At 70.5% G+C, this 56,862-nt stretch carries 52 protein-coding genes (1 of these 52 running past the window's edge); 26 read left to right on the forward strand and 26 right to left on the reverse strand.

Annotated features, from left to right (window positions below):
• Window positions 1-196: the 5' portion of a tRNA (N6-isopentenyl adenosine(37)-C2)-methylthiotransferase MiaB gene (gene miaB / locus NLX83_RS20815; RefSeq protein ID WP_256564194.1), read on the reverse strand. The gene continues 1,289 nt to the left of window position 1, outside the view; only the first 196 of its 1,485 coding nucleotides appear in the window; it begins with the start codon at window positions 194-196; its stop codon lies off the left edge, out of view.
• A gap of 250 nt (window positions 197-446) precedes the next feature.
• Here miaB and NLX83_RS20820 point away from each other — a divergent pair, with 250 nt between their 5' ends.
• Window positions 447-1,400, forward strand: a complete 954-nt coding sequence (locus NLX83_RS20820; protein WP_254236749.1) for a TAXI family TRAP transporter solute-binding subunit — start codon at window positions 447-449, stop codon at window positions 1,398-1,400.
• A 165-nt stretch (window positions 1,401-1,565) separates the two neighbouring features.
• Here the strand turns inward: NLX83_RS20820 and NLX83_RS20825 are convergent, their stop codons facing one another.
• Both NLX83_RS20825 and NLX83_RS20830 read right to left on the reverse strand, forming a co-directional pair.
• On the reverse strand, window positions 1,566-2,966 hold the full coding sequence (locus NLX83_RS20825; protein WP_254236750.1) for a sensor histidine kinase: 1,401 nt from the start codon (window positions 2,964-2,966) through the stop codon (window positions 1,566-1,568).
• Between the two features lie 102 nt (window positions 2,967-3,068).
• Window positions 3,069-3,737 (reverse strand): response regulator transcription factor, encoded by a 669-nt coding sequence (locus NLX83_RS20830; RefSeq protein ID WP_254236751.1) that lies wholly within the window; start codon window positions 3,735-3,737, stop codon window positions 3,069-3,071.
• A 168-nt stretch (window positions 3,738-3,905) separates the two neighbouring features.
• On the opposite strand from NLX83_RS20830, the gene NLX83_RS20835 reads away from it, so the two are divergent.
• The 5 genes from NLX83_RS20835 (at window position 3,906) to NLX83_RS20855 (ending at window position 8,207) form a co-directional block, all read left to right on the forward strand.
• Window positions 3,906-4,634, forward strand: coding sequence for an amino acid ABC transporter ATP-binding protein (locus NLX83_RS20835; protein WP_254236957.1), 729 nt, complete (start codon window positions 3,906-3,908; stop codon window positions 4,632-4,634).
• A gap of 70 nt (window positions 4,635-4,704) precedes the next feature.
• The gene (locus NLX83_RS20840) at window positions 4,705-5,535 is read left to right on the forward strand and encodes a glutamate ABC transporter substrate-binding protein (protein ID WP_254236752.1); all 831 of its coding nucleotides are present in this window, start codon (window positions 4,705-4,707) and stop codon (window positions 5,533-5,535) included.
• A gap of 104 nt (window positions 5,536-5,639) precedes the next feature.
• Entirely contained in the window at window positions 5,640-6,323 is a 684-nt protein-coding gene (locus tag NLX83_RS20845) for an amino acid ABC transporter permease (RefSeq protein WP_254236753.1), read from the forward strand.
• Window positions 6,320-7,219: an amino acid ABC transporter permease gene (locus tag NLX83_RS20850; protein WP_254236754.1), complete on the forward strand. Its 900-nt coding sequence runs from the start codon at window positions 6,320-6,322 to the stop codon at window positions 7,217-7,219. The genes NLX83_RS20845 and NLX83_RS20850 overlap by 4 nt, the downstream gene beginning before the upstream one ends.
• Window positions 7,220-7,277: 58 nt before the next feature.
• Window positions 7,278-8,207: a transporter substrate-binding domain-containing protein gene (locus tag NLX83_RS20855; protein ID WP_254236755.1), complete on the forward strand. Its 930-nt coding sequence runs from the start codon at window positions 7,278-7,280 to the stop codon at window positions 8,205-8,207.
• Window positions 8,208-8,371: 164 nt separating this feature from the next.
• Here NLX83_RS20855 and NLX83_RS20860 read toward each other — a convergent pair whose 3' ends face one another.
• The 4 genes from NLX83_RS20860 to NLX83_RS20875 all read right to left on the reverse strand — a co-directional run bounded on the left by NLX83_RS20860 (window position 8,372) and on the right by NLX83_RS20875 (window position 12,182).
• On the reverse strand, window positions 8,372-9,118 hold the full coding sequence (locus NLX83_RS20860) for a succinate dehydrogenase/fumarate reductase iron-sulfur subunit (RefSeq protein ID WP_254236756.1): 747 nt from the start codon (window positions 9,116-9,118) through the stop codon (window positions 8,372-8,374).
• Complete coding sequence (locus tag NLX83_RS20865) at window positions 9,115-11,010, reverse strand: fumarate reductase/succinate dehydrogenase flavoprotein subunit (protein WP_254236757.1); 1,896 nt, start codon at window positions 11,008-11,010, stop codon at window positions 9,115-9,117. Before NLX83_RS20865 ends, NLX83_RS20860 begins: the two co-directional genes overlap by 4 nt.
• A 20-nt stretch (window positions 11,011-11,030) precedes the next feature.
• On the reverse strand, window positions 11,031-11,831 hold the full coding sequence (locus tag NLX83_RS20870) for a hypothetical protein (RefSeq protein WP_254236758.1): 801 nt from the start codon (window positions 11,829-11,831) through the stop codon (window positions 11,031-11,033).
• 69 nt (window positions 11,832-11,900) lie between these two features.
• On the reverse strand, window positions 11,901-12,182 hold the full coding sequence (locus NLX83_RS20875) for a hypothetical protein (protein ID WP_030428633.1): 282 nt from the start codon (window positions 12,180-12,182) through the stop codon (window positions 11,901-11,903).
• Between the two features lie 325 nt (window positions 12,183-12,507).
• Here NLX83_RS20875 and edd point away from each other — a divergent pair, with 325 nt between their 5' ends.
• Window positions 12,508-14,370: a phosphogluconate dehydratase gene (gene edd, locus NLX83_RS20880; protein WP_254236759.1), complete on the forward strand. Its 1,863-nt coding sequence runs from the start codon at window positions 12,508-12,510 to the stop codon at window positions 14,368-14,370.
• Window positions 14,367-14,990, forward strand: a complete 624-nt coding sequence (gene eda / locus NLX83_RS20885; protein ID WP_254236760.1) for a bifunctional 4-hydroxy-2-oxoglutarate aldolase/2-dehydro-3-deoxy-phosphogluconate aldolase — start codon at window positions 14,367-14,369, stop codon at window positions 14,988-14,990. Before edd ends, eda begins: the two co-directional genes overlap by 4 nt.
• Before the next feature lie 39 nt (window positions 14,991-15,029).
• Here eda and NLX83_RS20890 read toward each other — a convergent pair whose 3' ends face one another.
• Window positions 15,030-15,701 carry an HAD family hydrolase gene (locus NLX83_RS20890; RefSeq protein ID WP_254236761.1) on the reverse strand — a complete coding sequence of 224 codons (672 nt, stop codon included), beginning with the start codon at window positions 15,699-15,701 and terminating at the stop codon, window positions 15,030-15,032.
• A 50-nt stretch (window positions 15,702-15,751) separates the two neighbouring features.
• Window positions 15,752-15,925, reverse strand: a complete 174-nt coding sequence (locus NLX83_RS20895) for a hypothetical protein (protein WP_254236762.1) — start codon at window positions 15,923-15,925, stop codon at window positions 15,752-15,754.
• A 71-nt stretch (window positions 15,926-15,996) separates the two neighbouring features.
• Here NLX83_RS20895 and NLX83_RS20900 point away from each other — a divergent pair, with 71 nt between their 5' ends.
• Window positions 15,997-16,797: a MarR family transcriptional regulator gene (locus tag NLX83_RS20900; protein ID WP_254236763.1), complete on the forward strand. Its 801-nt coding sequence runs from the start codon at window positions 15,997-15,999 to the stop codon at window positions 16,795-16,797.
• Complete coding sequence (locus NLX83_RS20905) at window positions 16,794-17,555, forward strand: group II truncated hemoglobin (RefSeq protein ID WP_254236764.1); 762 nt, start codon at window positions 16,794-16,796, stop codon at window positions 17,553-17,555. The genes NLX83_RS20900 and NLX83_RS20905 overlap by 4 nt, the downstream gene beginning before the upstream one ends.
• A 100-nt stretch (window positions 17,556-17,655) precedes the next feature.
• On the opposite strand, the gene NLX83_RS20910 is transcribed toward NLX83_RS20905, so the two are convergent.
• From NLX83_RS20910 to NLX83_RS20935, 6 genes are all read right to left on the reverse strand, one after another.
• A complete protein-coding gene (locus tag NLX83_RS20910) occupies window positions 17,656-18,246 on the reverse strand; it encodes a regulatory protein RecX (protein WP_254236765.1) in 591 nt (196 codons plus the stop codon).
• Window positions 18,247-18,350: 104 nt separating this feature from the next.
• Window positions 18,351-19,400, reverse strand: a complete 1,050-nt coding sequence (gene recA / locus NLX83_RS20915; protein ID WP_254236766.1) for a recombinase RecA — start codon at window positions 19,398-19,400, stop codon at window positions 18,351-18,353.
• A gap of 203 nt (window positions 19,401-19,603) precedes the next feature.
• Entirely contained in the window at window positions 19,604-19,798 is a 195-nt protein-coding gene (locus tag NLX83_RS20920) for a DUF3046 domain-containing protein (protein WP_254236767.1), read from the reverse strand.
• Between the two features lie 88 nt (window positions 19,799-19,886).
• Entirely contained in the window at window positions 19,887-21,173 is a 1,287-nt protein-coding gene (locus tag NLX83_RS20925; protein WP_254236768.1) for an MFS transporter, read from the reverse strand.
• Window positions 21,170-22,327, reverse strand: a complete 1,158-nt coding sequence (locus NLX83_RS20930; protein WP_254236769.1) for an acyl-CoA dehydrogenase family protein — start codon at window positions 22,325-22,327, stop codon at window positions 21,170-21,172. Before NLX83_RS20930 ends, NLX83_RS20925 begins: the two co-directional genes overlap by 4 nt.
• Before the next feature lie 43 nt (window positions 22,328-22,370).
• Complete coding sequence (locus NLX83_RS20935; RefSeq protein ID WP_254236770.1) at window positions 22,371-24,203, reverse strand: Hsp70 family protein; 1,833 nt, start codon at window positions 24,201-24,203, stop codon at window positions 22,371-22,373.
• Between the two features lie 382 nt (window positions 24,204-24,585).
• Between NLX83_RS20935 and tnpB the strand changes: the two genes are divergently transcribed.
• The 4 genes from tnpB to NLX83_RS20955 all read left to right on the forward strand — a co-directional run bounded on the left by tnpB (window position 24,586) and on the right by NLX83_RS20955 (window position 31,762).
• Window positions 24,586-25,947, forward strand: a complete 1,362-nt coding sequence (tnpB, locus tag NLX83_RS20940; protein WP_254236771.1) for an IS607 family element RNA-guided endonuclease TnpB — start codon at window positions 24,586-24,588, stop codon at window positions 25,945-25,947.
• Window positions 25,948-26,014: 67 nt separating this feature from the next.
• Window positions 26,015-26,524: a GNAT family N-acetyltransferase gene (locus NLX83_RS20945; RefSeq protein ID WP_254236772.1), complete on the forward strand. Its 510-nt coding sequence runs from the start codon at window positions 26,015-26,017 to the stop codon at window positions 26,522-26,524.
• Window positions 26,525-26,529: 5 nt separating this feature from the next.
• Window positions 26,530-27,114: a class I SAM-dependent methyltransferase gene (locus NLX83_RS20950; protein ID WP_254236958.1), complete on the forward strand. Its 585-nt coding sequence runs from the start codon at window positions 26,530-26,532 to the stop codon at window positions 27,112-27,114.
• Window positions 27,115-27,148: 34 nt separating this feature from the next.
• Window positions 27,149-31,762 (forward strand): ATP-dependent helicase, encoded by a 4,614-nt coding sequence (locus NLX83_RS20955; protein ID WP_254236773.1) that lies wholly within the window; start codon window positions 27,149-27,151, stop codon window positions 31,760-31,762.
• 142 nt (window positions 31,763-31,904) lie between these two features.
• Here NLX83_RS20955 and NLX83_RS20960 read toward each other — a convergent pair whose 3' ends face one another.
• Genes NLX83_RS20960 through NLX83_RS20970 form a run of 3 tightly spaced genes read right to left on the reverse strand, consistent with a single transcriptional unit; the run spans window position 31,905 to window position 34,229 of the window.
• Complete coding sequence (locus tag NLX83_RS20960; RefSeq protein ID WP_254236774.1) at window positions 31,905-32,963, reverse strand: 1-aminocyclopropane-1-carboxylate deaminase; 1,059 nt, start codon at window positions 32,961-32,963, stop codon at window positions 31,905-31,907.
• A 28-nt stretch (window positions 32,964-32,991) separates the two neighbouring features.
• Entirely contained in the window at window positions 32,992-33,780 is a 789-nt protein-coding gene (locus NLX83_RS20965) for a maleylpyruvate isomerase N-terminal domain-containing protein (RefSeq protein ID WP_254236775.1), read from the reverse strand.
• Window positions 33,777-34,229, reverse strand: a complete 453-nt coding sequence (locus tag NLX83_RS20970; protein WP_254236776.1) for an SAV_6107 family HEPN domain-containing protein — start codon at window positions 34,227-34,229, stop codon at window positions 33,777-33,779. The genes NLX83_RS20965 and NLX83_RS20970 overlap by 4 nt, the downstream gene beginning before the upstream one ends.
• Before the next feature lie 368 nt (window positions 34,230-34,597).
• Here NLX83_RS20970 and NLX83_RS20975 point away from each other — a divergent pair, with 368 nt between their 5' ends.
• Together NLX83_RS20975 and NLX83_RS20980 are read left to right on the forward strand one after the other, a co-directional pair.
• Window positions 34,598-35,086, forward strand: coding sequence for a YbaK/EbsC family protein (locus NLX83_RS20975; RefSeq protein ID WP_254236777.1), 489 nt, complete (start codon window positions 34,598-34,600; stop codon window positions 35,084-35,086).
• Window positions 35,083-35,676, forward strand: coding sequence for a GNAT family N-acetyltransferase (locus tag NLX83_RS20980; RefSeq protein ID WP_254236778.1), 594 nt, complete (start codon window positions 35,083-35,085; stop codon window positions 35,674-35,676). The genes NLX83_RS20975 and NLX83_RS20980 overlap by 4 nt, the downstream gene beginning before the upstream one ends.
• Here the strand turns inward: NLX83_RS20980 and NLX83_RS20985 are convergent.
• A complete protein-coding gene (locus tag NLX83_RS20985) occupies window positions 35,666-36,544 on the reverse strand; it encodes a PI-PLC domain-containing protein (RefSeq protein WP_254236779.1) in 879 nt (292 codons plus the stop codon). The two genes, NLX83_RS20980 and NLX83_RS20985, sit on opposite strands and share 11 nt — an antisense overlap.
• 62 nt (window positions 36,545-36,606) lie before the next feature.
• Window positions 36,607-38,289 carry a DUF885 domain-containing protein gene (locus NLX83_RS20990; RefSeq protein WP_254236780.1) on the reverse strand — a complete coding sequence of 561 codons (1,683 nt, stop codon included), beginning with the start codon at window positions 38,287-38,289 and terminating at the stop codon, window positions 36,607-36,609.
• A 323-nt stretch (window positions 38,290-38,612) separates the two neighbouring features.
• Between NLX83_RS20990 and NLX83_RS20995 the strand changes: the two genes are divergently transcribed.
• Entirely contained in the window at window positions 38,613-39,320 is a 708-nt protein-coding gene (locus NLX83_RS20995; protein ID WP_254236781.1) for a DUF3153 domain-containing protein, read from the forward strand.
• Here the strand turns inward: NLX83_RS20995 and metF are convergent.
• Window positions 39,317-40,213 carry a methylenetetrahydrofolate reductase [NAD(P)H] gene (metF, locus tag NLX83_RS21000; protein ID WP_254236782.1) on the reverse strand — a complete coding sequence of 299 codons (897 nt, stop codon included), beginning with the start codon at window positions 40,211-40,213 and terminating at the stop codon, window positions 39,317-39,319. The genes NLX83_RS20995 and metF overlap by 4 nt on opposite strands.
• A gap of 377 nt (window positions 40,214-40,590) precedes the next feature.
• Here metF and NLX83_RS21005 point away from each other — a divergent pair, with 377 nt between their 5' ends.
• From NLX83_RS21005 to mptB, 3 genes are all read left to right on the forward strand, one after another.
• On the forward strand, window positions 40,591-40,971 hold the full coding sequence (locus NLX83_RS21005; protein WP_254236783.1) for a type II toxin-antitoxin system VapC family toxin: 381 nt from the start codon (window positions 40,591-40,593) through the stop codon (window positions 40,969-40,971).
• Between the two features lie 105 nt (window positions 40,972-41,076).
• Window positions 41,077-42,183, forward strand: a complete 1,107-nt coding sequence (locus NLX83_RS21010; protein ID WP_254236784.1) for a polyprenyl synthetase family protein — start codon at window positions 41,077-41,079, stop codon at window positions 42,181-42,183.
• 68 nt (window positions 42,184-42,251) lie between these two features.
• On the forward strand, window positions 42,252-43,859 hold the full coding sequence (mptB, locus tag NLX83_RS21015) for a polyprenol phosphomannose-dependent alpha 1,6 mannosyltransferase MptB (protein ID WP_254236785.1): 1,608 nt from the start codon (window positions 42,252-42,254) through the stop codon (window positions 43,857-43,859).
• A 75-nt stretch (window positions 43,860-43,934) separates the two neighbouring features.
• Here mptB and NLX83_RS21020 read toward each other — a convergent pair whose 3' ends face one another.
• On the reverse strand, window positions 43,935-44,300 hold the full coding sequence (locus NLX83_RS21020) for an Rv2175c family DNA-binding protein (protein ID WP_254236786.1): 366 nt from the start codon (window positions 44,298-44,300) through the stop codon (window positions 43,935-43,937).
• Between the two features lie 142 nt (window positions 44,301-44,442).
• Here NLX83_RS21020 and NLX83_RS21025 point away from each other — a divergent pair, with 142 nt between their 5' ends.
• Window positions 44,443-46,419, forward strand: coding sequence for a PASTA domain-containing protein (locus NLX83_RS21025; protein WP_441296813.1), 1,977 nt, complete (start codon window positions 44,443-44,445; stop codon window positions 46,417-46,419).
• Window positions 46,420-46,651: 232 nt separating this feature from the next.
• On the opposite strand, the gene NLX83_RS21030 is transcribed toward NLX83_RS21025, so the two are convergent.
• Window positions 46,652-48,040 (reverse strand): class II 3-deoxy-7-phosphoheptulonate synthase, encoded by a 1,389-nt coding sequence (locus tag NLX83_RS21030; RefSeq protein WP_254236788.1) that lies wholly within the window; start codon window positions 48,038-48,040, stop codon window positions 46,652-46,654.
• A 137-nt stretch (window positions 48,041-48,177) separates the two neighbouring features.
• On the opposite strand from NLX83_RS21030, the gene NLX83_RS21035 reads away from it, so the two are divergent.
• From NLX83_RS21035 to NLX83_RS21045, 3 genes are all read left to right on the forward strand, one after another.
• On the forward strand, window positions 48,178-49,209 hold the full coding sequence (locus NLX83_RS21035) for a DUF2891 domain-containing protein (protein ID WP_254236789.1): 1,032 nt from the start codon (window positions 48,178-48,180) through the stop codon (window positions 49,207-49,209).
• 86 nt (window positions 49,210-49,295) lie between these two features.
• A complete protein-coding gene (locus NLX83_RS21040; protein WP_254236959.1) occupies window positions 49,296-50,630 on the forward strand; it encodes a pyridine nucleotide-disulfide oxidoreductase in 1,335 nt (444 codons plus the stop codon).
• A gap of 58 nt (window positions 50,631-50,688) precedes the next feature.
• Window positions 50,689-52,929, forward strand: a complete 2,241-nt coding sequence (locus NLX83_RS21045) for a hypothetical protein (RefSeq protein WP_254236790.1) — start codon at window positions 50,689-50,691, stop codon at window positions 52,927-52,929.
• A gap of 87 nt (window positions 52,930-53,016) precedes the next feature.
• On the opposite strand, the gene NLX83_RS21050 is transcribed toward NLX83_RS21045, so the two are convergent.
• The 3 genes from NLX83_RS21050 to NLX83_RS21060 all read right to left on the reverse strand — a co-directional run bounded on the left by NLX83_RS21050 (window position 53,017) and on the right by NLX83_RS21060 (window position 55,381).
• Window positions 53,017-54,042 carry a 6-phosphofructokinase gene (locus NLX83_RS21050; RefSeq protein ID WP_254236791.1) on the reverse strand — a complete coding sequence of 342 codons (1,026 nt, stop codon included), beginning with the start codon at window positions 54,040-54,042 and terminating at the stop codon, window positions 53,017-53,019.
• A gap of 106 nt (window positions 54,043-54,148) precedes the next feature.
• A complete protein-coding gene (locus tag NLX83_RS21055; protein ID WP_254236792.1) occupies window positions 54,149-54,637 on the reverse strand; it encodes a polyadenylate-specific 3'-exoribonuclease AS in 489 nt (162 codons plus the stop codon).
• A 21-nt stretch (window positions 54,638-54,658) separates the two neighbouring features.
• Window positions 54,659-55,381 carry a lysophospholipid acyltransferase family protein gene (locus tag NLX83_RS21060; protein ID WP_254236793.1) on the reverse strand — a complete coding sequence of 241 codons (723 nt, stop codon included), beginning with the start codon at window positions 55,379-55,381 and terminating at the stop codon, window positions 54,659-54,661.
• Between the two features lie 176 nt (window positions 55,382-55,557).
• Here NLX83_RS21060 and NLX83_RS21065 point away from each other — a divergent pair, with 176 nt between their 5' ends.
• Entirely contained in the window at window positions 55,558-56,328 is a 771-nt protein-coding gene (locus tag NLX83_RS21065) for an alpha/beta hydrolase (protein WP_254236794.1), read from the forward strand.
• Window positions 56,325-56,804 carry a hypothetical protein gene (locus NLX83_RS21070; RefSeq protein ID WP_254236795.1) on the forward strand — a complete coding sequence of 160 codons (480 nt, stop codon included), beginning with the start codon at window positions 56,325-56,327 and terminating at the stop codon, window positions 56,802-56,804. The genes NLX83_RS21065 and NLX83_RS21070 overlap by 4 nt, the downstream gene beginning before the upstream one ends.
• The last annotated feature ends 58 nt before the right edge of the window (window positions 56,805-56,862 follow it).

The following is a 56,862-nucleotide window of genomic DNA, read 5'->3' on the forward strand; positions in this document are numbered from 1 at the left end:
GGCCCAGGTTCCCGTAGAGGCGGTTGTCCGCGTTCTCCCGCACCGCGCAGGTGTTGAACACCACCACGTCGGCCACGTCCTCGTCACCGGCCCGGACGTACCCGGCGTCCTCCAGCAGCCCCGACAGGCGCTCGGAGTCGTGCACGTTCATCTGGCAGCCGTACGTGCGGATCGCGTAGGTGCGTGGGTCCTGCAGCGTGCTCACTTCGTCACCATATCCCCTGGTCAGCGGCAATCCCCAGCTCGGGCCACGAGGGGGTGCCCTCCGGCCATGGTAGGCACCGCCGCCGCACCGGCCCGCACCAGGCGGTCAGCGCCGTACAAGACGGTGAGCGTGTCCAGGCGATTCGCCCGCTGCCACCACCGCACCCGGGCGCCACCGCGTTTCACCGAAGTCGTGATTGATCTGGAATTGATGTTCCGCTCCGGACTGGCACCATGTGCGAGTGCTTCGGAGGAGAACGCTCACGGCCCTCGTCCTCGTCGCGGCGAGCGTGCTCGTCGGCTGCCAGGCGGGTTTCGGCGACCTGCGGCTGAAGGTGGCGGCGGGCTCCCGCGGCGGCGTCTACTACGGGCTGAGCAACACGCTGGCCACGGTCTGGGGCCGCCACCTGGCGATCAGACCGCCGGAGGTGCTGGCCACCGAGGGCTCGGTGGACAACCTGAAGATGCTGCGCGAGGGGCGTGCGCAGGTCGGCTTCTCCCAGGGCGACACCGCCTCCGACGAGTTCGCGCGCGAGGCGACCAACCCGACGCTCGCGGGCAACGGGCTGCGCGCGCTGACCCGGATGCACGACGACTACCTGCAGCTCGTGGTGCGCGCGGACTCGCCCGTGCGCAAGGTCTCCGACCTGCGCGGCAAGCGGGTCTCGATCGGCGCGATGAACTCCGGCGTCCAGGTCATCGCGCAGCGCGTGCTGGACGCGGCGAAGGTGCGCGTGGAGAAGGACCTCGTCGCGGTGCAGTACGGCGTCGCCGACTCCGCGACGGCACTGCGCGAGGGCCGGATCGACGCGTTCTTCTGGTCCGGTGGCCTGCCGACGGACGCGGTGACCGCGCTGTCGAAGGCGGTCAAACTGCGCATGATCGATCTCTCGGACGTGCTGCCGGACCTGCGCAAGCGCTACCCCGGCTACGGCGCGGCCAGCCTGCCCGCGTCCACCTACGACCTCGCGTCCGGGCCGGTGGTCACCCTGGTGGTGCGCAACTTCCTGGTGGTGACCGCCTCGATGCCCGACGACATCGCCGAGGCGCTGACCCGCAGCGTCTACGCCTCGCTGCCGGACCTCGTGGGCGCGAACTCGGCGGCCCGCACCATCGACGTCCGCGGAGCGGTGGAGACCGAGCCGCTGCCGCTGCACCCCGGCGCGATCAACTACTACCGCACGGTGAAGCTCTAGCCCCCGGGTTCGCCGGTCTTCAAGTACCGCGAACCCCCGCCACAGCGGTCGCAAACCGCCCCCAACCCTGGCGCGGCCGCGAGGTATGCCGTGGTTAGCGATCGCCGGAGCCGGGGTGGGGCGTACTTGAAGACCGTCAAACCACCGCGGTGATATTCGGGGCGGCTAACGGATCGAGCGCTCCGGCGGGGCGAGCGGCATGGTCACCACGACCTTGAGGCCGCCGCCCTTGGGCAGCTCCAGCCGGACGTTGCCGTCCACCCGCGCGACGATCCGGGTCACGATCGCCAGTCCGAGCCCGGAGCCGGGCACGTTCTGGTGGCTCGGGCTGCGCCAGAACCGGTCGGTGGCCCGCTCCAGCTCCTTCGGGCGCAGGCCGGGGCCCTCGTCGCGGACGCTGACCTCGACCCGGTTGTCGACCCGCCGCGCGCCCACCTCGACCACCGTGCCGTCGGAGGTGAACTTCAGCGCGTTGTCCAGCAGCGCGTCCAGGATGCCCTCCAGGCCGCGCGGGGTGAGCATCGCCACGAGGTCGGTCTCGCCGGTCTGCACCAGCTCGACGTGGCGCGAGTCGGCGACGGCGCTCCACGCCTGCAACCGCTCGATGATGATGTCGTCCACGTCGATCGGCACCGGGTCCAGCGAGCTCGCCTCGGCCCGCGCCATCACCAGCAGCTCGTCCAGCAGCCGGTTCAGCCGGTCGGTCTCCTCGATGGCGGCCTCGTGGTGCACCTCCGCCTCGGCGTCGACGTGGCCCTCCAGGTTGCCCAGCCGCAGCCGCAGCGCGGTGAGCGGGTTGCGCAGCTGGTGCGAGGCGTCGGCGACGAAGGCCCGCTGCGCGGCCAGCACGTCACCGACCGCGGCGGCCATCTGCTCGAAGGAGCGGGTCAGCATCCGCAGCTCGGGCGGGCCGCCGTTGCCACCCACCGGCTCGACGGGGCGGCCCATGACCAGCGCGGTCACCATCTTCCCGGTGGCCTCGTCCAGCCGCTGCACGGGTTTGAGGATCCAGCGCACCACCGGCAGCGCGAACAGGATGCCCGCGCCCAGCGCCAGCAGGCTGCCCAGCAGCAGCGCGCCCCACCAGACCACCACCCGCCCGCGCGCCGACGCCGTCGGCGAGATGATCAGCGCGGCGCCGCGCACCTCGCCGTCGGCCAGCACCGGTGCCGCCAGGACCAGTGGTTCCTCGTGCCACGGCAGCATCAGGTCACCGGGCTCGGAGTGCCGCCCGGCCAGCGCCAGCGAGACCCGGTCGATCACCTTCCGGTCGGTCAGCTCCAGGCCCGGCCGCGAGCGCGCGACCACGGTGCCGTCCCGGTCGGTGATGGCCACCGCGATCCGGTAGACCTCGTCGTAGCGGCGCAGCTCGCGCTCGATCACCGAGGGCTGGTCGTCGATGATCGGCCGCTGGGCCAGCGAGGCGAACCGGGTGACGTCGGTCAGCCGGTCCAGGAACAGCCGCTGCTGCTCGGCGCCCGCGACGGTGGCGGCGAGCGGCACACCCAGCCCGGCGAGCACCAGCACCAGCAGGGACAGCACCGTCGTCAGCAACCGGGAACGCACCCGACCACCCTTCCAGCGGCACCCACTGCCGCGAAACCCTTACCGGAAACCCGAAGCCCGGTGCACGTACACCGGATCGGAATGAAGATCCACTCGATCGGGTTACCCCGCCGGGGTCGCCGCGGCCAGCCGGTAGCCCACCCCGCGCACGGTCTCGATCAGGTCCGGGCGGCCGAGCTTGGTGCGCAGCGTGGCCACGTGCACGTCCAGCGTGCGGTTCACCCCCGACCAGGTGCGTCCCCACACCTCGGAGATGATCCGCTCCCGCGTGCACACCGACCCGCGCGCGGCGACGAGCAGTGCCAGCATCTGGAACTCCTTGCGGGACAACGCGATCGGCTCCCCCGCTACCCGCACCTCGTGCCGGTTCAGGTGCACCTCGACATCGCCGATCTTGACGACGTCGTCGGTGCCCGCGTGGCCGCGGCGGCGGCGCACCGCCTGCACCCTGGCCATCAGCTCGCCCACGTCGTAGGGCTTGACCAGGTAGTCGTCCGCGCCCGCGTGCAGCCCCAGGATCCGGTCGTCGACCTCTCCGCGCGCGGAGACGACGATGATCGCCACATCGCTGGCGGCCCTGATGGCCCGGCACAGCGCGACACCGTCCACATCGGGCAGTCCGAGGTCCAGTAAAACCACGTCCACATCGGACAGGCTCTCCAGGACTCCCTTTCCACCCGGAAGACGGGACACCGTCATTCCGCGCCTGGTGAGGGCCGGTTCCAGCGCCTCGGCGACGCGGTCGTCGTCCTCGACGAGCAGTACCCTCACGGGTGGTACCTCCCTTGAGCCGGTGCGACTCATCCGTGACAGAGTTGAGACCCTAAGTCTTGCTCAACCGATCTGGACTCGTGTGGTCGCCCACACCTAGGTTTCCGCCAACTGAATCACCCTTGTCGACGAGGAGCGCCGATGACCGCAGCTGCCCCCACCCCGCCGATGATCCGGATGGCGGGAGTGGACAAGTTCTTCGGGCCGCTGCACGTGCTCAAGGGCATCAACATCGAAGTGCCCAAGGGTCAGGTGGTGGTGGTACTCGGTCCGTCCGGCTCTGGCAAGTCCACGCTGTGCCGGACCATCAACCGACTCGAACCGATCGACACCGGTGACATCGAGGTCGACGGCGACCGGCTGCCCGAGGAGGGCAAGGCGCTGGCCGCCCTGCGCGCCGACGTGGGCATGGTCTTCCAGCAGTTCAACCTCTTCGCCCACAAGACCATCATCGAGAACGTGATGCTCGCGCCGATGAAGGTCCGCGGGATGAAGGAGCCGGAGGCGCGCAAGCTCGCCCAGCAGCTGCTCGACCGCGTCGGCATCGCCAACCAGGCCGACAAGTACCCCGCCCAGCTCTCCGGCGGCCAGCAGCAGCGGGTGGCCATCGCCCGCGCGCTGGCGATGAAGCCGAAGGTGATGCTCTTCGACGAGCCCACCTCCGCGCTGGACCCGGAGATGGTCAACGAGGTGCTCGACGTGATGACCACCCTGGCCAAGGAGGGCATGACCATGCTCGTGGTCACCCACGAGATGGGCTTCGCCCGCAAGGCCGCCGACCGCGTGGTGTTCATGGCCGACGGCGAGATCGTCGAGGACAGCACGCCGGAGGAGTTCTTCACCGCCCCCAGCTCGGACCGCGCCAAGGACTTTCTCGGCAAGATCCTGCCGCACTGACCATTGAAGTGACCCGTGGAGGACGCGGGCGGCGTCCGAGAGAGTCAGCCAAGTCGAAAGAAGGAACCAGATGCGTTTCAGCAAGGGACTGCGGATCGGCGCGGCGGCCGCCGCGCTCGCCGTGCTGGCGGCCTGTGGGGGCGGCAGCGGTGGTGGATCCGGCCTGGAGGCGCGGGCCAAGAGCGGCAAGCTCGTCGTCGGCATCAAGTTCGACCAGCCCGGCATGGGCCTGAAGACGCCGACCGGCTACACCGGCTTCGACGTCGACGTGGCGAAGTACATCGCCAAGGAGCTCGGCCTCGACGAGTCGAAGATCGAGTGGAAGGAAGCGCCCTCCGCGCAGCGGGAGAACCTGCTGGAGAAGGGGGACGTGGACATGGTCACGGCCACCTACTCCATCACCGAGGACCGCAAGAAGAAGGTCCTCTTCGCGGGCCCGTACCTGACCCCCGGGCAGGACCTGCTGGTGCGCGCCAACGACACCAGCATCAACAGCCCGGAGAACCTCAACGGCAAGAAGCTGTGCTCGGTCAAGGGCTCCACCTCGGCGGCCAAGGTCAACGAGAAGTTCGGCACCCAGGCCGGGCTGCAGGAGTACGGCGGCTACTCGGAGTGCCTGACCGGCCTGGAGAGCGGTGCCATCGACGCCATCTCCACCGATGACTCCATCCTGGCCGGCTACGCCGCGGCCAACCCCGGCAAGTTCAGGCTGATCGGCAAGCCCTTCACCAAGGAGCTGATCGGCGTCGGCCTCGCCAAGAGTGACACCAAGGGCCGGGACGCGGTGAACAAGGCGCTGGAGAAGATGATGACCTCCGGTGCCTGGAAGGCCGCGCTGGAGAAGAACCTCGACAAGTCGGGTTACAAGATCCCCGAGCCGCCGCAGATCACCGAGAAGTGACGCGGTAGAGGATCGAGTCGCGGCGCGCCGGAGGACCACGTCCGGCGCGCCGCCCCCGTTGCGGACCGCAGACCTGTTGAAACACGGCTAGGAGAACTCACACCGTGGACCTGTTGAGCAAGTACGACGTGCTCGGCGCGTTCTGGGTCACCGTGCAACTCACCTTCTACTCGGCGGTGGGCGCACTGATCTGGGGCACGATCCTGGCCGGTATGCGGGTCAGCCCCGTACCGCTGATGCGCGGCATCGGCACCGTGTACGTGAACGTGGTGCGCAACACCCCGCTCACCCTGATCATCATGGGCACGTCCCTCGGTCTGTACTCGACGCTCGGCGTGGTGCTCACGACCAAGTCCGACAAGGACCTGCTGTTCCTGCCCAGCAACAACTTCTGGCTGGCCGTGCTCGGCTTCGTCGCCTACACCGGCACCTTCGTCTGCGAGTCGCTGCGCTCGGGCATCAACACGGTCCCGGTCGGCCAGGCCGAGGCGGCGCGGGCGCTGGGCCTGAAGTTCACCCAGACCCTGGGCATCATCGTGCTGCCGCAGGCGTTCCGCGCGGTGATCGCGCCGCTGGCCAGCGTGTTGATCGCGCTGACCAAGAACACCACCGTGGCCAGCGCCATCGGGGTGGCCGAGGCCGCCGTGCTGATGTCGAAGATGATCGAGTTCGACTCGCAGTACCTGTTCCTGATCTTCGGGATCATCGCGCTCGGCTTCGTGATCCTGACCCTGCCCACCGGCCTCTTCCTCGGCGCGGTGGCCAAGAAGGTGGCGGTGAAGCGGTGAGCGCGCCCTCGGTCCTCTACGACGCCCCCGGCCCGAAGGCCAAGACCCGCAACGTCCTCTACACGGTGCTTTTCGGCCTGGTGCTGGCCGCCGTCGCCTGGTTCACCATCTCCGGACTGGCGGAGAAGGGCCAGCTCGAAGGCGCGAAGTGGTCTCCGTTCCTGCTCGGCAGCACGTGGACGGAGTACCTGCTCCCGGGTCTGCTCAACACCCTGATCGCGGCCGGGCTGTCGATCGTGATCGCCCTGCCGATCGGCTTCGTCCTCGGCATCGCCCGGCTCTCCGAGCACAGGTGGATCAGCATGCCTGCCGGCGCGCTGGTGGAGTTCTTCCGCTCGCTGCCCGTGCTGATCCTGATGATCTTCGCCAACGAGCTGTTCGCCCGGTTCATGGACGTGGACCGCGATGTCCGGCCGCTGGCGGCCGTGGTCACCGGCCTGGTGCTCTACAACGCCTCGGTGCTCGCCGAGGTGGTCCGGGCGGGCATCCTGTCCCTGCCCAAGGGCCAGAGCGAGGCCTCGATGGCGCTGGGCCTGCGCAAGGGCCAGACGATGCGGATCATCCTGCTGCCGCAGGCGATCACCGCGATGCTGCCCGCGATCGTCAGCCAGCTCGTGGTCATCCTCAAGGACAGCGCGCTCGGCGGTGCGCTCGTCGGGTACGCGGAACTGTTCGCCCAGTACCGCTACATCTCCAACAACTACCAGAACCTGATCCCGACGATGATCGTCATCGCGGTCGTCTACATCGTGATCAACACGCTGCTGACCACCTTCGCCTCCTGGCTGGAGAAGCGGATGTCCCGCAGGGGCCGTCCGACGGTCGGCGGCGGCCTGGTCGAGGAGCAGGCGCCGGGCATGGAGTTCACCGGTCTGCGGACCGGCGACAACTTGTAGCGCGCTCTCCTCTAGGGTGCTCTGGACCCAGTACGACCCGCGAGGGGGAGAAATGCCCATGCACCGTCGGTCCGCATTCGTCGCGGCGGTCGTGATGGGGGTTCTCCCCCTCGCGGCGTGTGGTGGCGGCTCTGAGGAGACTCCGGCGCCCACCGAGGCCCCGCGGACCTCGGTCACCGACGACGGCTCCGGCTCGCCGACGATCGACAAGATCCGGCAGAACGGGCGCCTGCTCATGGGCACCACCGACAGCCTGCCCGGGGTGTCGCTGCAGGACCAGGGCAACGGCAAGTACTCCGGCTTCGACACGAAGCTGGCGACCGCCATCGCCAAGGAGATCGGCCTCAAGGACCCGGACCCGGTGCGCTACCGCTCCGCGAGCCCGGAGACCCGGTTCAACTCGCTGCGCAGCGGCGACGTGGACCTGGTGGTCGGCGGGATCAAGACCAACCAGCCGCAGCCGCAGATCTCCTTCGTCGGCCCCTACCTGAAGGTGGCGCAGGACCTGCTGGTCCGCTCCGACAGCGGCATCAGCACGGCCGCCCAGCTGGCCGACAAGCAGGTGTGCGTGGTCGCGGGGTCGGGCGCGGCGCAGAAGCTGAAGGCCGCGCGGGTGACCCAGAACGTGGTCGAGGAGAACCTGGGCAGCCGCTGCGTCGAGTCCCTCCAGGCGGGCCGGGTCGCGGCGTTCTCCGCCGACGACGCGGTGCTGCGCGGGTACTCGGAGCAGGCCAAGGGCGCGCTGAAGGTGCTCGGCGTGAAGCTCACCGACGAGGGCTACTACATCGGCATCCCGGCCCGCGACAAGGAGCTGCGCCGCCAGCTGGAGGCGATGCTGAAGAAGTCCTTCCAGGACGGCTCCTGGGCGCGGATGTACGGCGAGGTCTACGGCACCGCCGAACCCGCGCCCACTCCCCCCGTCCTGAGCCCGGCCCCCGTCACCACGACGCCCTCCACCTCCGTCACCACCACCGCGCCCCCGCGCTAATCCACCTCCGCCAGGTGGTCGGGGCGTCTTCAAGTACCACGAACCCCACCTGAAACGGTCGCTAACAGCAGCTAACCCCCGTCCGCAGAGACGGGGGTTAGCTGCTGTTAGCGACGGCTGGGGCGGGGGTTGGGGGTACTTGAAGACCGGCCAACCCCCCGGCGTCACTGCTTCCTGATGCGGCGGAACAGGTGCTGCATCGGGTCGTAGCGGCGGTCGGCCACCCGCTCCTTCAAGGGGATCAGCGCGTTGTCGGTGATCTGGATGTGCTCCGGGCAGACGTCCGTGCAGCACTTGGTGATGTTGCAGAAACCGAGCCCGTGATCGGCCTGTGCGGTCTCCACGCGGTCCTCGGTGTCCAGCGGGTGCATCTCCAGCTCCGAGATGCGCATGAGGAACCTGGGGCCGGAGAACGACTCCTTGTTCTCGTCGTGGTCGCGGACCACGTGGCAGGTGTTCTGGCACAGGAAGCACTCGATGCACTTCCGGAACTCCTGCGAGCGCTCCACGTCGACCTGCTGCATGCGGTACTCGCCCGGCTTCAGCCCCTCCGGCGGTTTGAAGGACGGGACCTCGCGCGCCTTGACGTAGTTGTAGGACACGTCGGTCACCAGGTCGCGGATCACCGGGAACGTCCGAAGTGGAGTGACGGTGATCGTCTCGTCCTCGGTGAAGGTGGACATCCGGGTCATGCACAGCAGGCGCGGGCGGCCGTTGATCTCCGCCGAGCACGAGCCGCACTTGCCCGCCTTGCAGTTCCACCGCACCGCGAGGTCCGGGGCCTGGGTGGCCTGGAGCCGGTGGATGATGTCGAGTACGACCTCGCCCTCGTTGACCTCCACCACGAAGTCGGCGAGCTCGCCGCCCTCGTCGTCGCCGCGCCAGATGCGGAAGTTCGCCTTGTAGCTCATGGAAGCTCCCCGTGTCCGGCCAGTTCGGAGTCGGTGTAGTACTTCTGCAGCTCCTCGCGCTCGAACAGGTCGAGCAGGTCCGAGCGCATCTCCGGCTGCGGCAGGCTGGTCACCGCGATCCCGTCTCCGTCGGCCTCGCAGCGGAGCACCTGCTTGCGCCACAACGGGTCCATCCCCGGGTAGTCGTCGCGGGTGTGCCCGCCCCGGCTCTCCGTGCGCAGCAGGGCGGCCCTGGCGACGCACTCGCTGACCAGGATCATGTTGCGCAGGTCGATCGCCAGGTGCCAGCCGGGGTTGAACTGCCGGTGCCCCTCCACCGCCGCGTTGCGCGCGCGGATCTTGAGCTGCTCCAGGTTCTCCAGCGCCTGCTCGATCTCGCCGCCCTTGCGGATGATGCCGACGAGGTCGTTCATCGACTGCTGGAGCTCGGTGTGCACCGTGTACGGGTTCTCCACCTCGCCGCCCTCGGCCGCGTTGAACGGCGCCTGCGCCCACTGCGCCGCACTGTCCACATCGGACTGGCTGATCGCCGGGCGGGCGCTCAGACCGTCCACGTAGGACGCCGCGCCGAGCCCGGCCCTGCGGCCGAACACCAGCAGGTCCGACAGCGAGTTGCCGCCGAGCCGGTTCGACCCGTGCATGCCGCCCGCCACCTCGCCGGCGGCGAACAGGCCGGGCACCCTGGACTGCGCCGTGTCCGGCTCGACCTCCACCCCGCCCATGACGTAGTGGCAGGTGGGGCCGACCTCCATCGGCTCGGCGGTGATGTCGACGTCGGCCAGCTCCTTGAACTGGTGGTGCATCGACGGCAGCCTGCGGCGGATCTCCTCGGCGGGCAGACGCGTTGACACGTCGAGGAAAACGCCGCCGTGCGGGGTTCCGCGCCCCGCCTTCACCTCGGAGTTGATCGCACGCGCGACCTCGTCGCGGGGCAGCAGCTCCGGCGGCCTGCGGTTGCTGTCCGGGTCGGTGTACCAGCGGTCCGCCTCGGCCTCGTTGTCGGCGTACTTGTCCTTGAAGACCTCGGGGATGTAGTCGAACATGAACCGGCGGCCCTCGGAGTTGCGCAGCACACCGCCGTCCCCGCGCACCGACTCGGTGACCAGGATGCCCTTCACGCTGGGCGGCCAGACCATCCCGGTGGGGTGGAACTGGATGAACTCCATGTTGATCAGGCTGGCGCCCGCGCGCAGTGCGAGCGCGTGCCCGTCGCCGGTGTACTCCCAGGAGTTCGAGGTCACCTTGAAGGACTTGCCGACTCCGCCCGTCGCCAGCACCACGGCGGGCGCCTCGAAGAGCACGAAGCGGCCCGTCTCGCGCCAGTAGCCGAACGCGCCCGCGATCGCCCCGTCGTCCTTGAGCAGCTCGGTGACCGTGCACTCGGCGAAGACCCGGATGCGCGCCTCGTAGTCGCCGGAGTCGCGGAAGTCCTGCTGCTGCAAGGAGACGATCTGCTGCTGGAGGCTGCGGATCAGCTCCAGACCGGTGCGGTCGCCGACGTGCGCGAGCCGCGGGTACTCGTGACCGCCGAAGTTGCGCTGGCTGATCCGGCCGTCCTTGGTGCGGTCGAACAGCGCGCCGTAGGTCTCCAGTTCCCAGACGCGGTCGGGGGCCTCGCGCGCGTGCAGCTCGGCCATCCGCCAGTTGTTGAGGAACTTCCCGCCGCGCATGGTGTCGCGGAAGTGGACCTGCCAGTTGTCCCGGGAGTTCACGTTGCCCATCGCCGCGGCGATACCGCCCTCGGCCATCACGGTGTGCGCCTTGCCGAACAGCGACTTGCACACGATCGCGACGCGCTTGCCCTGTTCCCGCGCCTCGATCGCCGCGCGCAGGCCGGCCCCGCCGGCACCGATCACCACGACGTCGTAGGCGTGGCGCTCGATCTCACTCATAGAAGCAAAACCCTCGCTTTTTAGTTGAACAGCCGCAGGTCCGTGAGCACGCCGCTGGCCACCAGCGCCACGTAGAGGTCGGTCAGCCCGACGGAGATCAACGAGGCCCAGGCGAGCTGCATGTGCTTGCCGTTGAGCTTGGAGACCAGCGTCCAGAGCCGGTACCGGACCGGGTGGCGGGAGAAGTGGGTCAGCTTGCCGCCGACGATGTGCCTGCAGGAATGACAGGACAGCGTGTACGCCCAGATCAGCGCCACGTTGACCAGCATGATCAGTGTGCCGAGGCCGATGCCGACGCCACCGTCGGCGCCCTTGAAGGCGATCACCGCGTCGTAGGTGAGCACGCTCGCGACGGGGATCGCCGCGTAGAAGAAGTACCGGTGCAGGTTCTGCATCACCAGCGGGAAGCGCCGCTCACCGGTGTACTTCGAGTGCGGCTCGGCCACCGCGCACGCGGGCGGCGACAGCCAGAACGAGCGGTAGTAGGCCTTGCGGTAGTAGTAGCAGGTGAACCGGAAGCCGAGCACGAACGGCAGCACGAACAGCGGTGGCGTGATCAGCCAGCCCAGGTCCGGGAACCACCTGCCGAAGTGCGCGGAGCCCTCGACGCAGACCTCCGAGAGGCACGGCGAGTAGAACGGCGCCAGGTAGTTGTACTGCGGTACCCAGTAATGCGCGTTGGCGAAGGTGCGGACCAGGCCGTAGACGACGAACGCCGTCAGGCCCGCAGCGGTCAACAACGGCGACAGCCACCACCGGTCGGTGCGAAGCGTGCGCGCCTCGATGCGCGCCCGGCCGGTGGGGCCGGTTGAAGCGGTCATAGTGTCCTCGGTCTACGCGGTCGGGACACCAGTCCTACGGACGGCAGGACCCGACCGCGGACCGAACGCTCATCTGCCGTGCGGGCGATAACCTCCGACGCCTTCGTCGTCCGCGCCGTCCCACAGCTGCGGGTCGTACGGCGTGTCCGGGACGACGACCATCTCGGCCTGCCGAGGCATGGGGGCGAGGCGCCCGCCAGCCAGCTCGGCGGCGTCGATCTCCAGCCGCTCGATGTCGTTCGCGATGCGTCGCACAGCAGGGGTGTCGCCGTACCGCCCGCGGAGAGCGGACATCGTCTGGCGCAGCTCGTCGATGGAGCGTTGCAGGGCAGTCAGTTCCGTGTTCGGCATGCCGAACACCTCCGTCGGCGCATCGTGGTGGTGGGCAGACTTTGCACCTACCCACCCCCGAGTGACAAGGGACACACGTCGCGAACCCCCGTTGATCGCAACGGTGACAAGGATCACCCTCAAGGCGATTTGTCGTCGCGTCAAGAGAGTGACCTGCGGCACAGCGTTTTCGCAACCGGGATGTCAACCTTCTGGATCGTTTTTGTGGTTACCCACGTGTAACCCGTAGTGTGTGAGGTCTATCGCACCCGAGTGGCGCCATCGTCGTCGTCCAATCGGCCCGGAACCCCCCTTTCGAGTCCGTAGACAACGACGAGGAGACGTGATGAACGCGCCCTTGAACCCGGCGATCGCCGCGGTGACCGAGCGCATCGCAGCCCGCAGCCAGCGCACCCGCTCCGGCTACCTGCGCAAGATCGCCGCCGCCGCTTCCGAGGGCCCCGCCCGGGGCGCGCTGGGCTGTAGCAACTTCGCCCACGGCTTCGCGGGCTGCGTCGGCGAGGACAAGCAGGCACTGCGCGAGCTGCGCGGCGCCAACGTCGCGATCGTCTCGTCCTACAACGACATGCTCTCCGCGCACCAGCCGCTCGCGGAGTACCCGGACCTGCTGAAGGACGCGATCCGCGCCGCGGGCGGTGTCGCCCAGTTCGCCGGTGGTGTGCCCGCGATGTGCGACGGCATCACCCAGGGCCGCGCGGGCATGGAGATGTCCCTGTTCAGCCGCGAGGTCGTGGCGATGGCGACCGGGGTGGCGCTGGCGCACGACATGTTCGACGCCGCGCTGCTGCTGGGCGTCTGCGACAAGATCGTGCCCGGCCTGATGATCGCGGCGCTGTCCTTCGGCCACCTGCCGACCATGCTCGTCCCGGCCGGGCCGATGGCCTCCGGCCTGTCCAACCCGGAGAAGAGCCGCGTCCGCCAGCTCTTCGCCGAGGGCCGCGCCGACCGCAAGAACCTGCTCGACGCCGAGGCCGCCTCGTACCACTCGCCGGGCACCTGCACGTTCTACGGGACGGCGAACTCCAACCAGCTGGTCATGGAGGTCATGGGCATGCACCTGCCCGGCTCCTCCTTCGTCGCGCCGAACACGCCGCTGCGCCGCGCGCTCACCGAGCACGCCGGGCGCCGTGTGCTGGAGATGACCCGTGGCGGCGACGAGTTCACACCGGTCGGTGAACTGGTCGACGAGCGCGTTGTCGTCAACGGCGTGGTGTCGCTGCTGGCCACGGGCGGTTCGACCAACCACACGATGCACTTGGTCGCCATCGCGGCGGCGGCGGGCATCCAGCTCACGTGGGACGACTTCTCCGACCTGTCGGCGGTGGTCCCGCTGCTGACCCGCGTGTACCCCAACGGTTCCGCGGACATCAACCACTTCCACAACGCGGGCGGGGTGCCGTTCCTGGTGGCCCAGCTGCTCGACGGCGGACTGGTGCACCGCGACGTGAACACGGTCGCGGGCTTCGGCCTGGACCGCTACCGGCAGCAGCCGGAGCTGGTCGACGGCGAGCTGCGGTGGGTCGACGCGCCCGCGGTGAGCGGTGACGAGTCCGTGCTTCGCCCGCACACCAAGCCTTTCGCCGCGGACGGCGGGCTGCGCGTGCTGCACGGCAACCTGGGCAACGCGGTGATCAAGGTGTCGGCGGTGAAGCCGGAGCACCGGATCGTGCTCGCACCGGCCCGCGTGTTCACCGACCAGGCTCAGTTCAGCGCCGCGTTCCGGGCGGGCGAGTTCACCGGCGACATGGTCGTGGTGATGCGCAACCAGGGCCCGAAGGCCAACGGCATGCCGGAGCTGCACGGGCTCACGCCGTCGCTGGGTGTGTTGCAGGACAAGGGTTTCAAGGTCGCTCTCGTCACCGACGGGCGGATGTCCGGGGCGTCGGGGAAGATCCCGGCGGCCATCCAGGTCACCCCGGAGGCGGCCGTGGGCGGGTTGCTGGCCAAGGTGCGCGACGGCGACATGATCCGGCTGGACGCCGAGAACGGCGCGCTGGAGGTGCTGGTCGGCGACGCCGAGCTGGCCGCGCGGGAGATCGTCGACGGCCCGCCGAGCGACGACGAGTGGATCGGCACCGGGCGTGAGCTGTTCACCGCGCTACGTCGCGCGGTCGGCCCGGCCGACCAGGGCGCAATCGCGTTCGGCACGATGAACCAGGACGAGACGCGAGTGGAGGTTCCTCGGTGAGCACTGCGCACGAGCTGCTTGAAATCTCCCCGGTAGTGCCGGTGGTGGTGATCGACGACGAAGCGCACGCGGTGCCGCTGGCGCAGGCGTTGCTGCGCGGCGGAATCGGCGTCATCGAGGTCACCCTGCGCACCCCCGCGGCTCTGCGCGCGATCGAGCGGATCGCCGAGGAGGTCCCGGACATCGTGCTCGGCGCGGGCACCGTGACCGCCCCGGAACACGCCGCCAAGTCCGCCGCCGCGGGCGCACGGTTCCTGGTCACCCCCGGCACCACGGACACGCTGCTCGCGGCGGTCAAGGACACCGGGCTGCCGTTCCTGCCCGGCGCGGCCACGGTCTCCGAGGCGATGCGCCTTGCCGAGCAGGGCGTGGAGGCGCTGAAGTTCTTCCCCGCCGAGCCCAGTGGCGGCGTGGACTTCCTGAAGGGCCTCGGCGGCCCGCTTCCGCACCTGAGGTTCTGCCCGACCGGCGGCATCACCCCGCAGAGCGCGCCGAAGTACCTGGCGCTGCCGAACGTGGGCTGCGTCGGCGGTTCCTGGCTGACGCCGAAGTCCGCCGTCGCCGCGGGTGACTGGGGCGCGGTCGAGGCCCTGGCGCGGGAAGCCGCCGCGCTTCGCTGACGCGTCGCGACCGGGCGGTGGGCACCGCCCGGTCGGCCCTCAGGCGGGCTGAATCAGTTGCAGCGCCTCAGGAATCGAGTCCGCGACCGGGACTCCGGTGGCCTCCAGCGCGGCCCGCCCCATCACTCCGGTGGTGACCAGCACGCAGCGCGCGCCGACCTGCTGAGCGGCGAACGCGTCATCCACGACGTCGCCGATGAGCACCACGTCGGCCGGGTCGAGTTGCTGCGCCTGGAGGTGGTGCGCGAGGTGGTCGGCCTTGGAGTCGCCGCCCACCTCCGTGCGCAGACCGTCCACGCGCTGGAAGAGATCGACCAGCCCCATCTCGGTGATCAGCGGGACGAGGCGGTCATGGAACCACATCGACAGCAGCGACTGGGAACGCCCGGCGTCGCGCCACGCGTGCAGCAGCTCGGGAACTCCCGCCGCGAGCCCGCACGTGTGCAGCAGCAGCTCGTAGCGATCGTGGTAGAGCCGGTCGATGCGAGCCCAGTCTTCGGTGCTGAGCGAACGGTCGAGGACGCGCTCGTAGCACTGGAGCAGCGGACGGCTGAACAGCCCGCGCCACTCGTCCAGGGTGAGCGCTTGGCGACCGAACCCTGTGCAGACGTCGTTCACCGCGGCCAGCACCGCGTTGTTGTCATCGAGCAGCGTCCCGTTCCAGTCCCACACGATGTGCTTGGCGCTGAGCGCCATCCCAAGGCTCGTCACCGGACCGAGCCTAGGCAAGTCGCGGCCGCTGGCCCAACGTGATTCCGCTGTCAGCGGGTGAGGGTGCGGAAGGCCAGCTGACGACCGTGCCCGACCGCCCCGGCCTCCGCGACGGTGATCTCGGTAGGGCTGTCGCCGGGATCGCGGGAGCCGAAGACGGTGGGAATGCCTGCGTTGGCGAAGGCTCGGCCGATGAAGCCGGTGCCGATCACTGCGGTGGTCATGCAGCCCCTCGGAGGATCGCTTGGATTCAAGCATTGGCGCAAACGCATGGGCTCCATGTAAAGTCCCGGCCATGAATGCGGCCGAACGCGACAGCGTGGACGAGGTCCTCGCCGACTGGGCCAGGGAACGCCCCGACCTGGACTTCTCCCCGATCGCGGTGATCTTCCGGATGGGCCGGGTGCGCGCTCGCCTGGAAACGGCGATGGCGGAGGTGTTCGCGGGCTTCGACCTGAGCCCGGCGGACTTCCTGGTGATCGTCACGCTGCGCCGGGCGGGCGCCCCGTACCGGCTGCCGCAGGCGCGCCTGATGGCCGCGCTCGGGCTGACCTCGGGCACGGTGAGCGTCCGCCTCGCGCGGCTGGAGGAGCGCGGCGTGGTGCGGCGGGAGAGCGATCCCGGCGACAAGCGCACGCAGATGGTGCGGCTGACCGAGGACGGCGTCGCGCTGTTCGACCAGCTCGCCCCCGCGCACCTGGCCGGGGAGGACCGGCTGCTCGCCGCGCTGGACGCCGGGGAACGCGATCAGCTGGCGCACCTGCTCCGCAAGCTGCTCGTCTCCTTCGAGCGCACCGGGACCGAGGCGCCGTGGCTGTGGGGAATGCGGTTGGAGCCCGCGCACATCGCGCACCGCCGCCGCGCCCAGGTCGGGCTGTCCTGTCCGCCCGGCCTGCTCATCGCCGAGACCCGGCACGACGGCCCGGCCGCCGCCGCGGGCCTGCTGCGCGGCGACCTGGTCACCGAGGCGGACGGCCGCCCCGTGCGCCACATCGACCACCTCAGGGCAGCCGACGCCGAGCGGTTGCCGTTGCGGCTGCTGCGCGGCGAGACGCCCGTCGAAGCCACCTTGACCATTCCCCGGAGGACCACGTGATCGTCGAGTACATCCGTTACCGCATCGAGGAATCGCGCCGGAGCGCCTTCGAGTCGGACTACGCCCGCGCGGCGGAGGTGTTGTCCCGCGTGCCGCAGTGCGTGGACTACGAGCTCAGCCGCTGCGTGGAGGAGCCCGCCGCCTACACGCTGCGCATCGTCTGGACATCGCCGGAGGACCACCTCCAGGGCTTCCGCGGGGGCGAGCACTTCCCCGCGTTCTTCGCGGCGATCAAGTCCTACGTCGGCGACATCGAGGAGATGCGGCACTACGAGCGGACGGCCGTGCGGGGCGCGGGCGCCTCGGTACCGTCGCTGTACGAGTGGGCGGGCGGCGCGAGCGCCCTGGAGCGGCTGACCGAGGCGTTCTACGACCTGGTCCGCAAGGACGACCTGATCGGCCCGCTGTTCGCGCACATGGATCCCGCGCACCCGCGGCACGTGGCGGTGTGGCTGGGCGAGGTCTTCGGCGGCCCGGACACCTACACCCGCGATCACGGCGGCTACCGGCACATGCTCAGCCAGCACGTGGGCAAGGCGATCACCGAGGCGCAGCGCCGCCGCTGGATGAGCCTGCTCCTCGACGCCGCCGACGAGGTGGGCCTGCCCGACGATCCGGAGTTCCGGTCGGCGTTCGTCGCCTACATCGAGTGGGGCACCCGCCTCGCGCTGCAGAACTCCCAACCCGGCGCGCGCCCCTTCCCCAACGCCCCCGTCCCCCACTGGGGCTGGGGCGTAGCTCCCCCCTACCGCCCCTGACCCAGCCCCGTTTCCCCGTTTCGTACTCATAGCGGCCTATGGGAGCGCTCTTTTTCCCGCTATGAGTACGAAACGGGCTTGGGGGGGCGGGGGCGGAGTGCTAGTCGTCGAGGAGGGTGGTTTCCTCGCCTGCGGAGCGGAGTTCGTCGCGGACCACGCGGTAGGCCAGGCCCTCGGGGTAGCCCTTGCGGGCGAGCATGCCGACCAGGCGGCGGACGCGGGCCGTCTCGTCCCCCCGGAGCACCGAGGGGATCTTGCGGCGGACCAGGGCGCGCGCTCGCTCCTCCTCCGCCTCACCGTCCACTGTGGACGCAGCTTCGGCGGCGGTCTCGCCGTCCACGCCCTTGCGGCGCAGCTCGGCGACGAGTGCGCGCCGGGCCATGCCCTGGTGGGTGTGCCGCGAGCGCACCCACAGTTCCGCGAACGCGGCGTCGTCGACCAGCTTGAGATCGCTGTAGCGGTCGAGCACCGTCGCGATCACGTCCTCCGGGATCTCCTTGCGCCGCAAGGCCTGCTCCAGCTCGACGCGGGTGCGCGGACGCACCGTGAGCAGTCGCAGGCAGATCTCGCGCGCCTGCTCGACCGGATCACGCGGGGCCTGCTGCCGCTGGGTGGCCGCGCCCTCGCGGGAGCCGGACTCGGGGCCGGAATCAGAGCCGGGGCGGCGCCGGGAACGACCGGGCCGGGCCATGGGAGATCACCTCGGTCCTGGCGTTCCCTCCCGCCGGGGCGCCGGAGCACCCGGCACCCCGGGCGGGAGGACGAACGCTGTCGCACTGCAAGAAAGAAAGAGAACTAGAACTCGACCGGGGCGGGCGCGGCGTCCTCGCCCTCCACCACGACCTGCTGGCCGATGTTGAGCTTCTCCTTGATGCGCTTCTCGACCTCGTTGGCGATGTCGGGGTTCTCCCGCATGAACTTGCGGGCGTTCTCCTTGCCCTGGCCGAGCTGGTCGCCCTCGTAGGTGTACCAGGCGCCGGACTTGCGGACGATGCCCTGGTCGACACCCATGTCGATCAGGGAGCCCTCGCGGCTGATGCCCTGGCCGTAGAGGATGTCGAACTCCGCCTGCTTGAACGGCGGCGCCATCTTGTTCTTCACGACCTTGACCCTGGTGCGGTTGCCGACGGCGTCGGTGCCCTCCTTCAGGGTCTCGATCCGGCGCACGTCCAGCCGCACCGAGGCGTAGAACTTCAGCGCCTTGCCACCGGTGGTGGTCTCCGGGCTGCCGAACATCACGCCGATCTTCTCGCGCAGCTGGTTGATGAAGATCGCGGTGGTGCCGGAGTTGTTCAGCGCGCTGGTCATCTTCCGCAGCGCCTGGCTCATCAGCCGGGCCTGCAGACCGACGTGGCTGTCACCCATCTCGCCCTCGATCTCCGCGCGCGGCACCAGGGCCGCCACGGAGTCGATGACCAGGATGTCCAGCGCGCCGGAGCGCACGAGCATGTCGGCGATCTCCAGCGCCTGCTCACCGGTGTCCGGCTGGGACACCAGCAGGGCGTCGGTGTCCACGCCGAGCGCCTTGGCGTACTCCGGGTCCAGCGCGTGCTCGGCATCGATGAACGCCGCGATGCCGCCGAGCCGCTGGGCGTTGGCCACCGCGTGCAGGGCGACGGTGGTCTTACCGGAGGACTCCGGCCCGTAGACCTCGACGACGCGGCCCTTGGGCAGGCCGCCGATGCCCAGCGCCACGTCCAGGGCGATGGAGCCGGTGGGGATCACCGCGACCGGTGGCCTGGTGTCCTCACCGAGGCGCATCACCGATCCCTTGCCGAACTGCTTGTCGATCTGGGCCAGGGCAAGCTCAAGAGCCTTGTCCCGGTCGGGTGCTACCGCTGCCATGGGCTTCCTGCCTTGCTTCACTGCCTCGCCTTTAGCCGTCAGATGGGGCCCTCTACCGGGTCGTGGTCGACGCTACGGCGTAGGTCTGACAGTCAGCGCGGAGAGGTCGGGATCTGTGGATAGCTGGTGCCGATGTGGACAACACCTTAGCCGAACATGTGTTCGAGTCCACCTCGACACGCGGCGGGAGCCGATCGCGCAGGTCAGCGCCGTTCCGGCGGGATGTCGAACGCCTCGCAGACGGCCCGCCAGATCCTCTTCGGGTCCATCCCGGCCTCCATGGCCTGGTCCACGGTGCGCCCGCCGAGGGCGGAGAACACGTGGGTGCTGGCCATCAGCTCGGCGCGGACCTCGCCGAACTCGTCGTTCATCCGGCTGCGGAAAACGGTGATACGCACCGGGATCAGGCTACGCTCGGGCCCATGTTCGAAGACGACCCCACCGGACTGTCCTCCCCGCTCGGCCAGCTGATCATCGCGGGCGGCCTCATCGGCGTGATCGTCTACGGCCTGATCTGGTTCCGGCAGAACCGAAAGCGCTGAGCAGGCAGAAGACCAGGAACGGCAGCGCGAGCACGCCGACGAGCAGCCCCAGCACCCGGTAGGACCACACCGTCACCACCAGGCCCGCGGTGATCCCGCCGAGCGCGCCGCCGAGGTTCATCGCCAGGTCGGACATGCCCTGCAGGGCGGGCCGATCGGCCAGCGGAACCGACTCGGTGAGCAGCGCCGATCCCGACACCACCCCGGCCGACCAGCCGAAGCCCAGCAGCACCAGGCCCACCGCGAGTTGTGGCGCGTCATGGGAGTCAGCGGTGCCCGCCACCCCCGCCGCGGCGACCACGAAGCCCGCGCCCAGCGCGAGCACGGGCACCCGGCCCCAGCGGTCGGCCATCCAGCCGAACACCGGGCTGGCCGCGTACATCCCGGCGATGTGCAGGCTGATCACCACGCCGACCAGGCTCAACGAGGCGCCGCCGTGGTCCATGTGCACCGGCGTCATGGTCATCAGCCCGACCATCGCGGTGTGGCAGAGCACGATCCCGGCCAGCGCCAACCACCCCATCGGGTGAAGTTTGGCGAGGCGGCCGGACCACCGCAGCGGAGCGCCGTGCGCCGGGCAGGACGGCCCCTGGTCGACGGCCGCGGCGGAGCGCGCCAGCACCAGCGGATCGGGCCGCAGGCCGAACCACACCCACGCCGCCGCCGCGCTGAAACCCAGTACGGACACCAGGAACGGGCCGGAGCGCTCGGCGAGGCCGATCGAGGCGGCCAGCCGCTGCGCGGGCTCGGCGAGGTTGGGGCCCGCCACCGAGCCGATCGTGGTCGCCCACACCACCAGCGACAGCGATCTGGCCCTGCGGTCCGGGGCCGCGAGGTCGGTCGCGGCGTAGCGGGCCGCCAGGTTGGCGGTGCTGCCCCCGCCGACCAGCACGAGCGCGGCCAGCAGCATCGGCCACGCGCCCAGCGCGATGGCCGTCGCCGCCAGCGCGGCACCGACGGCGGCGAGGCCGTAACCCATGATCAGCGCGGGTCTGCGGCCCCTGCGCTCGGCCAGCCGGGCGGCGGGCAGCGACAGCAGCGCCGCGCCCACCACGGCGCTGGTCTGGGCCAGCCCGCCGATCACCTCGGAGCCGGAGAGCGAGGCCGCGGCGAGCGAGCTGACGGTGACCCCGGTCGCCACGCCGACGCCGCCGAGGACCTGGCTGGTGGTGAGCGTGCCGAGCACGCGGCGCTGCACCGCCGCCAGCGGCGGGCCGAGAACTCCGGTCATGATCTGTCTTCCAGGCCGAGCGACCGGCCGATGATCTCCTTCATGATCTCGTTGGTGCCCGCGTAGATCGCCTGCACCCGGCCGTCCAGGAACAGCTTGGCGATCGGGTACTCGGTCATGTAGCCGTAGCCGCCGTGCAGCTGCAGGCACCGGTCGGCGGTCTTCCTGGCCAGCTCGGAGGTCCACAGCTTGGCCATGGCCGCGTCGGTCGCCGACAGCGTGCCCGCGTTGAGGTCGCGGACGCAGCGGTCGTTGAAGACCTGCGTGACCCAGTACTCCGTCTCCAGCTCGGCCAGCTCGAAGCGGGTGTTCTGGAACGCCCCGACACTGCGCCCGAACGCCTTGCGCCCGCGCACGTACTCCTTGGTCAGCTCCAGCGCGGTACTGACCGTGGCGATCGAGCCGACCGCGACGGAGATCCGTTCCTGCGGCAGCATCGCCATGAGGTGGTAGAAGCCCCGGTTGCACTCACCGACCAGGTTCTCCGCGGGCACCCGCACGTCCTCGAAGAACAGCTCGGCGGTGTCCTGCGCCTTCAACCCGATCTTGTCCAGGTTGCGGCCGCGGGAGAAGCCGTCCATTCCGCGCTCCACCGCGAGCAGGCTCAGCCCCTTGCTGCCGGGCGCCTCCGGGTCGGTCTTGACCACGACCAGCACCAGGTCGGCGTTGATGCCGTTGGTGATGAAGGTCTTCGAGCCGTTGAGCACGTAGTCGGAGCCGTCGCGGCGCGCGTGGGTCCGGATGCCCTGGAGGTCCGACCCCGCGCCGGGCTCGCTCATCGCGATGGCGGTGATCAGCTCGCCCGAGCAGAAACCGGGCAGCCAGCGTGCCTTCTGCTCCTCGGTGGCCAGCTCGCGCAGGTACGGACCGACCACGTCGGTGTGCAGGCCGAACCCCAGGCCGGAGGCCCCGCTGCGGACCAGTTCCTCGCCGAGCACCGTGTTGAACCGGAAGTCCCGCTGCCCGCCGCCGCCGTGCTCCTCCGGCATGTCGAAGCCGAGCATGCCCAGCTCGCCCGCCGCCGCCCAGATCTCCCTGGGGACGATGCCGTCGGACTCCCACTGGGAGTGCTTGGGCACCACCTCGTCGGCGAAGAACCTGCGCACCAGCTCGCGGAACGCGTCGTGGTCGGCTTCGAAGAGATCACGCTGCATACCCCGATCGTGGCACGCGCGAATCGGCCCCGGATAGCTCCGGTCAGGTCCCCGGCTGGACCTGCTTCTCGAAGTAGTCGGCCATGTCGTTGGCCTTCGGCGCCGGTCCGGAGGAGCTGATCACGGTCATCAACCCGACCACCGGGCGGTCCTTCACCGTGAAGACGAGGTAGCCGACGCTGTCGGAGGTGGTGGCCTGGTAGTGGCCGGTGAGCCCGTTGCCGCCCCAGTCCGCCTCGACCTGCTCGGTCCTGGACTCGCCGACCACGCTGCTCGCGATGCCCTGCACGACCTCCATCGACGGCGCGTGCGCGTAGGCGACCGTGAGCGTGGGCGCGCCGTTGCCCGCGGGCAGCTGGCAGGTCACCTTGACGCCCTGGATGCGGCCGAGCGCGTTCTCGGCGAGCCCCTTCACCCCCGGGTCGCACTGGACGTTGTCGGCCACGTCGCCCGCGAGCTGGCGCAGGCAGGAGGTGAAGCCCTTGGTGTCGGCTTCGCCCGGCTTCTGGCAGTCGCTCGCGCTCGGCAGGCCGGAGCTGTTGAGCAACACGATGCCCAGCACCACGGCCAGCACGACCACGATCGAGGCCGCGACGCCGATCAGCATCCCCTTGGAGTTCTTCTTCGCCCGCTGCTGGTGCATCTGCGGGTAGCCGCCGTACTGCGGCGGAGCCTGGTGCTGCACCGGTTGCGGCCCGGTGCCGGGGAACGACGGGCCGTTGGTGACCGCCGTCGGGTACGGCGCGGTCGCCCCGCCCTGGTACATGTCCTGCGGCGGCGGGAGCTGGCCGGTGCGGGCGCTGGTCCCGTCCTGGGGCACGTGGTGCGCGCCGAGCGCGACCGCGGTCTCCGGCTGGTCCAGGCTGGTCGGGACCACGCGCAGCCGCTCGGAGATCAGCTTGGCCACGAGCGGGATGCGGCTGGAGCCACCGACGAGGTAGATGCCCGCGAGCGACTCCGGGGTCATCCCGGCGGAGCCGATGGTGTCGGCGAGCAGCTCGATGCTGCGCAGCAGGCTGGGGCGGATCAGCGCCTCCAGCTCGGCGCGGGTGACGAGCACGTCGTCGAAGGGCTCCGGCATCGGCACCTCGGTCTGCGGGTGCCGGGACAGCGCCTCCTTCGCGGCCCGCACGTCTTCGAGGAGGGTGCGGCGGGCGCGGCGGTCGGCGGTCGACTCCGGGCGCAGCACGCGCTGCCACTTGCCGGGGTCGCGGTAGGACACCTCGCGCCCCACGTGCACCAGCAGCGCGTGGTCCACGTCGAGACCACCGAGGTCGGGCAGGCCGTTCTCAGCGAGCACGACGAAGCCGGTGGGGGTCGCGCCGACCACGGCGACGTCGAAGGTGCCCGCGCCGAGGTCGTAGACGGCCAGCGCCTGCCCCGGGGCCAGCGAGCGCTCCGGGAAGGACGCGAAGTGCGCGGCGGCCGCGACCGGTTCGGGCACGAGGGTCAGCTGCGGGCCGAACCCGGCCAGCCGTGCGGCGGAGAGCAGGACGTTGCGGCGGATCGCGCCCCACTGCGCGGGGTGGGTCAGCCGCACCTCGTCCGGCATGGCGCCGCCGAGCTGGCGCTTGGTCTCGTCGGCGACGCGCTGCAGCACGGCCGCCATCGCGTCGGTCACCGTGATCACGGTGTTGCCGAGCAGCAGCGTGGTGTCGTCCACCCGGCGCTTGGGGTTGGGCTCGAAGCGCGCGGGGTCGAGACGGGCCCGCCGTTCGGCGTCCCGGCCGACGACCAGTCCACCGTCCTCGGCGGCGAAGACGGCCGAAGGCATCGTCGCCGAACCGTCGACCTCGACCACACGCGGTGGCCTGCCGTGTGCTGACAACACGGCAACGGTGTTGGACGTACCCAGGTCCACCGACAGGACGCGCACTGCTTTCCCCTTGTCGCCACGGGACGCACAGCGTCCGGTTTGGACGCTGGGGTGTGATGCTGCCATGTCGGGGTTAGGCCATGTGGCGGGGTTGGGAATTGTTTCGTTGGTCTGCGGAGATTTGCGATCGAACACATGCGCTACCGGATGGGCGAGCTTGGCTGAGTGGGCGCGGTCGTTCAGGGGGCGGCCGCAGATGGCCCGAGCCGGAGCGTGGCGTGTCGGGTGCAGTGAGGTTTTCTTCAGGGTTGTGCTGTGGTTGTCCGCCACGTCATTGGTGGTGTTCCTCAGTGTTTCCGTGGTTCTGGCTTCCTAGTGTCGGTGGCGTGATCGACGAAGTCATGAACCTGGCTGCCGGGCACGATCTCTGTGAGGTCGCGGGGTGACCAGCGTGCTCCAGGCGTTCCGGTTCGCGCTTGCCCCGCCCCCCGGGCAGGATGCCGCGTTGCGGTCGCACTGTGGTGGGCAGCGTTATGCGTTCAACTGGGGTCTGGCGCTGGTGAAGGCTGTGCTGGATCAACGAAGGGCTGAAGCCTCCTACGGGGTCCCGGATTCCGAGCTGACACCGTCGTTGCAGTGGTCGGCCTACAGCCTGCGGAAGTTGTGGAACGAAGCCAAGGATGAGCTCGCGCCGTGGTGGAGGGAGAACTCAAAGGAGGCATGCGCGTCCGGGCTGGCGAACCTCGCGACGGCGTTGGGCAACTGGAATGCCTCGCGCAACGGTGCCCGGCGTGCGCCGAGGATGCGGTTCCCGAGGTTCAAGGGCAAACGGCGGATGTTGTCGTGCCGGTTCACGACCGGCGCCCTCGGCTTAGTCGATCATGACCGCAGGCATGTCAAGCTTCCCCGCATCGGTGTGGTGCGTACGCACGAGTCCACCCGCAAGCTCGCCCGGCACGTCCAGCGCGGCACTGCCCGCATCCGCTCGGCCACGGTCACTTACCGGGGCGGGCGCTGGTTCTGCTCGTTCTCTGTCGAGATCGAACGGGCCGACCCGCCACCGACCCGGCCAGCCTCGGTGGTCGGTGTCGACCTGGGGATCACGTCTCTCGCGGTGTTGTCGACCGGGGAGGTCATCGCCAACCCGCGTCATCTCGAAGTAGCACAACGAGAGCTGCGTCGTCTGCAACGCCAGGCCGCACGCCGCGTCGGCCCCGACCGCCGCGTCCGCCGGCAGCCCTCGCGGCGGTGGCGCCATACCCGGGCCCGCATCGCGAAGCTGCACACCGCTGTCGCGAACGCGCGCCAGGACGGTCTACATCGACTCACCACTGGCCTCGCGAGGACCCACGGCACGATCGTGGTCGAGGACCTGCACGTCGCCGGGATGCTCAGGAATCGGCCGTTGGCCCGGCAGGTCGCCGATGTCGGCATGGGTGAACTTCGCCGCCAGATCGAGTACAAAACTGGCTGGCTCGGTGGCGCGCTGCATGTCGCGGACCGCTGGTACCCGTCCTCCAAGACTTGTTCGGCTTGTGGCTCGGTGAAAGCCAAACTGCGCCTGTCCGAACGGATGTTCCGCTGCGACGAGTGCCCGCTGGTGCTCGATCGCGATCTCAACGCCGCCCGCAACCTCGCGAAGCTGGTTGAGGCAACGTCTTCCCCGAGTTGCGGGGTGACGGTAAACGAGCCCGATGGAAACCCATGTCAGACCCGCACTGCGCGGGCAGCGGGTACCGCCACGGGAAGACCCGGACCCACCAGTCCGGGCCAACGTCGACACCGCAAGGTGACGGCTACTTGAACAGAGCAGACCTACACCAGCTCTGTTCAAGTAACGGTTGCCCAGATTGGCGGCTACGGTCGGCGACATGGGCCCGCTGAGCACAGAGCGCCTCGACCTGGTTCCGCTCCGCGTAGAGCATGCGGAGGAGATGGCGGAGGTCTTGTCGGACCCGACGCTGCACGAGTTCATCGGCGGTGAGCCCGCCACGGTCGAGCAGCTGCGCCGACGCTACGAGAAGCAGGCCGCGGGTTCACCCGATCCGGCCGTGACCTGGGTGAACCTGGTCATCAGATTGCGCGCGGAGAACTGCCTCGCGGGTTACGTGCAAGCCACTGTCGCCCATCGCAGCGCGGAAATCGCGTGGGTCGTCGGCACGCCGTGGCAGGGCCGTGGAATCGCGTCCGAGTCAGCGCGCGCGTTGACGGACTGGCTGCGCTCAACCGGTGTCAACGAGATCGTGGCGCACGTGCACCCTGAGCACGCCGCGTCCGGCGCGGTCGCCGCGGCGGCTGGTCTCACGCAAACCGACACGGTCGTTGACGGTGAGTTGCGTTGGCTGTGGCGGACAACCGCTCAGGTCACGAACGCGTCATAGATGCGATGCCTTTCAATCACAACGACTTCTATCACCGACGACTCCTACGACACGTACCGTCACACTGCGCCGACGCGCTTGATGTCGGTTGCGGTAGCGGCACATTCGCTCGGCGTCTGGCCCGCCGTGCGGGTTGGGTGGACGCGATCGACACGTCGGCCGAGATGGTCGACGCGGCGCGCACGAGGTCGATGGGCGCGGCGAACATCGAGTTCCGCACCGGTGACCTCATGGACGTCGAGCCGGCGCGCTACGACTTCGTCTCGTGCATCGCGACCGTGCACCACCTGCCGTCCTTTCCTGCCGCACTTGAACGCTTGCGGGACTCGTTGCGACCGGGCGGCGTATTGGCGGTACTGGGCCTGTATCGCGAGCGGACCGCTTCGGACCACGCGATCACCTTGGCGGCCGCACCCGTCAACCTGTTGCTCAACGCGTTGTCACGGAAGGACGTCGAAGTCTCTCCGCCGGTCAGCGATGCCACGCTGACCTACGCGGAGATCCGTGCCGACGCCGACCGCGTGCTGCCGGGACACCGCGTGCGACGCCATCTGTTCTGGCGCTACTCACTGCTCTACCGCAAGCCATAGCGCGAGTGTCAGACCCCTGGTTCAGGATGGGTGCATGTCGTCCGTGCTGGAGAGGTTCTCCCCGCCGACCAGGGAATGGTTCCGGGGTGCGTTCGCCGCGCCCACGGAAGCCCAGGCAGGTGCGTGGAACGCGGTCGCGGACGGCGAGCACGCCCTGGTCGTCGCCCCGACCGGCTCCGGCAAGACCCTGGCCGCCTTCCTCTGGGCGCTGGACCACCTGGCCCGCTCCGAACCGCCCGCCGAGCCCAGGCAGCGCTGCCGCGTCCTCTACATCTCCCCGCTCAAGGCGCTCGCCGTCGACGTGGAGCGCAACCTCCGCGCGCCGCTGACCGGCATCCGGCAGGCGGCGCACCGGCTGGGCCTGCCGGAACCCGCGATCTCCGTGGGCATGCGCACCGGGGACACCCCGGCCGACGAGCGCAGGACCTTCGCCCGCCGCCCGCCGGACGTGCTGGTGACCACGCCCGAATCGTTGTTCCTCCTGCTGACCTCGGCGGCGCGGGAGTCCCTCGCCGGGGTGCGCACGGTGATCGTCGACGAGGTGCACGCCGTCGCGGGCACCAAGCGCGGCGCGCACCTGGCCCTGTCGCTGGAGCGGCTGGACGCGCTGCTGGAACGCCCGGCGCAGCGGATCGGGCTGTCCGCGACCGTGCGGCCGATCGAGGAGATCACCTCCTTCCTCGCGGGCGGGCGCCCCGTGCGGGTGGTGCGCCCGGAGAACCGCAAGACCGTCGAGATCCGGGTCGAGGTACCGGTCGAGGACATGTCCTCTTTGGACAGACCAGCGGACCCGCCGCCGGAGGAAGAGGAGATCACCGGCTCCGCGGCCGGGGCGGCTCGACGGCCCTCGATCTGGCCCGCGGTGGAGGAACGCATCCTCGACCTGGTGCGGCGGCACCGGTCCACGATCGTCTTCGCCAACTCACGGCGGCTCGCGGAGCGGCTGACCTCGCGCCTCAACGAGCTGGCGAGCGAACCAGCGGAGATGGAGCGGTTCCCGGCCGAGGCGGTCGGCGGCTCGGGCATCACGACGGGCGCCAACACCATCATCGCCAAGGCGCACCACGGTTCGATGGCCCGCGAACAGCGCACCCTGGTCGAGGAGGAGCTGAAGGCGGGCGTGCTGCCCTGCGTCGTCGCCACCTCCTCGCTGGAGCTGGGCATCGACATGGGTGCGGTGGACCTGGTGATCCAGGTGGAGGCTCCGCCGACCGTGGCATCCGGCCTGCAACGCGTCGGCCGGGCCGGGCACCAGGTCGGCGCGGTGTCCCGGGGCGTGGTGTTCCCGAAGTTCCGCGGCGACCTGGTCTCCTGCGCCGTGGTGGCCGAGCGGATGGCATCGGGTGCCATCGAAGCGCTGCGCTATCCCCGCAACCCCCTCGACGTGCTGGCGCAGCACGTGGTCGCGATGACCGCGATGGAGCCGTGGACGGTTGACCAGCTGGCCGCCGTGGTGCGCGGGGCGGCGCCGTTCGCGTCACTGCCCGACTCGGCGCTGCACGCGGTGCTCGACATGCTCGCCGGGCGGTACCCCAGCGAGGAGTTCGGCGAACTGCGCGCGCGGATCACCTGGGACCGCGTCACCGGCGTGCTCAACGGGCGGCCCAGCGCGCAGCGGCTCGCGGTGACCTCCGGTGGCACCATTCCCGACCGCGGCCTGTTCACCGTCAGCACGCCCGGCGCGGACGGCAAGGGCGGCTCGCGGGTGGGCGAGCTGGATGAGGAGATGGTCTACGAGTCGCGCGTCGGCGACGTGGTCCTGCTGGGCACCTCGTCCTGGCGGATCGAGGACATCACCCACGACCGCGTGATCGTCACCCCGGCCCCGGGCCAGCCCGCCCGGCTGCCGTTCTGGAAGGGCGACGCACCGGGCCGCCCGCTGGAGCTGGGCCGTGCGCTCGGCGCGTTCGTCCGCGAAATGTCCACTTTGGACAGTGCTGCGGCGGTACGGCGGGCAACCGATGCCGGGCTGGACGAGTGGGCGACGCAGAACCTGGTGGCGTACCTGGCCGAACAGCGCGCGGCCACCCGGCACCTGCCCAATGACCGGACGATCCTGGTCGAGCGGTTCCGGGACGAGCTGGGCGACTGGCGGCTCGTCGTGCACTCGCCGTTCGGCGCGCAGGTCAACGCGCCGTGGGCGCTGGCGATCGGCGCGCGGCTGCGAGAGAAGCACGGTTGGGACCCGCAGCTGGCGCACTCCGACGACGGGATCGTGCTGCGGCTGCCGACCGTGGGCCTGGACGACGGCTTTGAGGACGCGGGCGCGGACATCCTGCCCACGGCCGAGGACGTGCTGATCAACCCCGACGAGGTGGAACAGATCGTGGTCGCCGAACTCGGCGGCTCCGCGCTGTTCGCCGCCCGGTTCCGCGAGTGCGCCGCCCGTTCGCTCCTGCTGCCGCGCCGCGATCCCCGGCGGCGGTCGCCGTTGTGGCAGCAGCGCCAGCGCGCATCGCAACTGCTGTCTGTGGCCGCGAAGTACGAGCGGTTCCCGGTCGTGCTGGAGGCGATGCGCGAGTGCGTCCAGGACGTCTACGACCTGCCCGGCCTGCGTGAGCTGATGGCGGAGGTTCGCGCGCGCAAGGTGCGCGTGGTCGAGGTGGAGACGCCGACCGCGTCGCCCTTCGCCCGCAGCCTGCTGTTCGGCTACGTGGGGATGTTCCTCTACGAGACCGACGCGCCACTGGCCGAGCGGCGGGCCGCCGCGCTGTCGTTGGACTCGGCGCTGCTGGCGGAGTTGCTGGGCTCCGAGGCGATCCGCGAACTGCTCGACCCCGATGTCCTCGCCGAGGTGGAGGCCCAGCTCCAGCGGGTGAGCCCGGAGCGCAAGGCCCGCAACACCGAGGACGCGGCGGACCTGCTGCGCGCGCTGGGCGAGCTGTCCACGGAGGAGGCGGCGGAACGCGGCGTCGAGCCGGAGTGGTTGGCGGACCTGGAAAACCAACGCCGGGTGCTCCAGGTCCGGATCGCCGGGCAGCAGCGGTGGATCGCGATCGAGGACGCCGGGCGGGTCCGGGACGCGCTCGGCGTCGCGCTGCCGGTCGGCGTCCCTGAGGCGTTCACCGAGCCCGTGGCCGATCCGCTCGGCGACCTGCTCTCCCGCTACGCCCGCACGCGCGGTCCGTTCCCCGCTTCGCAGGCGGCCGAGCGGTTCGGGTTGGGCGTCGCCGTGGTCACCGGTGTGCTGGAGCGGCTCGCGGGGAGCGGTCGGCTCGTGCGCGGCGAACTCCGCCCGCTGACCGCGTCCGACTCGGGCCAGATGGAGTTCTGTGACGCGGAGGTGCTGCGACGGCTCCGGCGCGCGTCCCTGGCGAAGCTGCGCGCGGAGGTCGAGCCGGTCGAGCGGGCCGCGCTCGGCCGTTTTCTGCCGTCCTGGCACGGAATCGGCGCGAAGCGGCGCGGCGGTCAGTTCGCGCCGCGGGCGGCGGCCACCGTCGACGACCTCATGACGGTGGTCGAACAGCTCGCGGGAGCCCCGCTTCCGGCGAGCGCGGTGGAGTCGCTGATCCTGCCCGCGCGACTGCCCGGCTACTCCCCCGCGCTGCTCGACGAGCTGACCGCGACCGGTGAGGTGTCGTGGACCGGCTGCGGCTCACTGGCCGGTGGTGACGGCTGGATCGCCCTTGCCCCAACGGATCTGGCCGACCTACTGCTGCCGGAGGTGGCCGAGGAGGCCCCGGACGAGCCGCTGCACCGCGCCCTTCTGTCCACTTTGGAGGGTGGCGCGCAGTTCTTCCGGCAGCTGACCGACCGCGTGTCCTCGGCGGTGGACGAGGTCGTCGAGGACCCCGCGGTGATCGCCGCGCTGTGGGACCTGGTGTGGTCCGGCCAGGTCACCAACGACACCCTCGCCCCGTTGCGCTCGCTGGTCTCCGGCAAGGGCGCTGCGCACAAACCACGCCGCTCCGCCCCGCGTGGCCGCTATGCCCGCCTGCGCACTCCTCGCCCAACGATGCCCAGCCGCACCGGACCACCCACGGTCGCGGGCCGATGGTCGCTGACGCCGGACCGGGAAGCCGACCCGACCCGCCGCGCGCACGCCCGCGCGGAGGCGTTCCTGGAGCGTCACGGCGTGCTGACCAGGGGTGCGCTGGACACCGAACGCGTCACCGGCGGGTTCAGCGGCGTCTACCGCGTGCTCCGCGCGATGGAGGAGTCCGGCCAGGTCGTGCGCGGTTACGTGGTCGAAGGTCTCGGCGCCGCCCAGTTCGCGGCGCACGGCGCGGTCGACCGGTTGCGCGCACTGTCCACTTTGGACTCCAACTCGGAGCGGGAGCAGTCGGCCGTGGTGCTCGCCGCGGCCGATCCCGCCCAGCCCTACGGTGCCGCGCTCGACTGGCCAGCCGCGATCGGCGACACCAAGCACCGCCCGGCCCGCAAGGCGGGTGCGCTCGCCGTCCTCGTCGACGGCCACCCGGTGTTCTACGTGGAGCGCGGTGGTCGCTCGCTGCTGTCGTTCACCGAGGACGAGCCCGCGCTGCGCTCCGCCGCCGAAGTGCTCGCGGGAGCCGTACGCGACGGCTGGCTGGGCCAACTGGCCGTGCAACGCACCGACGGCGAACAGGCGCTCGGCTCGCACCTGGCCACGATCCTCCGCGACGCCGGATTCCGCGCCACCCCCAAGGGCCTCCGCCTCCGCGCCTGACCTCACGCCCAGGGTTCGCCGGTCTTCAAGTACCCCCAACCCCGCCCCACGGCGTCGCCAACCGCAGCACACCCCGAGGTTGGGGGCGGTTAGCGACCGCTGGCGGAGGGGTTCGTAGGACTTGAAGACGCCCCAACCACGGTCAGGGGAAGAGGGCGGAGTAGGCGTTGAGTGCGGGTTGGCCGCCCAGGTGGGCGTAGAGGACGGTGGAGTCCTTGGGGATCTCGCCGGTGCTGACCAGGTCGATCAGGCCCGCCATCGACTTCCCCTCGTACACCGGGTCGGTGATCATGCCTTCGAGGCGGGCGGCGACGCGCATCGCGGCCAGGGTGCGCTCGTCGGCGATGCCGTAGGTGCCCGCGTGGTAGCGGTCGTCCAGCTCCACCGGCGGCAGGTCCGGGACGCCGAGCAGGCTCGCGGTGCCCGCGGCGATCCGGGCGATCTGGTCCTCGGTGGCCGCGGGCGCGGCCGACGCGTCGATGCCGATGATCTGCCGGGGCGGGCCGTCGAGCGCCGCGAACCCCGCGATCATGCCCGCCTGTGTGGAGCCGGTGACCGAGCAGACGACGATGGTGTCGAAGAAGACCCCCAGCTGCCGCTCCTGCTCGACCACTTCGGCCGCCCAGCCCGCGAAGCCCATACCGCCGAGCCGGTGGTCGGAGGCGCCCGCCGGGATCGCGTACGGCTTGCCGCCCTCGGCGCGCACGTCGGCGAGCGCCGATTCCCAGCTGGGCCGCAGGCCGATGGTGAACTCCGCCTGCACCAACCGGACCTCGGCGCCCATCAGCCTGCTCAGCAGGATGTTGCCGACCCGGTCGTAGACGGAGTCCGGCCACTCCACCCAGCTCTCCTGCACCAGCACGCAGCGCAGTCCCGCGCGGGCCGCGGCGGCGGCGACCTGGCGGGTGTGGTTGGACTGCACTCCGCCGATGGAGACGAGCGTGTCGCAGCCCTCGGTGAGCGCGTCGGCGAGCAGGTACTCCAGTTTGCGGGTCTTGTTGCCGCCGTAGGCCAAACCGGAGTTGCAGTCCTCGCGTTTCGCCCAGACTCGCGCCCCACCGAGGTGATCGCTGAGCCGCTCCAGTTCGTGCACCGGCGACGGCCCGAACAGCAACGGGAACCGCGGTAGTCCCGTCAGCCCCTCGCGCAGCTGCCCGACCGCAAAGCCCGACGACGGCCCCGACAAAGACCCAGACGACATGGCCCCTCCTTCATCCGGCCTCAGCAAACTACGCGGTCGCCAGGCGGAGCAGGGCCCAGAGTTGCGCTGTGGCATGGCGGTCGCCAACAAGGCGGACGGTGTGGTCGGGCGCGCGGCCCCACAGCCAGCGGTACACCGCGGAGGGCGCCCCGGTGATGATCGCGTCCACGTTGGTCAGGCCGGAGGGCACGGCGCGGAACACCGAGATGCCCGCCGGTTCCACTCGCACGTACCAGGCGTGGTCGGCGGTGCGGACGCCGAGCGCGCAGCGGTGCGGGCCGGTGATGCCCCTGGTGCGCAGGCGGTGCCCGAGCCACAGCAGCAGCACCTCGTCGACCCCGTCCAGCGCCACGTCCTCGGGGACGTCGAGCACCGCCCCGCCGAGCGCGGCCTGCACGTCGATGCGGTGCACCGTGCTCTCGTGCGCCATCCGCCGCCGCCAGAACCCGTAGGTCTGGTCCTGCGGCCACCACGTGGGGCAGGGCTCCTCCGGCTCGTGCTCGCCGAGCTTCACGACCAGGTCGACGAGCCCGGCGCGCAGGTCCTCGCGCAGGTCCGCCGGGCCCTGCCGGTCTTCCGGTTCCGGGCCGCGTTGTTCGGGCACCGGCCACGCGGGCACGCCGCGGTCGCGCATCCAGGCCAGCGCGCCGCGATAGCCGTCACCGGCTTGGCGCAGCACCGCGCCGACCGTGAGCCCCGGGCGCCCGGGGACCGGGAGGTCCATGGACTGGGGAGGCGCCGAGTTCGCGAGCGTCTCGCCCTCGGTCACCAGGACGTCGAGCAGGCGGCCGTGATCGATGAGAGCCGCCCCGCTCACCGCCCCGCCCCGTGCACGATCTGCCGCACCAGCAACAGGAACTCCCCGGTGCGCCGGACGAGGTCGTCGGCGGCCGCGGCGTCGACCAGCCTGCTGGCACCCGCCTGGACCGCGGCGCGGCGCGAGGAGCCCGCAGCGAAGAACGCGGCCCATTCGCGCAGCTCGGGCGCGTTGCGGACGAGCAGTTCCCACACGCTGGCCGGGCGGGCCCGCGCGCGGTGCGGACGGCCGCGCATGGCGAGGACGGCGGCCGACGCGCGGATCGCGGCGAGGTAGGCCACCGAGTAGCGGTCGGCGGGCGTGGTGGAACCCTCCGCCTCGCGCAGGGTGCGCACCGCGTGCGCCAGCAGCGAGACGGCCTGGGGGTTGCGCGGCGCGGGGACCGCGGCGCGCGCGGTGTTGTCGGGGCTGCGGGGAGACGGGACCGGGAAGTGCAGAGGAACGGACATCTCGGCCTCCTGGGGACGTCAGTGAACGACTCCGTACGCCGAGGGGAAGCCGGCGGTGCCGGGCGGCGGAGTGCTTCCCCCACTCCGCCACCCGGCGTGTCCGGACGGGCGCCGAGGACCAACCGGAGTGCCGACCCACGACCCCGTCGGGTCAACCAGCAGGTCACTCCAGCTGTCTCGAACACTCGTTCGAACAACACCAACGATACCCGGGGGGTCTGACAGTCTCAAGCGACCTGCGTCGAGGACCCCGGGGAATGCCAGAGGGCCACCCCGGTTCGGCCGCGCCCGAAACGGGATCGGGCCCGATCCGGACAGATCAGGGGGCGGGACGGGCTCCACCGGCCTGGGCATGGTCTGATGGGCCCGTGAGCTCACTGGACCACCCGGGCATCCAGAAGGTCGCCACGGCGCTCGCCGAGGCCGGATTCGACTCCGCCGCGACCGGGATCCGTGTCCTGGACGATGCCGCCCGCACGGCCGCGCAGGCCGCCGCCGCGCTCGGCATCGAGGTGGGGGCGATCGCGAACAGCCTGGTCTTCACGGCGGACGGGGCCCCGTTGCTGGTGCTCACTTCCGGCGCACACCGGGCCGACACCGCGCTGCTCGCCGAACTGGCGGGGGTGGCCGAGGTGGGCAGGGCGGCGCCCGAGTTCGTCCGCGAGCACACCGGCCAGGCCATCGGCGGCGTCGCCCCGATCGGCCACCCGGCCCCCATCCGGACCCTGGTGGACCGTGCACTGGCCGGTTACCCGGAGATCTGGGCGGCGGCCGGTCACCCGAAGGCGGTCTTCCCCACCACCTTCACCGACCTGGTGGCCCTCACCGGCGGCACCCCCGTGGAGGTGACCCGGTGACCAAGGCGTCCCGCCCGGAACAGCAACGGCTGATCGAGTTCTCCGCCGCGGACCTGCGGCCCCGGCTGGACGAGGCGCTGGCGCTCTACGTCGCCGCCATGGACTACCCGCCCAACACGGTGCGCCAGCGGGCCCCGATGTGGTTGGCGCACATGATGCGCGAGGGCTGGCGCTGCGTTGTCGCACTGGACGAGGACGAGGCGCTCGCCGGGATCTCCTACGGCTACCGCGGCGCGATCGGCCAGTGGTGGCACGAGCAGGTGCGCCGCGGCCTCAACGCGCGGACGAACTCCGATCAGTCCTTTGTGGACGAATGGATGCGGGACTACTTCGAGCTGACCGAGCTGCACGTGCGCCCAGACGCGCAGGGCCGCGGGCTCGGCGAGGCGCTGCTGCGGCGGCTGGCGGGCATGGTCGACTCGGAGCGCGTGCTGCTGTCCACTCCCGAAGGCCCGACGCGCGCGTGGAAGCTCTACCGGCGCCTCGGTTTCCAGGACGTGCTGCGGCACTACCAGTTCACCGGCGACCCGCGGCCGTTCGCGGTGCTCGGCCGCGTGCTGCCGATCGAGGAGACCCCGGTCAGCGGTTGAGGTCGGCGACCACACTGGCGGGGCGCGTGCCCGACGTGGGCTGCTCGTAGAAGTCGACGGAGACGAAGTTCGGCTTGCGCCCGGCGGCCGGGGCGCACGTGTCCCGCACCCGCTTCGCCAGCTTGTCGCCGTTGTCCGCGCGGGCGGCGAAATCCATTGGCACGTCTCGGAAGTGGTTCATCACGAACAGCCGCTTGAAGTTCGGCTCCTGCTTGTTCAACGGCACGTCCGACCAACGGCTGACGCATTCCAGCTTGTCGCCCAGCGGCCCGAGGCTCCAGTAGTTCTCGACCGTGTAGTCCTTGCCGTAGAAGACACCCATCGACTCGCGGCCGGAGGCGCTGGAGAGCATCAGCAGTCTCTTGTTCTGCGCCACCATGTCGCTCAGCTTCGGCCAACCTTGTTCGCGCACTTTCCAGGCGTCAGGCCGAAAAATCAGGTCGTTGAGCCCAGGAACGCTACTGAGGGCGCTGCCGAGCGCTGGCGCGTCCGCGTAGTCCTCAAGCAACAGGGTGACGACCTCGCCGCGGTTCTCGTTGAGGAAGTCCACGATCGTCCGCAGCGATCCGGCGAACGTCTGCCGCGGAGTGCCGTAGTGCAACCCCGGCACCGGACCGCACTCACGGCCCTCGTTGTGGCACAGGTGCACCTCGTTGCCGTACATGTGCAAGTCGAGCATCAGTCCGCGCACGCCATCGGCGAGCTGCTTGCGCAGGCTCTGTCCCTGGTTCGGCGGCCACCACTTCGCGTCACCCGTACTGACGTGCGCGTTGTGCGACGTCAGATACGTCAGGTCGGCGAGCGTCTTCTCCGCCGGGACCGGGAGCGCGACGAGGACAGCGGCCAGAACAAGGCGCAACGCGGACATACACCCTCCTTGACGTGAATTAGTCTCACATCAAGGAGGGTGTGCCGACACCGCCGAAAGTCCTAGCCGATCATCTGCTCGCGCAGCAGGTCGAGCCCCATCGCCCCGGCGCGCAAAGCCTTGGTGTGGAAGGACTTCTGGTCGAACGCCGCGCCCTGCCTCGCCCTGGCCTCCTCGCGAGCCGCCAGCCACAGCCGCTCGCCGAGCTTGTAGGACGGGGCCTGCCCCGGCCAGCCCAGGTAGCGGTCGATCTCGTCGCGCACGTGCGTGGGATCGGTGATCGTGCGGGTGAGCATGAACTCCAGCCCCAGGTCCGGGGTCCACCGCTCGCCCTCGTGGAAGCCGGTGCCCTTCGGGATCTCCAGCTCCAGGTGCATGCCGATGTCCACCACCACGCGCGCCGCGCGGAACAGGTGCGCGTCCAGCATGCCCAGCAGGTCACCGTCGTCGTCGAGGTAGCCCAGTTCGCGCATGAGGCGCTCCGAGTAGAGCGCCCAGCCCTCGCCGTAGCCCGACACCCAGCACATGAGGCGCTGGAAGCGGTTCAGCTCGGCCGCCTGGTGGACCGCGGTGGCGATCTGGAGGTGATGGCCGGGGACGCCCTCGTGGTAGACGGTGGTGACCTCGCGCCAGGTGGAGAACTCCTCGCGGTCGGCGGGCACCGACCACCACATCCGGCCCGGGCGGCTGAAGTCGTCGGTCGGGCCCGTGTAGTACGCGCCGACCCCACCGCCGGGCGGAGCGATCTTGCACTCCAGCCGCATCAGCGGCTCCGGGATGTCGAAGTGGGTGTCGCGCAGCTCGACGAGCGCGGTGTCGGAGAGCTTCTGCATCCACGCGGCGAGCGCGTCCTGGCCGTGCACCCGGTAGCGCGGGTCCGCGTCGAGCGCGGCGGCGGCCTCGGCGAGCGTGGAGCCGGAGCGGATGCGGTTCGCGACCTGCTTCATCTCGGCCTCGATGCGGGAGAACTCCGCCCAGCCCCACTCGTACGCCTCGTGCAGGTCCAGCTTCGCGCCGGTGTAGTACCGCGATTCCAGGCGGTAGCGGTCCTCGCCGACCGCGTCGCGCTTGGGCGCCCTCGGCGCGAGGTCCTCGCGGAGGAAACGGGCGAAGTCGCCGTATGCGGCGGCCGCGGCGTCTGCGGCGGCGCGCAGGTCGGAGCGCAGCCCGTCGCTGACGCCGTCGACCCCGTCCACCGCGGCGATCATGTTCGCGAAGAACGACTTGCCCCCGCGACGGCCCGCCCAGGTCTCGCACTGCTCGGCGACCCCGGAGACCTGGCGGATCGCGGAGACGTCGCCCTTGTCCGCCGAGTGCAGCAACGAGGCCCGCACGCCCGCGAGCGCGTCCGGAGTCTTGGCCAGCCTGCTGGCGATCACCGCCCAGTCCTCGGCGGTGGCCGTGGGCATCAGGTCGAAGACCTGGCGCAGGTCCTGCGGCGGGCTGGAGATGACGTTCAGCGAGGCCGTCGAGAGCCCCGCCTCGTGCCGCTCCACGTCCAGCCCGACGCGCTCCTGGAAGACCGCCTTCGCCAGCCGCTCCGCGTCCGTGGCCGGTTCGGCGGCACCGAGCTCCCGCAGCGCCCGCGCGGCCAGCTCGGCCCGTGCGCGGTGCCCCTCCGGGGAGTAGTCGGTCAGGTCCTGGTCGTGCCCGGGGACTCCGAGGTAGGTCGCCGCGATGGGGTCGAGCGCGGCGTAGTCACCGACGAAGGCATCGCTGATCTGGTTGATCACGCTGGCTGGCATGACCGGCACGCTACCCGACCCCTGCGCGCCCGAACCTCGCCGTGAGAGCGATCCGACCCGCCGCAGGTTCCACAGTCTTCAAGACCAGCAAACCCCGTCCGCAGATGTCGTCAACCGCCGCAAACCCCGACGGTCACGCAGGGTTTGCCATCGTTGGCGACCGCCGCAGCCGGGGTTCGGCGGTCTTCAAGACACACCAACCACGCAACACTCCCGGCAGAACCACGACGATCACGCCGGGTTTGCTGCAGTTTGCGACCGCTGCGGCGGGGGTGCGGTGGTCTTGAAGACGCTCCAACCCGGGCGCGGTCGCAGAGTCCTCGATGAGGGTGTTGTGGGGCTCGGCCCGCTGGCAGGATGTGCCGGTGCCGTCCCGACACCGCCGTCGCGCCGTCCTGCTGGTGGCGCTGCTCGGGGTGCTGCTGCTCAGCGGCTGCGTGCGGGCCCGGATGACGCTCTCGGTGGCCGAGGACGACCGGGTCACCGGCGACCTCCAGGTACTGGCGGCCCCGCAGCGGGAGGGCGACGCCGGACCGCAGCTGGTGGTGCCCGCCGGGCTCACCGGACGGGTGCGGGCCACCAAGGCCACCGCGGCGGACGGCTTCACCGGCTCCCAGCTGACCTTCACCGGGCTCACCTTCGAGGAGCTGCGGCTGCTGTCCGCGACCGCCACCGGCGACAGCGGCAAGTACCAGTTCAGCCTGCGCCGCTCCGGCGGGCTGGTGACGCTCTCCGGCTCGGTGGACCTGACCCAGCTGGCGCCGGACCGCACCGACGTGCAGATCAAGATCAACTTTCCCGGCAAGGTCAACAGCGGCAACGGGCGGGCGCGCGGCAACGAGGTCAGCTGGTCGCCGAAGCCCGGCCAGGTCACCGAGCTCAACGCGCTGGCCAGGTACGCCGACGCCACCTCGGAGGCGTGGGTGCGCTGGGCGCTCATCGTGGGCGCGGCCACCGGCCTCGCGGCGGTGATCGTGATGGCGATGGCCTACGTCAGCCACCGCAGGGAGCTGCGGACCGCGCTCGCCTAGCGGGCGCGGGCGGGCAGCAGGCCCAGCCGGTCGAGCACCTGCACGGTCGAGTTCGACCTGTTCATCGTGTAGAAGTGCAGCTGCTTCAGCCCCTCGGCGAGCAGCCGCTCCGCCAGTTCGGTCGCGATGTCCACACCCACGGCGCGCACCGCCTCCAGGTCGCCCGCGTGCGGCTCGACCCTGGCGATGACCTCCGGCGGGATCTCGGTGTTGGCCATCTCGGCCATCTTCTGGATGCCCTTGACCGACCGGATCGGCATCAGCCCCGGCAGCAGCGGGACCTGGTCCAGGTCGATGCCGCGCGCGGCGATCCGGTCCCGCAGCCGCAGGAAGTCCTCGACACGGAAGAACATCTGCGACACCGCGTAGTGCGAGCCCGCGCGCAGCTTGCGCACGAAGAACTCGGCGTCGGTGTCCAGGTCGGCCGAGCGCGGGTGGCCGAAGGGGTAGGCGGCGACGCCCACGCAGAAGTCACCGAGGTCGCGGATGAGCCGGACCAGCTCCTCCGCGTAGGTCAGGCCCTGCGGGTGCTTGACCCACTCGCCGTTGGGGTCGCCGGGCGGGTCACCCCGCAGCGCGAGGATGTTGCGCACGCCGACCGAGGCGTAGGAACCGATGACGTTGCGCAGCTCGGCGACCGAGTGGTTGACCGCGGTCAGGTGCGCGACCGGGGTCAGCGTGGTCTCCTGCGCGATGCGCCCGGTCACCCGGATCGTGCGGTCGCGGCTGGAGCCGCCCGCGCCGTAGGTCACCGAGACGAACGCGGGGTCGAGGGGCTCCAGTTCCCTGATGGCGCGCCAGAGCTGGCGCTCGGCCTCGGCGTCCTTCGGCGGGAAGAACTCCACCGAGAACACCGGACGATCACTGCGAAGCCGGTCAACCACCGCCGTCATGCGTCAAGGCTACTCGGGGTGCCCGCCAGTCGGACGCGGAGTTCCACTAACTGGAAGAAGGTACAAACCAAGCCGACGGAAATTCCATGGTGTCGCACACGGAGGTGCCGTGACACTGGGCAAATGGGGACAGAGAACTCCCGTCATGTCGTCATAGTTCTGGACGAGGTGGCCGCTGCCCTGGCCGAGACCGAGGCTTACTGGCCTGATCAACATGATCGCCCGGCAGAACTGCTGCTTCGCCTGATCCAGATAGGTCATCAGACGCTGAGGGCCTCGGCGCGGTCCCGCCACGCGGCAATCCTCGCTGGAGCTGGCGCTGCGACCGGCGCATATGGCGAACGCTACCTGGAGGAATTGCGAGGAGACCACATCACATGATCGTGCTCGACGCCTGTGCGCTGATCGCCTACCTCGACCGTGACGACGCGCACCACCAACGCACTCTGGACCTGTTGCTCGACGTCCAGCACGAGCTGACCACCTCCGCGCTCACCCTCGCCGAGGCGCTGGTCGGACCGATCCGCTTCGGGAAAGAGACCGAAGCGAGGAAGGCGCTGGATTCCCTCGGCGTCCGCGGCCTGGACATCCCCGCCGAAGCAGCGCGACAACTGGCTGCGCTGAGAGCTGCAACGGGATTGAGCAGAGAGGACTGCTGCGTGCTGTGGGCCGCGGAGGCCAACGACGCCCAGTTGGCGACCTATGACGACCGGCTCGCACGCGTCGCCGGGGAACGCGGGCTCACCGTGGTGGTGTGAGGTCGCTTATGTCGGGGACATCTCATTGTGTGTTTCCCGTTCACTGGAGTAGTGAGGCCCACCCCGGGTTGGTCGCCCCCCACCACTAGGCAGAGGATGTCCTCCGTGCTTGAACAGCAGGTAGATGTCAACGTCGACGCGATGCTCACCGCGCACGTGGAGCACGAGCTCCGCGTGTACCTGGGGCGACAGCGGGCGGCGGCGGCCGACATCGACGAGGCGTTCGCCAGCGCGGTGGGCGCCCTGTCCGACTTCGTGGTCTCCGGGGGCAAGCGGATCCGGCCCACCTTCGCCTGGTGGGGCTGGCGCGCCGCGGGCGGTGATCCGGACGACCTGGACACGGTGGTGCCGGTGCTGCGCGCGGTCAGCGCCCTGGAGCTGATCCAGGCGTGCGCCCTGGTGCAGGACGACCTGATGGACGACTCCGACATGCGCCGGGGCCTGCCGACGGTGCACGTGGCCTTCGGCGCCAAGCACCGCGAGCTGGGCTGGTCGGGCAGCGCGGAGCGGTTCGGGCTCTCCGCGGCCCTGCTGCTCGGCGATCTGGCGCTGGTCTGGGCCGACGACATGGTCCGCACATCGGGGCTCGGCCTCCAAGCGCTCGCGCGGACCAACGAGGCGTGGCACGGCATGCGCACGGAGGTCCTCGCCGGTCAGTACCTCGACGTGCTCGCGCAGGCCAGGGCCGCCACCGACCTGCACAGCGCCGAGCAGGTCAGCCGGTACAAGACCGCCGCGTACACGGTGGATCGGCCACTGCACTTCGGCGCGGCGCTGGCCGGGGCGTCCCCGGAGCTGATTGCGGCGCTGCGCCGCTACGGCGCGGACGTGGGCATCGCCTTCCAGCTGCGCGACGACCTGCTGGGCGTGTTCGGCGACCCCGCCGTCACCGGCAAGCCCGCCGGTGACGACCTGCGCGAGGGCAAGCGGACGCCGCTGGTGGCCTACGGGCTGGACCTGGCGCACCGGGCCGGGGAGACCGACTCGGCCGAGCTGATCGAGAGTGCGCTGGGCGTCCCGGAGCTGGACGGCGGGCTGCTGGAGCGGGTGCGCGCCACGCTCATCCGGCTCGGCGCGGTGCGCGCGGTGGAGGAGCGGATCAACGGGCTGACCACCTCCGGCCTCGCCGCCCTCGACTCGGTGACGATCAACCCCGTGGCCGTCACCCGACTGCGTGAACTCGCACAGGAAGTGACCCACCGCAGCTACTGACGGTCGCGGCGAGGCGTTGCGTACAAGCGCTCTCAGGGCCTATGGGACCATGGCCAACGATGTCCACCATGTCCTCTCCGCCCATCACCGGCCCCGGCGACGAGCCGGGGTCGAGCGAGCCCGGGGGGCGCACCCGGGTAACCGAGCGGCCAGTCGAGCGCGCACATCCGGATCCGGTCGCCAACGCCTCCGGTACCGGCGCCTCCGGGACCTCCCGGACGGCCAAGGCGACCGGGATACCCGGCCGCACGATCCTGCTCGGTGTCATCGGAGCCTGCCTCGCGGCGCTCGGGGCACTCGGGGCGGGCGGCATCCTGGTCCGGGACCCGATCCTGTCCGGGACCTCACTGACCTGGATCCGCTTCGGGCACGGCAAGAACCTGGCCGAGCTGGTGGTCTACCTCGGCGTGGTCCTGCTGGTCTGGGCCTGGGTCCGGCTCGGCAGGCACGTGCGGGCCGGCCGGGTCGGCAGCCGCGGCGTGCTGCTGGCGATCACCGCGTGGTGCGTGCCGGTCATGCTCGGCCCGCCGCTGTTCACCAGGGACGTCTACAGCTACCTCGGTCAGGGCCTGCTGCCGCTGGAGGGGCTGGACACCTACGCGCTCGGCCCCGCCGCGGTGGACGGGCCGATCGCCGAGAACGTGGCGTGGATCTGGCAGACCACCCCCGCCCCGTACGGGCCGCTGTTCATCCTGATCGCCAAGGGCGTCGTGGCCATCAGCGGGCACAACATGATCGCCGGCGTGCTGCTGATGCGCGTCGCGCTGATCGGCGGCCTGCTCATGCTGTGCTGGACCCTGCCCAGGCTGGCGGAGCGGCTGGGCGGCAACCCGTCCGTGGCGCTGTGGATCGGGGCGGCCAACCCGCTCGTGGTGGTGCACCTGGTCGGCGGACCGCACAACGACCTGATGATGGTCGGACTGCTGGCCCTCGGCACCCTGATGGTGATGCGCCGCCAGCACGTGCTGGGCATCGTGCTGGTCACACTGGGCGCCGCCATCAAGATCCAGGCCGTCGTCGTGCTGCCGTTCCTGGTGTGGATCTGGGCCAGGCACCTCAAGGGCACGGAGCTGTCCAGGTTCGTGCGCGCCGCCGGGATCGGCACGGGGGTGTTCTTCGCCGCCTTCGCCGCCTGCCAGCTGGTCGCGAACGTCAGCCTCGGCTGGATCCCCGCGCTGTCGGCGAACTCCGTGGTGCTCAACTGGACCTCGCTGCCGACCGGCGCCGGCCAGCTGGCGCACGGCATCGCGAGCTGGTTCTACAGCCCCAGCCACAGCCTGTACTACAACACCGCGCGGATGCTGGGCATGGCCCTGCTCGGCTACATCGCGCTGCGGCAGTGGTGGCTCTCGCGCGACGGCGAGGAGCACAACGTCATCCGGCGCGCCGCGCTGGTGATGCTGGGCATGTCGGTGCTGTTGCAGACCACGTTCCCCTGGTACTTCACGCTGGCGCTGGCGCTGGCCGCCGCGCTCCCGCTGTCCCGGTGGGCCTCGACGGTGATCGTCTTCGGTTCGGCGTTCCAGATCGCGATCAGCTATCCGGACGGTGACGCGGCGAGCTACAACCACCTGCACGTCGCCGTGCTGCTGCTGCTCTCGCTGCTGGCCGCCAAGTCGCTGCTGCGCAACGACCCGCTGGGGTTCTCCAGGAAGGGCAAGGGCGCGCACGTCTGAGCCCCGAAGAGCCGAACGGCGCCGCCCCTCGCGTGGGGACGGCGCCGTTTGTCGTTGGTGGACGGGGGAATCTGGCTAGAAGGCGAGGGCCTGCGCTCTGCGCTTCACCTCACGGCCGCGGTCGCCGCGCAACGCGTCGATCGGCGTTCCCGGCAGGGAATCGTCGGAGGTGAACAGCCAGCGCAGGATCTCCTCGATGTCGTATCCGGCGTCGCGGAGCACCGTGACGGTGCCGCCGAGGTGCTTGACCACGCCCGTCTCGGTGAGGAAGGCGGCGGGAACGGCGCGGATGCCATTGCGGCGCACCGCGAGCAACTGGCCGTCCCGAAGCATCTGGTGCACTCGTGTCACCGGCTGGCCGAGCCGCTCCGCGACGTCGGGCAGCGGGAGGACCTCCACCTCGGCGTCGAGTACGTCCGGGGAGGTAGGGATCTGACTCACAGCGGTCCAGCCTGCCACAACGCGCAAGTGCCTGCCGCCGTCGCAGGCGTGTCACACCGAGCGCATACCATCGGGCGTTGTGGAATCGAGGGGTGCCGAATTGAGCGGAACGCTGCTGGAGCGGCGGTACCGCATCGACACCATGATCGCGCGCGGGGGCATGTCCTCGGTCTACCTGGGCCTGGACACCCGGCTGGAGCGTCCCGTCGCGATCAAGGTGATGGACTCCCGGCTGTCCGGGGACCGGTCCTTCCTCGACCGGCTGGAGCGGGAGGCGCGCACGGCCGCCCGGCTGCACCACCCGAGCATCGTGGGCGTCTACGACCAGGGTGTCGACCACCGCGAGGACGGTGAGCTCGCGTACCTGGTGATGGAGTACATCGAGGGCGGAACGCTGCGCGATGTGCTGCACGAGCGCGGTGAACTGCCGATCCCGCTGGCGCTGAGCGTCCTGGAGCCGATCCTGGCCGCGCTCGCCGCCGCGCACGAGGCCGCGCTGGTGCACCGCGACATCAAGCCGGAGAACGTCCTCATCGGCCGCGGCGGCACCGTGAAGGTGGGCGATTTCGGCCTGGTGAAGGCGATCGCGGGCGCGGGCACCACCAGCGACAGCGTCATCCTCGGCACGGTCGCCTACCTCGCGCCGGAGCAGGTCGCCACCGGCGCCGCGGACGCGCGCAGCGATGTCTACTCGGCCGGTCTGGTGCTCTTCGAGATGCTGGCCGGGACCCCGCCCTACACCGGTGACACGGCGCTCTCCGTCGCCTACCGCCACGTGAACAACGACGTGCCCGCGCCGAGCACCCTGCGCCAGGGCGTTCCCGCCGAACTGGACGAGCTGGTCGTGCGGGCGACGCGCCGCGACCCGTCCGTGCGGCCCTCCGACGCCACGGCGTTCCTCAACGAACTGCGCCGGGTCCGCACCTCGCTCGGCATCCACCCGGTCCCGGTCCCCGTCCCGCCGAGCAAGGTCTCGGCCAAGCTGCCGTCCTACAAGCCCGCGCGCGACGACGATCCGCCGACCGAGCAGATCACCGCGATCAGGGACTACACAGACGGTCCAACTGTGCAGAAGCCGCGGCTTCCCGTCAGCAGCGGGCCGATGGGCACGCGCACGATGAACCGCTCCGACCTGCCCGCCATGGCCCAGCACCAGCAGGCCGCCGCCCCGGAGGGGGAACCGGCGCCGCCGCCCAGCAAGCGCGACCAGGAGCGGGCCCGCGGAAGGCGCCTCGCGCTGATCTGGTCGCTCGTGATCACGTTGCTGGTGGCCGGAGTCGGCGGCACGGCGTGGTGGCTGGCCTCCGGGCGCTTCACGGACGTGCCGCCGCTGGCCGGGCAGACGCTGGGCAAGGCGCAGGATCGGCTGCGCACGGCCGACCTGGTGGCCAAGGTGGTGCACGAGCCGCACGACGAGGTGCCGATCGACGAGGTGATCCGCTCGGACCCGCAGAGCGGCTCGAAGGTGTTGCGGGGCAACGAGGTCACGCTCGTGGTCTCCGCCGGCCTGCCGGAGGTGCCGCAGGTGGCGGCGGGCGCGAGCATCGGCGACGCGGAGCGGGCGATCAGGGAGGCCAAGCTCCAGCCCGCGCAGAACGCCTCCGCCGACGACTACAGCACGGAGGTTCCGGAGGGCAGGGTCCTCAAGCTCGTCCCCGGTCCCGGGACGAAGCTGAAGGTGGGGGCCGCGGTCACCATCGCGCTGTCCAAGGGCAAGCCGCCGGTGCCGGTGCCCGCGGTCGCCGGGATGACGAAGGACGCCGCCTACGCGGAGCTGCGCAGGCTGGGCTTCGAACCGGAGGACGGCGGTCAGGACTTCAGCGCCGACTACGAGGCGGGCCGGGTGGCCAAGACCGACCCGCCCGCGGGGACGAAGCTGGACCCGAAGTCCACCAGGCGGGTCAAGGTGATGCTGTCCAACGCGGTGACGGTGCCCAACGTCAGCAGCCAGAAGGCCAGTGACGCGGCGAAGGCGCTGCGGGAGAAGGGTCTGGACGTCGAGGTCCGGCACGTGCTCCCCGGTGGTGGCCGGGACGACGCCACGGTCGTCTCCCAGTCCGCCGCCCCCGGCACCAGGGTCCGCCCCGGCACCAAGATCATCCTGACCTGCCTCTTCTAGCCGCCGTGGTGAGGGCGTCTTCAAGTACACCGAACCCCCGCCCCAGCTGTCCGTAACCGCCTCATACCTCCCGGTCCTCCGGAGGTATGAGGCGGTTTTCGGTGATCGTCGGCGGGGTTGGGGGTACTTGAAGACCGGCCAACCACGGGGGCGGAGTGCGGGCGGTGTCAGTGAAACGGCCCCGGACCGTCCTGCGTGGACGGTCCGGGGCCGGGTTCGCGCGGCGGGTCGGTCAGGAGCGGAGCATCTCGGCGACGAGGAAGGCCAGCTCCAGCGACTGCTGGGTGTTCAGCCTCGGGTCGCAGGCCGTCTCGTAGCGGCCCGCGAGGTCGATGTCGGAGATCTCCTGGGCGCCGCCGAGGCACTCGGTGACGTCCTCACCGGTCAGCTCGATGTGGATGCCGCCGGGGTGGGTGCCCAGCGCGCGGTGCACCTCGAAGAAGCCCTGCACCTCGTCCACGATCCGGTCGAAGTGCCGGGTCTTGTAGCCGGTGCTGGCCTCGTGGGTGTTGCCGTGCATCGGGTCGCACTGCCAGATGACCTGGTGGCCGGAGGCGGTGACCTTCTCGATGATCGCGGGCAGCACGTCGCGGACCTTGCCGTTGCCCATCCGGCTGATCAGCGTCAGCCTGCCGGGCTCGTTGCGCGGGTCGAGCCGCTCCACGTACTCCACGGCCAGCTCGGGCGTGGTGGTCGGGCCGATCTTCAGCCCGATCGGGTTGGCCAGCAGCTCGGCGAAGGCGATGTGCGCGCCGTCGAGCTGCCGGGTCCGCTCACCGATCCAGAGGAAGTGCGCGGAGAGGTTGTACAGCTTCGGGTCCGGTCCGCCCTGCTCCAGCCGCAGCATGGCCCGCTCGTAGTCCAGCACCAGCGCCTCGTGGCTGGCGTAGATCTCCACGGTGTGCAGCGGGTAGGCGTCGACGCCGCAGGCGGACATGAAGCGCATGCCGCGGTCGATCTCGGTGGCCAGGGCCTCGTAGCGCTCGCCGGCGGGCGAGGTGCGGACGAAGTCCTTGTTCCAGTCGTGCACCCGGCGCAGATCGGCCACGCCGGAGCTGGTCAGCGCGCGCAGCAGGTTCATCGCGGCGCTGGCGTTGGCGTAGGCGCGGACCATCCGCGAGGGGTCGTTGACCCTGGCCTCCGGGCTGGCCACGATCGAGTTGATCATGTCGCCGCGGTAGGACGGCAGGCCGAGCGCGTCGGTGGCCGAGGAGCGCGGCTTGGCGTACTGGCCCGCGATCCGGCCGACCTTCACCACCGGCATGCTCGCGCCGTAGGTCAGCACGACCGACATCTGCAGCAGGGCGCGCATGTTCGCCCTGATGTGGGGTTCGGTGTTGTCGACGAAGGTCTCCGCGCAGTCCCCGCCCTGGAGGAGGAACGCCCGGCCCTGCGCCACCTCGGCCAGCCGTTCGCGGAGGCGGTCGACCTCGGCGGGAACGGTGATCGGGGGGACGCTCTCCAGCACGGTCCGCACGTTGCGGGCCTGGTCGGCGCTCGGCCACTCGGGCTGTTGAGCGGCGGGACGCGACAACGCGTCATCGAGCCGAGCACGCAACTCCGGCGGCAACGGGGGCAGCTCGGGCAGCGTGTCGACCGGCACATCCACGGTCCAGTTCACTCGACAAGCCTACGGCGTGACCGCTATCTCCTGGCTATCGGTACGCCGATTCCACCAGCTGAGAAGGGGTGAATGCCGTTCGCGTGCGACCGATCGGGTGCTGTGGCCGTGCACCCGGCGGGGCAGGATGGGTGCCCATGGCCTCCCGACTGGACGACGACACCGCCGCCCGGCTGCTCTCGGTGGCGCTGGAGAACGTGCTGCGCGACCACCCGGTGCACTGGACGCACCTGATCTCCTCCGACGAGGAACTGGTCCCGCAGAGCGCGCTGCACCCGGTGTTCGCCCGCAGCTACGACTGGCATTCCTGCGTGCACCAGACGTGGCTGATCGTGCGGCTGCTGCGGACCCGCCCGGCGCTGGCCGAGGCGGCACGTGCGGCCGACGTGCTCGACAGCCTGCTGACCGTCGAGGGCTGCGAGAAGGAGGCCGAGTTCTTCCGCGGGCCGCACGGTGGCTACTGGGAGCGGCCCTACGGCTGGGCGTGGCTGTTCGTCCTGGACGCCGAGCTGCGGCTGTGGGCTTCGCAGTTGGGCGGCGAGCGCGCGGGTACGTGGTCGGACGCCCTGCGGCCGCTTACCGAGGTGCTGCGGACACGCTGGCTGGAGTGGGCCGCGAAGGCGCGGTGGCCCGTGCGCAGCGGCGTGCACTCCAACACCGCGTTCGCGGCGGGCCTGGTGCTGGACTCCGCGCGGGCGGTCGGTGACACCGAACTCGTCGACGCGACCACCGTGGCGGTGCTGCGCTGGTACGGCTCGGACGTGGGCTACGGCGGCTTCGAGCCGAACGCGTCGGACTTCCTCTCCCCCGCGCTGACGGAGATCGACGTGATGCGGCGGGTGCTGCCCGGACCCGCGTTCCTGGACTGGCTCTCCGGCTTCCTGCCGAACCTCGAAGCGCCCCGATGGAGCGTGCTGCGCGAGCCCGTTCCGGTGGACGACCCGGCCGATCCGCACGGCTCGCACATCTCCGGCTTGATGCTGTCCAGGGCCTCCGCGTGGCGCTCCCTGGCCGCCGCTCTGCCCGATACGCATCCATACCGCGCTATCGCCGAGGAGGCGGCCAGTACGCACGCGGAGGACGGCTGGCGCTACGTGTTCGGCTACGGCTACGCCGCCGACCACTGGCTCGGCACCTTCGCCGCGTACCTCGACATCGGGGCGCTATGAGCAGACACACAGCCACCTAGTCCTTAGGTAAGGCTAACCTTGGGCACGTGAGTGTGCACAAGCGTCGTCCGCTGCGGATCGCGGTCGTGGGCGCCGGTCCGGCCGGTATCTACGCGGCCGACATCCTGACCAAGTCCGACACCCCGGTCAGCATCGACCTGTTCGAACGGCTGCCCGCGCCGTACGGCCTGATCAGGTACGGGGTCGCACCGGACCACCCGCGGATCAAGCAGATCGTGCACGCGTTGCAGCGCGTGCTGGAGAAGCCGGAGATCCGCCTGCTGGGCAACGTGCACTACGGGCTGGACATCACCCTGGAAGACCTCCGCGGGCACTACGACGCGGTCATCTTCTCCACGGGCGCGTCCAAGGACCGCGACCTGGAGATCCCGGGCATTCGTCTGCCGGGCAGCTACGGCGGCGCGGACTTCGTGTCCTGGTACGACGGACATCCCGACGTGCCGCGCGACTGGCCGCTGACCGCGCGCAGCGTCGCGGTGCTCGGCGTCGGCAACGTGGCCCTGGACGTGGCGCGCATCCTCGCCAAGCCCGCGGACGAGCTGCTGTCCACGGAGATCCCCGACAACGTCTACCGCGGCCTCGCCGCCAGCCAGGTCACGGACGTGCACGTCTTCGGCAGGCGCGGTCCGGCGCAGGCGAAGTTCACGCCGCTGGAGCTGCGCGAGCTGGACCACTCGCCGAACGTCGAGGTCCTGGTGTACCCGGAGGACATCGAGTTCGACGACGGCAGCATGACCGCGATCCACTCCAGCAACCAGGTGCGGCAGGTCGTGAAGACCTTGCAGGACTGGGCGATCCGCGATCCCGGAACCCGTCCGCGGCGGCTGCACCTGCACTTCCTGCACCGGCCGGTCGAGGTGCTCGGCGCGGGCGGGGTGACGGGGTTGCGCACGGAGCGGATGGAGCTGGACGGCAACGGCGGCGCGCGGGGCACCGGCGTGTTCCACGACTGGGACGTGCAGGCGGTGTACCGCGCGGTCGGCTACCTCGGCTCGCACCTGGCGGACCTGCCGTTCGACCACTCCACCGGCACGGTCCCGCACGACGCGGGCCGGGTCCTCGACCAGGACGGCCAGCAGCTGCCCGGCTGCTACGTGACCGGCTGGATCAAGCGCGGCCCGGTCGGGTTGATCGGGCACACCAAGGGCGACGCGCTGGAGACGATCGGCAGCCTGCTCGCCGACCTGCCGACGCTGCGCGAGGCCGCGGAGCCGGACCCCTCGGCGATCCTGGACCTGTTGGAGCGCAGGGACATCCACTACACCACGCACGAGGGCTGGAACCGGCTGGACGTGCACGAGCTGCGGCTCGGTGACGCGCGCGGGCGGGAACGGATCAAGGTCGTCTCCCGCGAGGAGATGCTGGCGATCTCCCGGGACGAGGTGATTCACGCCCGATGAGGCAGCCCTAGGAGCAAACGCTTCTCCCGCGTGGCCGCGGGCTTCGAGACTCGCGGCCATGTGGAAACGCCTGTTGCTTGCGGCGATGCTCGTCGTGCCTGCGACGGCGGCGGCCGAGACTCCGCTGTCGCACCGCACGTCGTGGCTCGCGGAGACCATGACCGCCGAGGACGCCGCCTACATCCACTCGACCGACCAGAAGTGGCCCGGCTACGGCAGAAAATGGGTGCAGGTAAGGGTTGCGTCGGTCTTCGTCGACCCGCAGGCCGCGGACGGCTTGGCCTACACCAACTCCGTCTACGACGAGGGCTCGCGTGAGAAGGGCGTCTACCGCTTCGGCGCCGGGGCGACTGCGCGTCCGGTGACGCAGCTCTACCCGCAGGGCTCCGGCGGCACGGTCGTCGCCGGGGACGACAAGTACTTCTACGCCGACCACACCCGCTGGGGTGAGCGGTTGCCGGACGGCAGCCTCAAGAACCTCGGGCAGGTGCTGACCCGGTTCCAGCGCGGCACGGCGCCGCACAAGAACCCTTGGTACGGCGACACGATCCCGATGTCGGACTTCCCGGGCGGCGACCCGGTCGCGTCGAGCTGGACGGCCGGGCGCAACCTCACCGGCGTACCCGGTGGGATCACCGCGGGACTCGGGTTCGTGTTCGTGTCCCGCCCCTCGGAGAACCTGATCTACGTCTACGAGCGCGAGAAGATGACGCTCGTCGCAAAGCACTCCGCCCGCAACCCCGGCGCGCTGGCCTTCCGGCACGCCACGAACAGCCTGTTCGCCTTGTCGGACAACGCATCCGGCAAGCGCGAGGTGCGGGAGTGGAAGGTGCAACCGACTGGCGCGGTGACCGCGGGCGCCACGATCGCGGACGTGGGCACGACGCCGGTGGCGTTGGCGGCGAACGCGAACCGACTGCTCATCGCGGACAACCACCTTGCGGCACAACAGGTTCGGATCTACTCCGAAACCAACCAGCTCATCGGGAAGCTCGGCCAGCCGGGCGGAGTGGTGGCGCACAAGGGGGTCTACGGCGACGACCGCTTCGACAACCTGACCGGGGTCGGGATCGACAAGGCGGGCAACATCACCGTGGCCGCCAATGGACGGGGCACCTACGGCTGGCTGGACATCCGCCGCTTCACCGCGAACCACGTGCTGGACAGCAAGGTCGTCAACCACGTGTTCCTGGACGCCGGGGTGCCGGACCCGCGCGACCCGTCGCAGGTGTACACGGCCTTCAACAAGTACTCACTGAACTACGCCGCCACCCAGCCCGGCCAGGAGTGGCAGCCCAACCGCACGCAGCTGACGGTGAACCGCGCGACCTGCCCGCACGACGGCCGGACCCCGCATCCGACCACGGGCGCGACCACGCAGACCCAGGCGGTCGCGGTGCGGCACCTGAAGGGCTCAGACGGCGTCGAGCGGAAGTACCTGTTCGTCCGACCGCAGGGGCAGGCGTTCACGAACCTGGGGATCTACCGGTTCGAGGGTGAGGAGGCGCGGCCGTCCGTGCTGTTCTCCGAGGGCGTCAAGCCGTGGCCGGACGGCACCCCGGCGACTCCCGGGAGGCAGAAGTGGGTCGACTCCACCCCCAACTGCCGCATCGACCCCGGCGAGATCACCAACATGGCCCACGACCGGGACTGGATCTCCTTCGCCCACTCCATCGACATGAAGGGCGGGGTCTGGGGCACCGGCCCCAACCTGAAGTACGTGCACCACTTCCCGCTGAAGTCTTTCGACTCCGCCAACAACCCGCAGTACGGCAGCGCGGAGAACATCCTGCTGGCTGACGCGCCAATGGACAAGATCCTCAACGTCCACTACGTCGACGCGACCGACACGATGTACCTGTACGGCTATCGGGGAGCGCCCGCCGGGCCGACCGCGTCGCCGCGCTACATCCTCGCGAGGTACGACAACTTCTCCACTCCGCAGCGGAAGCTCAGCCGGTCGGTCGACATGAACTACAAGCGGTGCTGGTACCCGCAGTGGGGGATCGACCCCTGTGAGCCGCTGGGCCTCGCCGTGGCCGGAAACCGGGTCTACGTAGCCGATTCCGGGACCGGAGAGGGCGATCCGGCCGGTCGTGTGCGGAGCTTCGACGCCAGCACCCTCGCCCACCGCGGCGACCTGGTCGCCGGTCCCGAGGTCGGTCGGCGCGCGGGCTGGGTGGACGTCGCGGTCACCGGGATCACGGCGGCCGTGCTGCCCAACGGCGAGCACGTGATCTTCCGCGAGGAGGACTACCTGACCCGCATCCTGATGTACCGCTACACCCCGACCCCCTGACCCACAAATGCGTTTGAACCCAATGTGGCATTGGTTACGTCAGACGTAACCAATGCCACATTGGGTAGATCAACAACCCCGGGTGGGTCAGCCGAAGAAGACCTCGGCCTCGGCGTAGCGCTCCGTCGGGACGGTCTTCAGCTCGGCGGTCGCCTCGGACAGCTTCACGCGGACGATGTCCGTGCCGCGCAGCGCGACCATCACGCCGAAGTCGCCGTCGTTGACCGCGTCCACCGCGTGCAGGCCGAACCGGGTGGCCAGGACGCGGTCGTAGGCGGTCGGCGTGCCGCCGCGCTGGGTGTGACCGAGCACGACCGCGCGCGACTCCTTGCCGGTGCGCGCCGCGATCTCGTCGGCCAGCCAGGTGCCGATACCGCCAAGGCGGACGTGACCGAAGGCGTCCTTCTCGCCGCTGACCAGGACCTCGGCCCCGTCCTCCGGCATCGCGCCCTCGGCGACGACGATGATCGGGGCGTACTCGCGCTCGAAGCGGCGCTGCACCCACTCCACGACCTTGTCGACGCTGAACTTCTTCTCCGGCACCAGGATCACGTTCGCGCCGCCGGCGAGGCCGGAGTGCAGCGCGATCCAGCCCGCGTGCCTGCCCATGACCTCCACGACCAGCGCGCGGTGGTGGGACTCGGCGGTGGTGCGCAGCCGGTCGATCGACTCGGTTGCGATGTGCACCGCGGTGTCGAAGCCGAAGGTGTAGTCGGTGGCACCGAGGTCGTTGTCGATCGTCTTCGGCACGCCGACCACGCCGATGCCGTCGTCGGTGAGCCGCTTGGCGACCCCGAGGGTGTCCTCGCCGCCGATCGCGATGAGCGCGTCGACCTGCTGCTCCGCCAGGGTCCTGCGGATCGCCTCGACGCCGCCGTCGACCTTGTAGGGGTTGGTGCGGGAGGACCCCAGGATGGTGCCGCCCCTGGTCAGGATGTCCTCGACCTGGTCGAGGCCGAGCGGGCGGGTGTGCCCTTCGATCGGGCCCTTCCAGCCGTTGCGGAAGCCGACGAAGTCGTGACCGTAGACCTCGACGCCCTTGCGGACGACCGCGCGGATGACCGCGTTGAGGCCGGGGCAGTCCCCGCCGCCGGTGAGCACGCCGATGCGCATTTCATCGCCTCCTCGCTGCGCCGGATGCGCGCAGAGTGTGACCGTCGTCGCGCTCAGCTTTTCAGGAGCTGGATCGGTGCAGCAAGGCGGGTCCCAGTTGGCGGGCTCAGGCCCGCTTCCAGAGCGGCTCCATGATCTTCCAGCGGACCAGGTTGTGCCTGGCGTCGGCCAGCGCGGAGTGCGCGTCTGCGGGCGGCGGGGTGAGCCGCGGGCGCTTGAGGTCCTCCCAGCGCTGCCGGAGGTCCTTGGTGTAGCGCGGGATCTCCCTGGGCAGCGCGGGCATCGCGCCCCACAGCTGAGCCAGCGCCACGTGGTCGTAGGCGGCGAACCACGCCCACAGCTCGATGTCCTCGCCGGGCTCGTTGAGGAAGTCCAGGAGGTCGTCGCGGATCTGCTTGCGGCTGCGCCACACCGGATCAGCGGGCGGCGGGAGCTTGTCGAGGACGTTCTGCCGGACCCACAGCCCGGCCCGGTCGGGGTCGAACTCCGTGGACACCGCGTAGAACTCGCGGCCCCGCTCGTCGACGACGCCGATCGACACCAGGTCGATCGTCACGCCGTCCTCGATGAACTCCGTATCGTAGAAGAACCGCACCGGGGCAACTCTAGGGTTCGCTCAGCCCGCCTTGGTCTCCGGCACCCGCTCGGCCTTGCGCGGGCGCGGCGGGACGGGATCCTTCACCTTGGCCGCGTAGACGTCGACGTACTCCTGGCCGGACATCTCCATCAGCGCGTACATGATCTCGTCGGTGACCGAGCGCTCCACGAACCGGTCACCGCCGAGGCCGTCGTAGCGGCTGAAGTCCAGGGGCTCGCCGATCACGATGCGGATGCGGTGCGGGCGCCACATCTTCGAACCGATCGGGTTGGCCTTGTCGGTGCCGACCATGACCACCGGGATGACCGGGACCCCGGCCTCCATGGCCATCCGGGCCACGCCGATCTTGCCCTTGTAGAGGCGGCCGTCCGGGGACCGCGTGCCCTCGGGGTAGATGCCCAGCAGATGGCCCTCGCGCAGCAGCCGCACGCCGGTGTCCAGCGCGTCCTGCGCCGCCGCGGCGCTGGCCCGGTCGATCGGCACCTGGCCGACCCCGCTGAAGAAGGCCTTCTTGAACCGGCCCTTGATCCCCTTGCCGGTGAAGTACTCGCGCTTCGCCAGGAAGGTCACCCGGCGCGGGACCATCAGCGGCAGGAAGAACGAGTCGGCGACCGCGAGGTGGTTGCTCGCGAGAATCGCGCCGCCCTTGCGCGGCACGTTCTCCAACCCCTCGATGGTCGGCCGGAAGAACAACCGCAGCAGCGGTCCCAGAAAGACGTACTTCATCAGCCAGTAGAGCACTGCGAAGACCGCCTCCTCCCTGCCCTCAGCGTGACGCGCCAGCCTACGGAGCGTTCCTTACCGAACACAACGCGGAACACCCAACCACAGTGCCCTACTCGATGAGATCTGCCGCACCGACGGTGTCGCGTGGGACTATTGCGAGCGGCGCATCGCCCACGACCCAGGAGGCTGTCGTGCCCGTCCTGACCGGTGCGGAGCCCTTCGCTCACGAGGGCTCCGACGACATCGGTGTGCTGCTCTGCCACGGTTTCACCGGAACGCCGCAGAGCATGCGGCCCTGGGCGGAGCACCTGGCCGCCGAGGGGTTCTCGGTGCGCTGCCCGCTGCTGCCCGGGCACGGGACGCGGTGGCAGGACATGAACCGCACCCGCTGGCAGCACTGGTACGACCGGGTGGAAACCGGCTTCGGGCAGCTGTCCGCGCGGTGCCGCTCCACCTTCGTCTTCGGCCAGTCGATGGGCGGCGCGCTGGCGCTGCGCCTGGCCCAGCGGCACGGGCCGGAGGCGGCCGGGCTCGTCCTGGTCAACCCCTCGGTCACCACCCTCAAGCGCGGCGCTCGGCTGCTGCCGCTGCTGGCCAAGGTGGTGCCGTCGATCCCCGGGGTCGCCAACGACATCGCCAAGCCGGGGGTGCACGAGGTCGCCTACGACCGGACCCCGCTGCGCGCGGCGGCCAGCCTCCAGCAGCTCTGGAGCGTGGTGCGGGCCGACCTGGGCCGGGTGCACCAGCCGCTGCTGCTGTTCCGCTCCGCCGTCGACCACGTCGTCGAGCCGGTCAGCTCGCGGATCGTGCTGGACGGGGTGGCCAGCGAGGACCGGACCGAGGTGGTGCTCGCGGACAGCTTCCACGTCGCCACGCTCGACAACGACGCACCGACGATCTTCGCGGCCAGCGTGGAGTTCGCGCGCCGCGTGCACGAGGCCAGGGTGGGTGAGGCTGCTTGAGCAAGAAGGCCGAGGAGACCGGCGGACCCGAGGACGTCGACGCCGCGTTCGCCGCGATCGTGGCCGGACTGCAACGCGAGGGGGTCTCCGGCGACTGGCCGGACGGCGAGCGGGAGGAGCGCAAGAGGACCAAGGCCCCCGAGCCGGAGGCCACCCGCCCGGAACCAACACCCGACCCCGCGAGCAGGTCTTCGGAATCGACGCTCGACCCTGCGAGCAGGTCGTCGGCGGACGACCACTTCGTCCCGCCGGACCCGCCGCCACTGCCCCCGCTGCGCCCGGCGACGCTCGGCGCGCTGGCGCTGTTCTGCCTCGGCGCGCTGCTGCTGATCGCGCCGAACGTGCTCGGCCTCGCGGCGAGCACCGGCACCCCGCTCGCCCTGCTGGCGATCAGCGGCGGCATCGGCTGGCTGGTGCTGCGGATGCGCAAGGGACCCCCGCCGGACTCCGGCTGGGACGATGGCGCACAGGTCTAGACCATCACGCTTTGTGGTCTAGACCACGACTGAATCCGCCGTCGGGCTGAGAGCCGGA

Origin of the sequence: Allokutzneria sp. A3M-2-11 16, from assembly GCF_024213555.1 — a bacterium.
Taxonomy (GTDB): Bacteria; Actinomycetota; Actinomycetes; order Mycobacteriales; family Pseudonocardiaceae; genus Allokutzneria.

Coding starts and splice junctions, on each gene's coding strand:
- NLX83_RS20875 (WP_030428633.1), bottom strand. CDS start 12,182: ATGCCGAACACGGAACTGACTGCCCTGCAACGCTCCATCGACGAGCTG.
- NLX83_RS20985 (WP_254236779.1), bottom strand. CDS start 36,544: ATGTCCGCGTTGCGCCTTGTTCTGGCCGCTGTCCTCGTCGCGCTCCCG.
- NLX83_RS20950 (WP_254236958.1), top strand. CDS start 26,530: ATGCCTTTCAATCACAACGACTTCTATCACCGACGACTCCTACGACAC.
- mptB (WP_254236785.1), top strand. CDS start 42,252: ATGTCCTCTCCGCCCATCACCGGCCCCGGCGACGAGCCGGGGTCGAGC.
- NLX83_RS20955 (WP_254236773.1), top strand. CDS start 27,149: ATGTCGTCCGTGCTGGAGAGGTTCTCCCCGCCGACCAGGGAATGGTTC.
- NLX83_RS20945 (WP_254236772.1), top strand. CDS start 26,015: ATGGGCCCGCTGAGCACAGAGCGCCTCGACCTGGTTCCGCTCCGCGTA.
- metF (WP_254236782.1), bottom strand. CDS start 40,213: ATGACGGCGGTGGTTGACCGGCTTCGCAGTGATCGTCCGGTGTTCTCG.
- NLX83_RS20960 (WP_254236774.1), bottom strand. CDS start 32,963: ATGTCGTCTGGGTCTTTGTCGGGGCCGTCGTCGGGCTTTGCGGTCGGG.
- NLX83_RS20930 (WP_254236769.1), bottom strand. CDS start 22,327: ATGCAGCGTGATCTCTTCGAAGCCGACCACGACGCGTTCCGCGAGCTG.
- NLX83_RS20925 (WP_254236768.1), bottom strand. CDS start 21,173: ATGACCGGAGTTCTCGGCCCGCCGCTGGCGGCGGTGCAGCGCCGCGTG.
- NLX83_RS21035 (WP_254236789.1), top strand. CDS start 48,178: ATGGCCTCCCGACTGGACGACGACACCGCCGCCCGGCTGCTCTCGGTG.
- NLX83_RS20860 (WP_254236756.1), bottom strand. CDS start 9,118: ATGAGCTACAAGGCGAACTTCCGCATCTGGCGCGGCGACGACGAGGGC.
- NLX83_RS20910 (WP_254236765.1), bottom strand. CDS start 18,246: ATGGCCCGGCCCGGTCGTTCCCGGCGCCGCCCCGGCTCTGATTCCGGC.
- NLX83_RS21050 (WP_254236791.1), bottom strand. CDS start 54,042: ATGCGCATCGGCGTGCTCACCGGCGGCGGGGACTGCCCCGGCCTCAAC.
- NLX83_RS20900 (WP_254236763.1), top strand. CDS start 15,997: ATGAATGCGGCCGAACGCGACAGCGTGGACGAGGTCCTCGCCGACTGG.
- edd (WP_254236759.1), top strand. CDS start 12,508: ATGAACGCGCCCTTGAACCCGGCGATCGCCGCGGTGACCGAGCGCATC.
- NLX83_RS20870 (WP_254236758.1), bottom strand. CDS start 11,831: ATGACCGCTTCAACCGGCCCCACCGGCCGGGCGCGCATCGAGGCGCGC.
- NLX83_RS20895 (WP_254236762.1), bottom strand. CDS start 15,925: ATGACCACCGCAGTGATCGGCACCGGCTTCATCGGCCGAGCCTTCGCC.
- NLX83_RS20855 (WP_254236755.1), top strand. CDS start 7,278: ATGCACCGTCGGTCCGCATTCGTCGCGGCGGTCGTGATGGGGGTTCTC.
- NLX83_RS21025 (WP_441296813.1), top strand. CDS start 44,443: ATGATCGCGCGCGGGGGCATGTCCTCGGTCTACCTGGGCCTGGACACC.
- NLX83_RS21045 (WP_254236790.1), top strand. CDS start 50,689: ATGTGGAAACGCCTGTTGCTTGCGGCGATGCTCGTCGTGCCTGCGACG.
- NLX83_RS20995 (WP_254236781.1), top strand. CDS start 38,613: ATGAGGGTGTTGTGGGGCTCGGCCCGCTGGCAGGATGTGCCGGTGCCG.
- NLX83_RS21005 (WP_254236783.1), top strand. CDS start 40,591: ATGATCGTGCTCGACGCCTGTGCGCTGATCGCCTACCTCGACCGTGAC.
- NLX83_RS20865 (WP_254236757.1), bottom strand. CDS start 11,010: ATGAGTGAGATCGAGCGCCACGCCTACGACGTCGTGGTGATCGGTGCC.
- NLX83_RS20990 (WP_254236780.1), bottom strand. CDS start 38,289: ATGCCAGCCAGCGTGATCAACCAGATCAGCGATGCCTTCGTCGGTGAC.
- NLX83_RS20970 (WP_254236776.1), bottom strand. CDS start 34,229: ATGTCCGTTCCTCTGCACTTCCCGGTCCCGTCTCCCCGCAGCCCCGAC.
- recA (WP_254236766.1), bottom strand. CDS start 19,400: ATGGCAGCGGTAGCACCCGACCGGGACAAGGCTCTTGAGCTTGCCCTG.
- NLX83_RS20835 (WP_254236957.1), top strand. CDS start 3,906: ATGATCCGGATGGCGGGAGTGGACAAGTTCTTCGGGCCGCTGCACGTG.
- NLX83_RS20840 (WP_254236752.1), top strand. CDS start 4,705: ATGCGTTTCAGCAAGGGACTGCGGATCGGCGCGGCGGCCGCCGCGCTC.